This window comes from Brachybacterium sp. EE-P12 (genome assembly GCF_003711805.1).
Taxonomy (GTDB): Bacteria; Actinomycetota; Actinomycetes; order Actinomycetales; family Dermabacteraceae; genus Brachybacterium.
The window spans coordinates 284823-340958 of the sequence record NZ_QXCP01000003.1; the positions used below are offsets into that span (position 1 = coordinate 284823).

A 56136-nucleotide genomic window follows, 5' to 3' on the forward strand; every position below is an offset into this window, starting at 1 on the left:
AGCCACTTCACGGGGCTCGACGACCTCATGCGCGCCATGCTCCAGGAGATGTTCGACGCCGCCTGGAAGCGGGGGCGCGCCAACGGGAGCAAGGGCGACTACCCGATCCACGCGCACATCCGGCACGGCTTCGCGATGATGGTCGCCTACGTCGAGCGGCACCATGCCTTCCTGCGCGGGGCGCTGGACTGGAAGTCGACCCGTCGCACCTACATGATCCTCACCGAGACGTTCACCGCGCTGCACGTCGAGGCGCTGCGCCGGATGCCGGAGCACCTCCCCGCCCGCCCGGACATCGAGTCGATCGCGCGAGGGATCTCGGGCAACGAGCTCGCCCACGCCGAGCACTGGCTGCTCAGCACCGAGCAGGCCGCGCAGGACGGCGAGGAGCTCGACGCGACCGAGCTGCTCGAGACGATCCTGGCGGCCGCCCCGTCCTGGTACACGGGCATCGGGCCGGAGGAGCCGATCGACGCCGCCGGACTGCTCGCGAGCACCCGCACCTACGGCGAGGACGACGACGCGGAGACCCCGGAGGCCGGGGCCCGCTGAGCGCCCCGGTCGCGGTTCAGCAGGTCGCCACGAGGCGGAGCAGCACCCGCGCCCCGAAGCGCACCGCGTCCACCGGGACCCGCTCGTCGACGCCGTGGAAGAGCGGGGCGAAGTCGAGATCCGCCGGCAGCTGCAGCGGGGCGAAGCCGTAGCCGGCGATCCCCAGCGAGCTCAGCGGCTTGTTGTCCGTCCCCGCGCTGAGGCAGTACGGCAGCACCTTCGAGCCCGGGTCCTCCGCCTGCACGGCCGCCGTCATCGCGTCCATGAGCGCCGACTCGCGCGGGGAGTCGACGGAGACGCCGATATGGTCGACGACCACCTCCACGTGCTCGCCGGCGAGCTCGTCGAGCAGGCCGAGGACCTCCTCCTGGTGGCCGGGCAGGAAGCGACAGTCGAAGCCCGCCTCCGCGGTCTGGGGGATGACGTTGACCTTGTACCCGCTCTCGAGCATCGTCAGGTTCGCCGAGTCGCGCAGGGTGCCGGCCACGAACTGTCGGGCCCCGCCGGTCAGAGGGAGGAATCGGTCGATGTCCGACTCGTCCCAGCCGGTGCCGGTGATCTCGGTGATCCCGTCGAACAGGGCGCGCACGCTCGCGATGCACTCGATCGGGAACTCGTGCTCGTCGATCGCGGTGATCGCCCGCGCCAGACGCACGATCGCGTTCTCGTCGTTGGGGACCGAGCCGTGCCCCGCCCGGCCTGTGGCGCGCAGGCGCCCCCAGGCCAGGCCCTTCTCCGCGGTCTGCACGAGATAGGCGCGCACGTCCTCGCCCGTGGCCTCCTCCGGCAGGGTGATCGAGTAGCCGCCCACCTCGCTGATCGCCTCTGTCATGCCGTCGAACAGCTCGGGGCGGTTCTCGACCAGCCACTGGGCGCCCCAGACGCTCGCGTTCTCCTCGTCGGCGAAGAACGCGAACATCAGGTCGCGCGGCGGCGTCTGCCCGGTGCGGGCCAGATGCCGCGCGACGGCCAGGATCATCCCGACCATGTCCTTCATGTCCACCGCACCGCGGCCGTAGATCATCCCGTCGATGATCTCCGCGGCGAAGGGGTCCACCGACCAGTCCTCGGCACGGGCCGGGACCACGTCGAGATGGCCGTGCAGGATGAGCCCGCCGCGCTCGCGGTCCTCGCCCGGCATCGTCACGAGCACGCTCGGCCGGCCGGGCGCGGACTCGATCACCTCGGGCTCGAGGCCCACCTCGCGCAGCCACTCGACGACCTGCTCCGCCGCTTCGGTCTCACCCTTGCCCCAGGTCGCGGGGTCGTTCCCGCCGAAGTTCGTGGTGTCGATCCGGATCAGCTCGCGCGTGAAGCGCACGGCCTCGTCCTGCAGCTGGGCGAGCTCGTCGGCGGTGGGGGCGGCGATGGGCATGCCGGGGTCCTCCTGGGGTCTCGAAGTGGCTCCCACCGTACTCGTCGGCCTGCGGGCGCCGCGCCGTCGCCGTCACGCTGGGACATGGGGTCGACGGGTCGATCGGGCCCGGCACGACGACGGCGCGGCCGCCTCGTCCGGGAGGCGACCGCGCCGTGCGCGAGGGACGCCGCGCGAGCGGCGAGACGTCAGGCCTGCGAGCCCTCGAGATGGGCGCGGATGAACCACTGGAACTTCTCGAGCCCGCGGGTCTGCTCGACGAGGATGTCCTCGGTCATCGGGTCGAGCTCCCCGGCGAGGGTGATCGCCTTGCGGTTCGAGGCGATGATGCCGTCGTAGACCTCGTTCAGAGCCCTGAGGTGCTCCTGGGTGTCGGCCTTGCCGAGGGTGTAGTCGGTCCAGCTGCGCTCGGCGACGAGGCGGCCGGGGGTCCCGGCGGGGGAGGCGCCGAGCTGAGCGATCCGCTCGGCGAGGTCGTCCGCGTAGCCGCGCACCTGCTCGACCTCGGGGTCGAGCATCTCGTGCACCGCGATGAAGCGGGGGCCGGTGACGTTCCAGTGCGCGTGCTTGAGCGTCAGATGCAGGTCGTTCATCGCGTGGAGGCGGTCCTGGAGGGACTCCACGAGGCGGATGGAGTCGTCGGTGCCGAGGCCGGGAATGGTGTAGGCGAGGTCGGTCATGTCATCTCCTTGTATTCGCAGCGGGATCTCGTCTCTATTCTCTTCCGGGTCAACGCGAGGACCCAGGACTATGTTCCTGCTGGCCGTGCCGCATCGCTCACGCAGGGAAGGCTCACCTCAGCATTCCCGGGAATTGCCTGGCAGGAGCGCGAGGAGAATGTGTGCAGATCATTCCGGCGGGTCGCCCTGCGGCTCTCGGCGAGCCGTCGTCGGCGGTCCGTACGATGGGTGCACCGGCCCGGCACTCCAGGAGGTGCGCTCATGGTGCAGATCTTCACGCTCAGGGAGCGGCTCGCCGCCCTGCCCGGCGCGGTCCGCCGCCGCGCCGAGGCGGTGGGCGTGCGCGCCTCCGCAGTGGCCGACGCGCGAGCGGTCGTGCCCGAGATCCCTCGCGACGCGGAGGCGGACCATCTCGAGCGCGCCGCACGCCGGCTGCTGCGCCGTGCCGCGCAGGACGAGTTCGCCCGGGAGGGCGTGACCCGCGTGCCGCTGCCCGAGGCGACCGGTCGCGCGGACCTGCGACGGGCCGATGTGCCCGGGGAGGCGAGCTTCCGCGCCTTCGTCGAGGACCTGCTCAGCGCCGTGGACATCCGACCGAGCCTGCTCGAGCGGGATGACGCGGTGGACCTGCGTGATGCGCGCGGCTCGGCGGACGCCTACGGCATCTCGCCCGAGGTCGCCTCGGACCTCGCCTCCTACCTGCTGGGGCGTGCGTTCGCGATGCACCGGGAAGCGGGCACGGGACCCGGTGCGGCGTCGGCGGAGCGCGGTGCCGCGGACTCGGCGGACCTGCTCGAGTCGTATCTCGAGGAGCAGGCCGCGCTGATCCGTGAGGACGTGCGCGAGGCGCTGGTGCGTCAGGTGCGGGTGCCGCTCGAGCTGCAGGTGGCGCGCGAGCGTCACGAGCGGATCGAGGCGCTGGGGCCCGGGGCGGGGTTCGCCCCGGTGGCCGACGGAGCGGGCGCCGATGCCGCGGACCTCCCGCGGCGCGCCCGCGCGGCCTTCGAGCACGCCCAGAACGAGGCGGGTCGCGCGGCCTTCGGGGTGCTGCGGACGGGGGCGGCGAGGATGTACGGGCGATACGGCCACCCGCGTACCCCGCCCTCGCCCCCGTCCCCGCGCTGAGCGGCTGCTCGCGGGCTCACCGCTCCTCGTCGGCCCGCGGCTCGCCCGCGAGGATCCCGTAGATCCGGCGCCGCGTCTCCTCGAGCAGCCGTGCGACCTCCCGCACCTGCTCGTCGGTGCCGCTGCGGGCGACCTCGCGGGCGGCGCCGAGCAGGCCGTGCCCCAGCTCCCGCAGGTCGATCATCTCCTCGTCCGCGGACTGCGCGGCCGAGGGGAAGGGGTCGGGCCAGGAGGAGGAGTGCTCCTCGACGTGGGAGCGGCCCTCCTCGGTGAGGCTCACGAGCTTGCGCCCGCCCGTCTTCTCCGAGGAGACCAGCCCCTCGTCCTCGAGCTGGCTGAGGGTCGGGTAGACCGCGCCCGGGCTCGGGGACCAGCGGCCTCCGGTGCGCTCGGCGATGGTCTGCATCAGCTGGTAGCCGTGCATGGGCTCCTCGGCGAGGAGCAGCAGCACGGCGGCGCGCACGTCCCCGCGCGGGGCACGGTGAGGCCCGCCGCGACGACCGCGGCCGCCCCCTCTGCCCCTGCGTGGCCTGTCGAGGGCCTCGGGGAACTCCGGGCCGCGGGGCCCGTCGTGATGGCGGCGCATGCCGCGCTCGTCCTCCTGCTCGGGGCGCTGGTGATGATGGTGGTGATGGCGTCGCACGGGCGACCCCCTCTCTGTTGACGTGCCATCACGATATATCGCGAACTGTCGTGAGAGCAAGGGGCGGTGTGCCGCTGCGAGGTTCCGCACGGGAGCCGCCCGGTCGGGAATGCGACGCGGCGCCGCCCCGTGATCGGGGGCGACGCCGCGTTCGAGCAGGGCTCAGAGGGTCCGGCGGGTGGGGGTGGTGCGGCTCAGAGGCCTGCCTTCTCGGCCAGCTGACGCTTGATCCGCGCGAGCATCCCCGACATCCCGTTCAGCCGCAGCGGGCTGACCACCTCGGCGAGCCCCAGCTCGCCCGTGACCGTATCCGGGGTCTCCAGCACCTCGCCCACGCTGCGCCCGTCGAGCGCCTCGGCGAGGATCGAGGCGAAGCCGCGCGTCGTCGGCGCCTCCGGCGGGGCGGAGAAGAACAGTCGTGCCGTCGCCTCCCGGCCCTGCCCCTCCACCTCCGTGACCAGGAAGATCGGGGACTGGCACTCGGGTACCGGCTCGAGCAGCTCGGGGTGCTCGGCGTACCGCTCCGGCAGCTCGGGCAGGCCCTGGGAGAACTCCAGCAGCAGCTGCAGACGGTCCCTGCCGCCGAGCGCCAGGAAGTCCTCGGCGATTCCGGCGAAGCCCTCGGGCAGAGCCGCAGGGGTCATGGGATCGGCGGCGCTCATCGGGCCGGGACCTCGCCCGGCTCGGCGCCCTGGGCGATCGGCAGGCGCACGCCGTTGCCCCACTCGGTCCAGGAGCCGTCGTAGTTGCGCACCGACTCGAAGCCCAGCAGGTGGGTGAGCACGAACCAGGTGTGCGCGGAGCGCTCGCCGATGCGGCAGTAGACGATCGTGGGCGTCGCCGTGTCGAAGCCGAGCTCCTCGCGGTAGATCGACTCGAGCTCCGTGCGCGGCTTGAAGCGGCCGTCGTCCGCTGCGGCGCGGGCCCACGGCACCGAGCGCGCGGTGGGGATGTGCCCGCCGCGCACCGTCCCCTCCTGCGGGTAGTCGGGCATGTGGGTGCGCTCGCCGGAGTACTCCTGCGGGGAGCGCACGTCGATCAGCGGCCCGCCGAGGAAGTCCAGCACGTCCTCGCGGAACGCGCGCAGCGGCGCGTCCTCGCGCGTGATCGCGGGATAGCCGCTGGTCGGCGCCGGGCGGCCCTCGTCGGACGTGGTCATCTCGCGGCCCTCCGCCTCCCAGGCGGCGCGGCCGCCGTCGAGCAGACGCACGTCGGGGTGGCCGAACAGCTCGAACACCCACAGGGCGTAGGCGGCCCACCAGTTCGACTTGTCGCCGTAGAGCACCACGGTGGTCTCGCGAGTGATCCCCGAGGCGTCCATGAGCTTCGCGAAGCCCTCGCCGTCCACGTAGTCGCGGGTGACGGGGTCGTTGAGGTCCAGGTGCCAATCGATCTTCACCGCGCCGGGGATGTGGCCCGTCTCGTAGAGCAGCACGTCCTCGTCGGACTCGACGACCACGAGACCCTCGGTCTCTCCCGCGGCCAGCCGATCCGCGAGCCACTGCGTGGTCACGAGCTTCTCGGGGTGGGCGTAGTCCTGCAGGGAGGGGGAGGGGTCGGCAGCAATGGTCATCAGTTCACCTTTCGACGGTCGACAACGCACGACGTGTACCCCCAGTCTGTCACCGCCGCAGGAGGCATGGCGTCCCGACGACTTCGCCTGCGGCGGACACGCGCGATGTGCTTCCCCAGCGGGGCGGGTGCTCCTACCGTGGCCTCATGATGGAAGACCTGGACACAGAGCCCGTCATCCCCACCCTCGACCTCACCGTCCTCGACTGCCCCGACGCCCTCCAGCTCGCCGCCTTCTACGCCAAGCTCCTGGGCTGGCGCGTGGAGGAGGGCAGCGACTCCGACTGGGCGGAGCTGACCCCGCCCCGCGGCCGCCGCGGCCCGGACGACCCCGACGGCGAGGCCTCCCTCGCCTTCCAGAAGGTGGAGGGCTTCCGCCGCCCCACCTGGCCCGAGGGTGACCACCCTCAGCAGTTCCATCTCGACCTCTCCGTCACCGACATCGACGCCGCCGAGCCCCGCGCGATCGCCCTCGGCGCGACCGTCCACGAGCACCAGCCCTCCGCCTCCGGCAGCTTCCGCGTCTACCTCGACCCCGCGGGGCACCCCTTCTGCCTGTGCGTGACGGCGTGAGCGGCTCGACGGTCTGAGTGTCCGCGCCACCCGATGCGCCCCTCCGCGTGGATCGCGGAGGGGCGCATCTCGTGGTGGCGGGTTCCAGCGGGCGGAAGTGGGCCGGAGGTGCGATGGTGAATTCCTGGTTCGCATGTCTGAGCGGTCGGTGAGGCGGTTGGTGACGATTTCTGCAATGCAGGGAGGTCGAAGGTGGTGCGTGCCTATCGGGCGGGAGGGGTCGGCGGCTTCGAGGCGGTCGGACGTCACGCTCCGAGGTGCCCGTGGTGTGCGTCGGTCACATGACAATGCAGGACACGCCGCTAGCACCTCGGTGTGACAGTCGAGTCGCGTGGTCCACAAGTGGAGGTGTGGAGTGGCGCTCGACTGTGGATGACGTCGTCGGCGATGGCGTTCTTTCCTCCACACGGGATGGTTATCCACAGATTCATCCCCATTTCTGTGAAGGCCTTTCGGGGTGAGGGGAGGGTGGGTATTCTCGAGGTATTCGACACGGCGCTCGGCGAGGAGGCCGTGAGCACTGAAGGGGGTGGAGGCAGTGGGTGAGCTCGATGACGGCAGCCAGAGCGCTCCGCGCCGCGATCCTGCACCGGCCCCGTCCGGCCCCCGCGGCCCGTGGGCGGTGCGTGCCCGGAACGAGCTGACCGAGGAGCGGATCCTCGAGGAGGTCGGCGGCATCGAGGGCCCCCACGCCGAGCGCGTCCTGGAGATGCACGCGACCATGCGCGAGCGCGCACAGCTCCATGCCCGTCAGCTCCGCCAGCTCGCGACGTTCTTCGACCTCGATCCGGACAACGAGGGCACGCTCGAGGACGCGGACATGACCGCCATGAAGGTCGCGGTCGGGCTGCGCTGCTCGATCGCGCAGGCCACCTCGCTGATCCGCGATGCGCACCATGCCGTGGTCGACCTGCCGCGGATGTTCGCGCACCTCGAGGCCGGTGACCTCCCGGAGGACTACCACCGCTTCCTGCTGCGCCAGGTCCGACGACTGGAGACCGAGCAGATCCGTCTGGTCGACCAGCACCTGGCCCGCGTGGAGATCCTCTCGATCTCCCGCAGCACCTTCGAAGCGCAGGTGCGGCTCGCCGTGGCCTCCGTCGGGAACGAGCTGAAGCCCCCGCGCGATGCGCGCGAGGTGCGGGTCGACGGTATTGACCCCGAGCAGGGCGTTGCCTGGCTCACGGTCACGGGTCCCATCCCCGAGATCCGCAGCCTCGCCCAGCGGCTCGACGCGAGCGCCCGCACCGTCCAGCGCGCCCAGCGGGCCGCGCTCGAGGCGGGGGACGAGGAGCCGGTCCCCTTCGACATCGACGGGGACGTCCGCGAACGGGGCCGCCCTCTCGGACGGGGCGCCCTCCGCTATGCGATCCTCACGCACTCCGTGCTCGACCTCGACCCGGTGCAGGAGACCGCCCAGCCGTTCAAGATCCTCGTCGCCGTCCCCGTGACCACCCTGCTGGGGATGGACGACTCCCCGGCGATGCTCGACGGGCTCACCCCGATCCCCGCCGACGTCGCCCGTGACCTCGCCGCGACGAGCTCGGTCTGGTACAGGATCCTCACGGACCCGATCTGCGGGACGCACCTGCCCGTCCGCATCGACACCTACCGGCCCGACGCGCAGCAGCGACTGCAGCTGCGGCTGCGCCACCCCGTCTGCGCGGCACCCGGGTGCACCCGCCCCACCGCGCTCGCCGCGGAGGACGACCACATCATCGAGTACGACCACCAGTACCCGGCCCGCGGAGGCCCCACCTCCCAGTGGAACCTCCACCGGCTCTGCCGCCGACACCACCAGCTCAAGACCGCCGGGCTGATCGATCCCGTGCGCGATCCCTGTGACGACCCCGAGGGCCCGGACGGCACCACGAGCGCGGAGCCGCTCCGGACCACCTGGGACATCGGCGAGGGCCTGCGCACCTGCACCCAGGAGAGCGCAGACCTGCTCACGCCGCGCATGACGCGTCGCTTCGCCCAGGCAGAGCGAAGATTCCGCCGCCTTGGCGACGCCCCGGGACGAGGATCCTCCCCGCCGCGCCGGATCATCCCCCCGGCACCGAAGCTCGACGCGAGCGTCCCACCGTTCTGAGCGAGCTCGTGGGGGAGCGGTGCCTCAGGAGGCGTAGGTTCCGAAGGCCGTGCGGATCCCGTCAGCAGGCGCCCCCTCGGCCAGCAGCACCTGCAGCAGCAGGCGCGCCTTCGGTGCGGGCAGCAGCCCGGCCATCACCGCCCCCGCGTCCAGGAGATCGACCTCCGAGCCGGGATAGCCGTAGTGGTGCGTGGAGGTCCCGCCGCCGAAGGGACGCGCCGCGACCACGACCGGCACCCCGGCCCCGAGCAGCCCACGAAGCCGCGGCATCGCCGCGGGGGAGACGTGCCCCATCCCGACCCCGTCGACCACCAGGCCGGCGATCGCCCCGGCGGGCACGTGGTCCAGCAGGGCGAGGTCCTCATCCAGGCCCGCGGTGAGCAGCGGCACCGCCGGGAAGCGGTCCGGCGGGGAGCCGGCGGTGCGCGGCCCGCGCGGCAGCGGGAGGTGCAGCAGGCGGAGGTCCTCGGCCCCGACGATCGCGAGCGGCCCGGCCGGCTCCGAGGCGAAGGCCGAGACGCTGCGGGAGGAGGTCTTCACGACCCGGTCCGCAGCGTGCGCATGCCCGTCGAACACGACCAGCACCCCCAGGCCCCGGGCCGACGGGGCGATCGCCGTGCGCACCGCGTCGCGGAGGTTCGCGGGGCCGTCGGCGCCGAGCGCGCTCGCCGGGCGCATCGCACCGGTGACCACGAGCGGCGCCTCCCGGTCCCAGTACCGATCCAGCAGGAAGGCCGTCTCCTCGAGCGTGTCGGTGCCATGGGTGAGCACGGCCCCGGCCGCGCCCGCGTCGACCGCGGCCCGCGCGTGCTCGAGCACGGCGCGCAGATGGTGCGGGCGCACGTCCGAGGAGGAGGTGTTCGCCAGCGAGCGCGGGCGCAGCTCGACGTCCCCGCCGACTGCGGCCAGGAGCCGTGCGCCCGCGGCGTCGTCCGGGCGCGCGCTCTCGCCGCGCGAGTCCTCGGACATGACGATGGTGCCGCCGAGGGAGAGCACCTCCACCGCGCCGCTCACTCGGTCTCGATCTCCTCGCCGAGATAGGCGGCGGCGGTGCGCAGGGACGCCTTGCGGGCCGGCTTGCGGTCTGCGCCCCCGGCCACGTGCGCCTCGTACCAGGCCTCGGCCGTGGCGCGCGTGAACTCCGCGCCCTCGGGGGAGCCGGCGAAGGAGCCCAGGCGCCGCATCAGATCCGCACCGGGATCCTCGAGGTGATGGGCCAGGGCGTACAGCGCCGCGTCCCAGCCGCAGCCCGTCGCGCCAGGGCCGAAGGTCGCCCAGTGCGCATCGGCGGGCACCGTGTGGCGCAGGGTCAGGGTGGTGCCCTCGCCGTGCTCGGCGGGGCTGATCAGCAGCTCCAGCTCGCTCGAGCTCTTGCCGAACTCCCAGGTCAGCAGCAGTCGGCGCGGCGGCTCGACCTCGAGGAGCCGCCCGCCGGTCTCCATCTCCGCGAGCTCGTAGCGGCCTCCGGGCACGACGTCGCCGCGCGCGGTGCCGAACCAGCGGGCGAGGCGCTCCGCAGTGGTCAGCGCCTCCCACAGCTGCTCGGGTGCGACGTCGAAGGTCTGGGACAGGCCGACCGTGCTCCCGTTCTTCGCGGGGGTGACGGTGCGGGTCACGGCGGTCAGCTGGGCAGTGGGTGTGGGAGTCATCGGGGACCTTCCTCGCCGGGGGCGGTGCGTCGCAGGCGCACGATCACCTCGGCGTGCTCGGTGTGGGGGAACATGTCGACATAGCGGCCGGCGACGATGCGCAGCGAGGGCATCGCGGCGAGGTCGTCGGCGAGGCTGCCGGGGTGGCAGCTGGAGTACAGGACGTCGGGGACGCCGGAGCGCTCGAGCCAGGCGGCCAGCTCGGGGCCGAGGCCGCGGCGGGGCGGGTTCACCACGACGATATCGGGCGGGCCCGACGCGTCGGCGGCCTCGGCGATCGCCCAGGCCGTCGCGTCGGCGGCGAGGAAGCGCACGTCCGCGCCCGCCGCCTCCGCCCCCTCGCGGGCCCCGTCGATCGCCTGCGCGGAGACCTCCACCCCGGTGACCTGCGCGGCGGGGACGGCGCGGGCGAGGTGCAGCGCGAAGCCGCCCAGGCCGCAGTACAGGTCCCAGATCCGCAGGTCCTCGCGCGTCCCGGCGATCTCCCGCGCCCACTCGGCGCCCTGGCGGTACAGGGCTCCGGCGACCTCGGTGTGGGTCTGCAGGAAGGACTGCGGGCGGGAGAACAGGGTGACGTCCCCGGTGCGCACGGCGAGACGGCCGGCACCGGCGAGGGGGATCTCCTCCTCGCCCTCGACGCGCGTGGTGTGCTCGGGATGGATGTTCGCACTGACCGACACGATCGAGGGATGCGCCTCGAGCAGGCGCGGCAGATGCTCGCGCAGCCGGTCGAGCGCGGCGGTGCTGCGCAGCACGAAGCGGAGCAGATGCTCCCCGTCCGGGGAGCTGGTGACCAGCACGTTCTTGATCTCGCCGCGACGACGGGCGACATCATAGGGCGGGATCTGCGCACGACGGATCAGGGCCTTCGCCCCCTCGAGCACCTCCTCGACTCCCGCGGGGTACAGGGGGCAGTCGCACAGGTCGGTGCCCGCGGACTGTCCGGGCAGGGTCAGCACCGGCGCGGCCGCGGTGCCGCCCACCGCCATCTTGCCGCGGGCGCGGAAGCCCTCCTCGGCGCCGACGATCGGTGCGCCCCAGACGGTGCCGGGGGCGAGATGCGCAGCGAGCAGCTGCTCGACACGCTCACGACCGCGGGCGAGCTGCCGCGGGCGGGGGAGATCCAGCAGCGTGCAGGACCTGCACGCGCCGGAGTCGAAGTGGTGGCACCGCACCCCAGGAGTCTACGAGCCGGGCGCTCAGGCGAACCACTCGGTGGGCGGGCCCAGCGAGAGCAGCACCGAGAACACGACCGCGACCACGACGACCGCGACCACCGCGGCGAGCACCGGGCGGCGCAGCGCGAGCGCCGCGACCCGCTCCGGGAGGGTGTGCGGCGGGCCCTCGCGCAGCCGCCAGGAGTCCCCGAGCAGCCCGCGCCGGTGCGCCCACTGCTCGAAGGGCACGGTGAGATACGGGATCAGGGCGGATCCGACGCCCAGGGCGAGCCGGCCGACGCTCCAGCGCTGGTCGACCGCGACCAGCACGGTCACCACCACGTAGGACAGGAACACGAAACCGTGCAGGGCGCCGCCGATCCGCACGCCGAGCTCGGTCACCTGCAGGACGTACTTCAGCAGCATGCCGAGCAGCAGCAGGGTCCAGGTGACCATCTCGGCGAGCGCCAGCACGCGGTACAGGCGGGACGGGGTGCGCAGCAGAGGCATGCCGCTGATCGTGCCAGAGTCCGCTGAGCACCCTCCGGGAGCGGGACGGACGCCCGACGATCGTCGGATCCGCCGGGCGGGGACGGCTGGAAGGCTGGACGCATGACGACGCACACGATCCCCGGAGAGCTGTTCCTGCTGCTGACGAACGACGCGGGCCGGCAGGACTCGACCCAGTACCGCCGCCAGGCGCTCGCCGCCGCGGCGGTCGCCGAGCTCGCCCTGCGCGAGAAGGTGGCGCTGAGCGAGGACCGCACCCCGAAGGTGAAGGTCCTCGACACCGAACCGACCGATCTGCCGGTGCTCGACCAGGCCCTCGGCGCGCTCGCCGAGCTCGACGGCAGGGCGATCAAGACCGTGATCGGTCACCGCACAATGGACCTCACCGAGGTGATCGGCGAGGGCTTCGTCGCCGCGGGCGCCGTGACCCGCAAGGACGGCTGGTTCTTCACCTCCTGGCCGGCCGAGGACGACTCCCTCGAGCGGGCGCTGCGCGCGCGACTCGCCGCCGCCGTCACCGACTCCTCGGTCGCGAGCCTGCAGGACGGCATCCTGCTGGACCTGCTGCGGGCCCTGCGCATCGCCCACCGGATCCTCAAGGACGACCTGCCGGACATCAGCCGGCGCGATCTGGATCGCCGCATCGAGCGGCTGGACATCGACCATCCGGCGGCGAAGGCCGTTCGCAGGATCATGGACGACATGGCTGCGGCGATGATCGCGACCACGGCGGCGGCCGGGGCCGTCAGCTCGACCTGAGCCGCGCCGTGGTGCGCGCGGTGGCCGGTGCGGTCCACGGGTCCTCCGGCCAAGGATGCTTCGGGTACCGGCCCCGCATCTCCTTGCGCACCTCGCGGTAGGGGCCGTCCCAGAAGGAGCGCAGGTCGTCGGTGACCGCGAGCGGCCGACGGGCGGGGGAGAGCAGGTGGAAGAGCACCGGCACCCTGCCCCGCACCAGGTGCGGGGTCTCGGCCAGGCCGAACAGCTCCTGCAGCTTCACCGCGACGACGGGCCGGCCTGCGGGCTCGTCGGGCGCGGGATAGTCGATGCGGGCCGTCGCCCCGGAGGGGACCGGGAGCCGCTCGGGCACGAGCGCGTCGAGCTCCGACGCCTCGGGCCACGGCAGCAGGGAGCGCAGCGCGCCGAGCAGGTCGATCCGGTCCAGGCGGGCGGTGCGGGCCGAGAGCTGCGGGGCGAGCCAGAGGTCGAGGGAGTCCAGCAGCGACTGCTCGTCCATCGCGGGCCAGGGATCGCCGAGCTCGCGGCGGACCAGGGCGAGGCGGGACCGGAACGCGGTCGCCGCCTCCGACCAGGTCAGCGCCTCCAGCCCGCGCTCCCTGACCGCGGAGAGCACCGCGGGGACCGTGTCCTCGGCGGTCGCGGCGACAGGGGTGGAGGACAGCTCGATCGCGCCGAGCACACGGCGGGAGCGGGCCCGCACCGCCCCGTCCTCGAGCACGGCGGTGCGCTCCTCGCGGCGCAGGCCCGCGCCATGCGCCAGCGCGTCCTGCTCGCTCAGCGGTGCGGCGGCGCGGATCACCGCGCCGGTGCCGTCGGCCGCACGACCGGCCGCCCGCTGCACCTCCCACACCGCGAGCCACTCCGTGCCCAGCAGCCCGCTGCCCTCGGGCAGGGCGGCGCGGGTGCCGGAGGCCAGCAGATAGCTGCGCGATCCCTCGGCGACCCGGCGTGCGATCCGCTCCGGGCGGGCGAGGGAGAGCACGGCGCCGGCCTGCTCGCCCGTGACGGCGCGGGGCGCGGACGCGACCCCGGCGAGCCGGGCGAGGCGGTCTCGCTCGCGACGCCACCGCTCGGCACCGGGGGCGCGTCCGGCGCGCAGCTGGGCGAGGAGGCGGGGGAGGTCCGCGCCGACGGGCCGGTGATCGTCGGAGACAGCGGCGACGACGTCCGGGCCCGGCGCCCCGCCGGCCAGCAGCGCCCGTGCCTCGCGCACGCCGACGGGGAGGCAGGCGGTGCGCCGCCCCGCCGCCGTCGGCCGCCCCTCCGCATCGACCAGGCCGAGCGCTCGCAGAGTCTCCTCCGCGGCGCGGATCTCCGCCGCGGGCGGCGCGGTCAGCAGCGGCAGCCCCTCGCCGCGCGGCGTCCCCCAGCAGGCGAGCCACAGCGCCGCATCGGTGAGATCCGCGGCGGTGATCTCCGGCGGGGACTGGGCGGGCATCCCGGCGAGCTCCGCCTCGGAGAACACGCGCACCGCTCGGCCCGGGCCCTGACGTGCGGCGCGGCCCGCCCGCTGCGCGATCGCGGCGCGGGAGGCGCTGACCGTGACCAGCCCCGACATGTCCCGGGCCCGGTCGCGCCGCACCTCGCGCGAGAGCCCCGCGTCGACCACCAGGTGCACCCCGGGCACGGTCAGGGAGCTCTCCGCGAGCGCGGTCGAGACCACGATCCGGGGCGGCTCGCCGGGGCGTCGGCCGCCCGTGGCCCGGTCCTGCTGCGCCGCGGGGAGCCTGCCGTGCAGGGGGAGCACCTCGACCCCGTCGACGAGCCCCTGCAGCCGCGCGACCGTCTCGTCGACCTCGCGGGCGCCGGGGACGAACACGAGCGCGTCGCAGCCCTCCTCCCGCTGGGCGCGTGCCGCGGCGCGTGCGAGATGGTCGAGGTGCTCGCGGGTCACGCCGCGCGCGTCGAGCCGCGGCGACGGGGACGGGGCGTGCTCCGTGCGCAGCGGGTGGAGGGGGCTCGGCACCTCGACGACCGCGGCGCCGTCCAGCACCGCGGCGACGGCCTCGGCGTCCAGCGTCGCGGACATCGCCCCGACCGTCAGGTCCTCCCGCAGCTGCCGCGCCTCGGCGAGCATGCCCAGCAGCAGATCCGTCTCGAGCGACCGCTCGTGGACCTCGTCGAGCACCACCGCGGCCACGCCCGGCAGCTCCGGCTCGGCGAGCAGCCGGCGCAGCAGCACCCCCGGGGTGAGCATCTCGATCGCGGTGCCGGGGCCCGCTTCCCGCTGCCCGCGCACCGTGAAGCCGACCGGCCCGCCGAGCCGGCTGCCGTCGAGCGCGGCGAGCCGACGGGCCGCGGCGCGCACCGCGACCCGGCGCGGCTGCGTGACGAGGGTGAGGCCGCCTGCGAGGTTCGCGACCAGTGGCGGGACCAGGGTCGTCTTGCCCGTGCCGGGCGGGGCCGTGACCACGAGCGCACCGGTCCGGGCGGCGGTCTCGAGCTCGGCCCGGGCCGCGGCGACGGGCAGGCCCGCCCCGACGGCGTCGAGGTCGAAGCGGTGGGCGACGGGGGCCACGGTCAGTCGATGAGGTCGAACTCGACCTGGTCCGTCTCGGCGCAGACGCTGGTGACCGAGAGGGTCCACAGGTCCAGCGTGACGGTCTCGCCGAGGGTGATCGGCTCGATGTCGCGGGCCGGGCTGTCCCCGACCGCGGCCGTCAGCTCGGCCCGGTCGCCGTCGATGCCCTCGACGGTGACGGTGAGGGTCTCGCCGCCCCGCTCGGGCAGCTCCGGCGTGGCCTCGCCGTCGATCTCGGCGTAGTAGGCGCCCTCGCCCGTGCAGGGCTCCGGCGGGGTGAAGCCTTCGGGAGCGGGGGTCACCTCCCAGGCCTCCTGCGGGACGGCGGCGGCCGTCGCACCCCCGCCGTCGGAGGCCCCGCCCGCGTCGGAGGGAGTGCTCGCCGAGGGTGCTCCGTCGGTCTCCTCGGGGGCCGGGGAGCCGGTGCAGCCCGCGGCGAGGAGGCCGGCGGCGAGAACGGCGACGGCGAGGCGCACCAGCGGGGTGCGGGGGCGAGCGGTGACGTGCACGGGGATCCTCACGGCCGAGCGGGACGAGACCCTCGACACGCTAGCGGACGTGCGGGTCCATGGCACCATCGAGGGCGTCCCGCGCACCCGGAGGGAGGGGAGCAGATGCCGAGCCCCGGAGCGACGCCGCCACGTCCGACGCCGAAGGCCCTCGCCGGCCGCACCGACCCCGCGCGCGCGGTGACGCCGGTGGACTACAGCGCCGTCCCCGGCCGCCGACCCGCCGCGCAGCCCTCGGACCGGCTGCCGCGACGTCGCGCCCGCACCGTCGAGCTGCCGCGGCGCCCCGCCGAGGCGCCGACCGGGGCCGTGCACACGCTCGACGCCGACGACCCCCGGCCGCTGCCGCGTCCGCTGCGGATCCGGGACGAGGACATCCGCGCTGTCGGCGTCGCCGGGGCCGACGGGGAGCGGATCGTGCAGGCCGTCGCGGATCCCGAGGACGCCTGGACCGCGGACGCCGGCACGAGCGACCACTTCCTCCGCGGGGACCTCGTGGTGCAGGTGCGCCGCGCGGACAACGCCGTGATCGGCCTGTTCTCCGCCCGCTACGCGCTGAGCGTGCGACCGGCGGAGTACGAGCCGGCCCTCGACATCGCGGAGGCCGCCGCCGGTCCCTCGACCCGCGGCGGGCAGGGCACCCGCCACCCGACCTCCCGGCGCGAGCTGCTGCGCCGCATGGAGGAGGCGGGCTTCGTGGTCACACCGGGAGCGACCCACGGCCGCGTCACCCATCCCGCGCATCCCGGGCTCGTGCTGCCCTTCGCCTCGACGCCCTCGGATCGTCGCTTCACCCGGCACGCGGTCGCGCAGATCCGTCGCGTCTTCGGGATCGACCTGCGGCGCTGAGGGCCCCGGACAGAAAGGTGCCCCGGCTCGTCCCCACGAGCCGGGGCCATCCCTTTCCCCCGCGTCCCGGATCAGCGGATCCCGCTTCCTCCTCAGTCGGCGGGTCCTCCGGTGACGCGTTGAGAACAGTGAACACGCCCTCCCGGACAAACCCCTGTGCCGAGTCTGTCCATTCCCTGGAAACGCGCCTCCGTGAGCCTTGCGATCAGTCGCTGACCTGCCGGGAGTCGAGGATCGAGAAGCTCGCGCGGCCCAGCAGCCGCAGCAGGCGGACCAGTCGGTCGAAGGTGATCGCGCCGGCGACCGCGCGCATCACCTGGATCAGCTCGAGCCGCTCGTCGCCCTCGTGACGGTGCTCGGCGTCGGGGTCCTGGTCGCGGTGCTCGCGGTGTCGGTGGTGCGGGCTCAGTCGCCCACCGGCATGCGGAGCTCCTCGCCGTCCGGGGCGTAGAAGCGGGAGCTCCGGGTCGCGAGCCCGATGTCCTGGGAGGACTGGTTCTCGATCGTGATGTCCACGCCGAGGAATTCGCGGTTCTCCGTCTGGCTCTCCGTCGAGGGGCCCTCGGTGGGCTTGTCCGCCGGCTGGTCGGTCTCGAGCCCCGTGGTGGGGTGCTCGGACGGCGAGTCGGACGGCCCGGGGCCGGTCGGGCTCGTGGTCGAGGTCGGCTCGGGACCGTCCTCGGCGTCCTCGCCGATCAGGAACAGACCCACACCGACGACGCCGACGACGAGCACGAGCAGGAGCGCACAGCCGCAGGCCAGCCCGACGTAGAGCGGCATGCGGCTCTTCGGCGGGGTCGGCGGCATGCCGTACGGGGTGCTCATGAGGGGCCTCCGCCTCTGATCGGGAGCTCTCGGACACACGCTAGCCCGGCGCCGCGCGTCGATGTGCGATCCGCCACTGCGTTCGCCATACTGGCCGGGTATCGACGACCAGCCCACCCTGCGGCGGTCCGGCAGCGGAGCACGATTCCCGAAGGCGCCGGACCGGTCGCACGAGGAGATGATCGCCTTGCTGACCAGACTCCACGATGCGCTCAGACTGCGCACCTCACCCGTGATCTTCTTCGGCTCGGCGGCGATCATCATCGCCTTCGTGCTGGGCACGATCCTGTTCACCGACGCCCTGAACTCCGGGGTCTCCGGCGCCTCGGACTGGCTGCTGACCAACCTCGGCTGGTTCTACATCCTCGGCGTCACCGTGTTCCTGGCCTTCCTGATCTTCATCGCGATGGGGCGCTTCGGCCGGGTGAAGCTCGGCCCCGACGACGAACCGCCCGAGCACTCCGGAGCCGCCTGGTTCGCGATGCTGTTCGCGGCGGGCATCGGCTCGATCCTCATGTTCTGGGGCGTGGCCGAGCCGATCAGCCACTTCGGCGATCCGCCGCGCGGCACCGAGCTGGGCATCGAGGCCGGCACGTGGGCCGCCGCCCACGACGCCATGAACTTCACCTACTACCACTTCACGCTGCACACCTGGGCGATCTTCACCCTGCCGGCGCTGGCCTTCGCGTACTTCATCCACAAGCGCAACCTGCCGCCGCGCGTCAGCTCGATCTTCCAGCCGCTGCTGGGAGAGGGCATCCACGGACCGATCGGGAAGCTGATCGACATCGTCGCGATCATCGGCACGATCTTCGGCATCGCTGTCTCGGTGGGGCTGGGGACCCTGCAGATCAACGGCGGCCTGAACCAGCTCTTCGGGATCCCCGAGAACGCGGGCTGGAACCTCATCATCATCGGCGTGGTGTGCGGCCTGGCGCTCATCTCGGTCTCCCTCGGCCTGGAGAAGGGCATCAAGGTCCTCTCCAACCTCAACATCGTCATGGCCGTGCTGCTGCTGATCTTCGTGCTGGTCGCCGGCGGCTCGACCCTCTTCATCATCAGGGGGACCCTGGAGTCCTTCGGCAGCTATCTGGTGAACCTGCCCGAGCTCGCGCTGTGGAACGACACCCAGGCCGACTCCGGCTGGCAGAACACGTGGACCGTCTTCTACTGGGCCTGGACCATCACGTGGTCGCCCTTCGTGGGAATCTTCATCGCCCGCATCTCCAAGGGTCGCACCATCCGTCAGTTCGTCTCCGGCGTGCTCGCGGTGCCGGCCGGATTCTCCGTGCTGTGGTTCGGGATCTTCGGCTACGCGAGCTTCGACATCGAGCTGCGCGGCGACGGCGGGCTCGTGGACCGGGTGGTGGGCGACGGTGACATCCCCGGGGCGCTGTTCGCCTTCCTGGACCACTACCCGGCCGAGTTCCTCGTCTCGGTGATCGCGATCATCCTGGTGGTGATCTTCTTCGTCACCTCTGTGGACTCCGCGGCGCTGGTCACCGACTCGATGGCCAACGGCCACGAGGACTACAACCCGCTGGGGCAGCGCATCTTCTGGGGCGTCTCGATCGGGCTGATCACCGCGACGCTGCTGGTGTTCTCCGGCGAGGACGGGCTGACCGCCCTGCAGTCCACGATCATCCTCGTGGGCCTGCCGTTCTTCATCATGGGCTGGTTCCAGATGTACGCCCTGCTGCGCGCGCTGAAGGAGGACGCGGGCGAGCTGCCGCGGATGCGCACCCGCGAGTGGGCGCAGGTGCTGCCGCCGGAGGAGTTCGAGCGGCGCGAGGAGGACGAGGAGTACGACACCGAGGACTACGTCATCGAGCCGACCTTCACCACCGAGGTTCCGGTCATGACCGACCCCTACGAGGAGATCGAGGAGGTCGAGGAGGACCAGGCGAGCACCGGCCCGGACAGGGGGACCCTCCCGGCCCGGACCGGCAGCGCCCGCGCTCCGCTGCCCGAGAGCGGCCGGGACGAGTTCCGCTGAGCGGCACGGGGTCAGGCCGGGTCGGCCTGATGGCGGTCGGCGCTGCGGCGGTAGTACATCGCGAGCACCGCGCCGGAGAGGTTGTGCCAGATCGAGAAGATCGCGGCGGGCAGCGCTGCGGCCGGGCTGAACGCGGAGGCGGCGAGCGTCGCGGCGAGGCCCGAGTTCTGCATTCCGACCTCGACCGAGGTGGTGCGCGCGGCGCGCTCGCCCTGGCGCAGCAGCCGGGCGGCCCAGTAGCCGAGCAGGTAGCCGAGCCCGTTGTGCAGGACGACCGCCAGCAGCACGATCGCGCCGGCGGAGACGATCGCCTCGGTCGAGCCGGAGACCACCGAGACCACGACCAGCGAGATGCCGGCGACGGAGACCCACGGCAGCGCCGGCAGGATCCGGTCCACGAGCGTCCCGGCGACGAGGCGCACCACGAGGCCGCCGATCACGGGGATCAGCACCATCTGCACGATCGACAGCGCCATCGAGCCCGCGTCCACGGGAAGATAGGAGCCCGCGAGCCACAGGGTCAGCAGCGGGGTGAACAGCGGCGCGAGCAGGGTCGAGATCGAGGTCATGGTCACCGACAGGGCGGTGTCCGCCTTCGCGAGATAGCAGATCACGTTCGAGCTGGTGCCGCCGGGGGCGCAGCCGACGAGGATCACGCCCACGGCGAGCTCGGGCGGCAGCTGCAGCAGCACCGAGATGCCGAGGCCCACCAGCGGCATGATCACGTACTGCGCGACCACGCCGATCAGCACGGGCAGCGGCCGTCGCACGACCAGGCCGAAGTCCGGGATCGTGAGCGTGAGCCCCATCGCGAACATGATGACGCCCAGGTAGATGCTGGTGAACGGGGCGAGGGCCTGGCCCACCGAGGGGGCGAGGAACCCGAGCGCGGCGGTGAGGAGGATCAGGGCGGGGAAGATCGTCACCGCGATGCGCGCGGAGCGGTCCTCGGAGGCGCGCGCGGTGCTCGCGGGCGCGGGGGAGGGGGTCTGGAGCGTCATGGGAGCACTGTACTGCCCTGTGAGACAGCGGTCCGATATGTGGACGCCTGGTGGTCCCGGCGGTCGTCGGCTCAGCGCCGTTGGCGCGCCGGGACCTGCCAGGCGTGCACGGGCTCGCGGGAGTCGACGCCCGCCCGGTAGCGGCGGGTCATCTCCGCGAGCGCCTGTTCGCGCGTGCCGCCGCGCAGCTCGAGCGAGGTGACCGTGTCGATCTGCCAGCGGGCGCCGTTGCGGCCGGTGCGGGCGCGCTCGGTGAGGATCTCCCCGTAGCGGGCGACCACCGCCGGATCGGCGCCGAGCTCGCGCAGTCCCTCCATCGCCTGCGGGATCAGGTGCTGCTGGAGCAGGTCCGCGACCCGCACGCGGCCCACCTTCGGCCAGCGCACCCGCGCCTCGAGACCCCAGCGGGCGCACTGCTGGAAGGACTCGTCGGCCTGCTCGAAGCTCATCCGCGACCACAGCGGCCGCCGCTCGTGCACGAGCGAGTGCACGATGCCGTAGAAGAAGGCGGCGTTCGCGGCCATGTCCGCCGGCGTCGGCCCCGCCGGCAGCAGACGGTTCTCCAGCCGCAGGTGCGGCAGGTCCGTGCCGGGATCGTAGATCGGGCGGTTCCAGCGCCAGACCGTGCCGTTGTGCAGCATCAGCTCGTGCAGGCGGGGCGAGCGCCCCTCGGTCAGCAGCGGCTCCTCCGCCATCTCCCGCGACTCCGGGATCAGGGCCGGGAACAGCCGCACGTTCTCCTCGAACAGGTCGAACATCGAGGTGATCCAGCGCTCGCCGAACCACACCCGCGGCCGTACCCCCTGTGCCGCGTACTCGGGTGGTCGCGTGTCCAGGGCCTGCACGAAGGTGGGGATGCGGGTCTCGTGCCACAGCCGCCTGCCCAGCAGGAACGGGGAGTTCGCGGCGAGCGCGACCTGCGGGCCGGCGATCGCCTGCGCCGCGTTCCACGCGGCCGCGAACTGCTCGGGCGGGACCTGCAGGTGCAGCTGCATCGAGGTGCAGGCGCTCTCCGGCGCGATCGAGTCGAAGGTCGTGTCCACCCCGCGGCCCTCGCCCTCGATCCGCAGCGTGATCTCCTCGCCGCGCGCCTCCATCACGCTGGACTCGAGCGCCTCGTAGCGAGCCCCGGGCGCGCGCCAGGACTCGTCGGCGAAGAGGTCCTCCGAGATGGTGGGCAGATGGCCGACGGGCACGACCCGGGCCCCGCGGGCCCGGGCGGCCTCGTCGGCCCGGTCGATCGCGGCGCCGAGCGCCGTCTCGAGCTCGCCGAGGCCCGTCCCGTCGGGGCGGGTGACCGGCAGGTTGGCCTCGAGGTTGAAGCGGCCGATCTCGTGGACGTACTGCTCGTCGAGGTCCTCCAGCAGGGTGTCCGCGATCAGCGCGGGCGCCATCGAGTCCTGCTCGGCCAGGTTCATCTCGAGCTCGACGCCCACGGTCCCCTCGTCGACGAACTCCGCCGTGTCCAGGAAGGTCTCGAAGAGGTCGAGGTTGCGTCGCAGCTCCCGCCGGTAGCGGGTGCGCTGGGACCGGGTGTACTCGGTCGTGCCGATCTCGCGTCCCATGGTGGTGACCTCCGGTGCAGGCGGACGGGGCCCGCTCATCCAAGCACGTGCGCGGCCGCGCACGCACGCGGAGTCCGGGGCGCGGGGCGTCGTGGATCACAGGTGAGGGCTACCCTGGGAGCACCCTCGCCGAAGGAGGCTCCGATGACGGACCCCAAGGACAGCTACGACCACGTGATCATCGGCGGCGGGATCGCCGCGGACGCCGCCGCGCGCGCGATCCGGGCCGAGGACGAGACCGCGAGCATCGCGATCCTCTCCGCGGACGCCCACGCCCCCGTGTACCGTCCGGCCCTGTCGAAGGACCTGTGGACCGGCGAGGACCCGGATCCGACCTCTCAGGACCTCGGCACCGCCGAGGCCGCCGGCGCGGAGCTGTTCACCTCCACCGTCGTCACCGAGCTGCTGCCCTCCTCGCGCACCGTCGTCACCGCGCGCGGCGAGCGGATCCACTACCGCACCGCGCTGCTCGCGACGGGCTCCGTGCCGCGCCGGCTCCCCGAGGTCGGGGACCGGCGCGTCGCCTACCTGCGCACCGTCGGCGACTACCGCCACCTGCGCTCCCTCGCCGTGGACGGCGCCCGTCTCGTCGTCGTGGGCGGCGGCTACATCGGCACCGAGGTCGCCGCCGCGCTCACCCGCACCGGCGCGGAGGTCACCCTCGCCCACGGCGGGGAACGGATCCTCGAGCACATGTTCCCCACCTCGATCACCTCCCACCTCGAGCAGGTCTTCACCGAGAAGGGTGTGGAGCTCGTGGGCGGATTCCGCCTCGAGGACGTCACCGCCGGGGAGAGCCTCGCCCTCCGCGCGGAGGACGGGAGGACGCTCGAGGCCGACGCCGTCGTGCTCGGGCTCGGCGCGCGCCCCGACACCTTCCTCGCCGCGCAGGCCGGGATCGACACCGATCGCGAGCTCGTGATCGTCGACCCGCACCTGCGCACCAGCGCCCCGGACGTCTTCGCGGCCGGGGACGTGGTGCTCTACGACGACGCGCTGCTGGGCCGGCGCCACGTCGAGCACGTCGACCACGCCGAGGCCTCCGGCGCCCTGGCCGGGAAGAACATGACCCGCCCCGAGGCGGAGCGGGAGGAGTACGAGCACACGCCGCTGTTCTTCTCCGACCTCTTCGACGACGGCTACGAGGCGGTGGGGCGCTTGGACTCCTCCCTGGAGATGCGGGAGGTGTGGGACGAGGAGAGGACCGCGGCCGTGGTCCACTACCTCGAGGACGACCGCGTCGAGGGCGTGCTGCTGTGGAACACCTGGGACTCGGTGCCCGCCGCGCGGCAGCTGATCGCCGACTCCCAGGCCGGGGACCTCCCCCTCGACTCCCTGGAGGGCAGGATCCCGCCCGGCGGCTGAGCCGGGGCGCGTGACAGACTGGCCGGGTGAGCACGCCGATGAACACCTCCCTGCCCTGGCCCGACGGCGCCGAGGTGCTGCCGATCGCCGCCCTGCGCCCGGTCCTGGACCGCCTCGCCTCCCTCGTCACCACCCATGAGGAGGACGCCGCGCAGATCCCCGGCCTCGCCGTGAGCGAGGAGGAGGTCGCCGCGGATCCCCCGCCCGCCCTCGAGCAGCTCGTGGACGAGCTCGGCGGGATCGAGCTGCGCGGCGCCCGCGTGCTGGACCTGCTGGTCGAGGACCGCACCGACGTGGGGCCCTACACCCTGCTCGGCGACGCGAGGACCTACTACCCCCTGTACGAGACGCCGGACGCCGCAGTGGTGCTGACCCTCGACGAGCACGGCACCCCCGGCGCCGTCCACGGCATCGGCGAGGACCTCTCCCTGCAGCTGGCCGCCCCGGACCTCACCACCTATCTGGGCCTGTTCGCCGACGCGCTCGAGGCGACCCTCGCCGCGCTCGCCGAACGCGGCCCCGCGGAGGAGGACACCGACACGGAGCGCACCGAGGTCGCCGAGCAGCTCATGGACGCGCACCTCTTCGCCGCGCTGCTGGGCACGGTCGACGGGGTCCCGGAGGCGGAGCTCGTCCCCGCCGAGGGGGACGCCGCGGCCGACGGCGCGCTCGCGCTCGCCGACCTGCGCGGCGCCGCCCTCGGCACGCGCGTGGACCCGATGGACGTCGACGTGCCCGGCGACCCGCTCGAGACGCACCTGTCCTGGCGCGAGCACGGGCTCGTCATCGCCGTCCACGGCGGCTGAACCGCAGCCGGCAGGTCTACCCTGGTGGGAGGGCCCTTCACCCGTGAGGACCGGATCAGGAGCAGTGACATGACCGCGACCAGCCCCGATGCCCCCGCCCCCGTGCTCGTGCTGGTCCCCGGCGCGACCGGGGCACCCGCCGACGGCGGCGAGGGCTTCCATCTCGCCGATCCCGCGGTCCCGCAGCTCTCGGTCACCGACCTCGTCGCCACCCGCGGCGACGGGATCTTCGAGACCATCGGCGCCTTCGACGGCACGCCCGTCAACGTCGGCCCGCATCTCGCGCGACTGGCCCGCAGCGCCGAGATGATGGACCTGCCCGCCCCCGACCAGGGCGTGCTCGCCGCCGCGATCGACGCCGCGATCACCGCGCACGACCCCGTCCCCGAGCTCAGCGTGCGCGTGATGTACACCCGCGGCGTCGAGGGCTCCGGCACCCCCACCTGCTGGATCCACGCCCGCGTCTCCGACGACTGGAGCCCCTATCGGGCCGGGATGAAGGTCGCGGTGCTGGACCGGGGTCTCGCCACCACCGTCACGCGCACCAGTCCCTGGCTGCTGCCCGGCGCGAAGACCCTCAGCTACGCCGTGAACATGGCCGCCGTGCGCGAGGCGAAGCGCCGCGGCGCCGCCGACGTGCTCTTCCTCGCCTCCGACGGCTATGTGCTCGAGGGCCCCACCTCGACCCTCCTCGTGCGCCGCGGCGACACCTTCCTCACCACCCCCGTCAGCGCCGGCGTGCTCGAGGGCACGAGCGTGGCGACCCTCTTCGCCTGGCTGCGCGAGCAGCAGGGCCTCGTCGCCGGGGAGGAGCTCATGACCGTGCAGGACGTCCGCGACTCCGACGGCGCCTGGCTGCTGTCCTCGACCCGGCTGGCCGCCCCGATCACGCACCTGGACGAGCACGAGCTGCCTGTGGACCACGAGCTCACCGCCCGCTTCCAGCGGGTGCTCACCGGCGGGATCTGACCTGAGGGGAACCGGCCCGGCGCGCGCCGAGCAGCGCTTGCGGGTGCCAGAATCAGGGGTCGCCGCACCTGGCCGCACGAGGCCGCACCGGGAGGAACCATGAGCACCGCACCGCGACCGCCGATCGCCCCGCTCTCGCTGAGCCTCGTCCTCGCGAAGCTCGACGTCGGCGATGCCGAGGACGCGCTGCGCACCGTCGCCGGGCAGCTCCTGGACGCCGGCGCCGTCACCGACGCGTTCCCCGAGGCGCTGCAGGTGCGGGAGCGGCGCTATCCCACGGGTCTGCCCACGCCCGTGCCCACCGCGATCCCGCACGCGGACCCCGAGCACGTCCTCGTTCCCGGGCTGGCGCTCGTGACCCTCGCCCGCCCCGTCCCCTTCGGCGAGATGGGCGGCAGCGGCGGCGAGGTCCCGGTGCAGCTGCTGGCCATGCCGCTGCTGACCGACGCGCGCGACCACCTCGCCGCCCTGCGCCGCCTGATGAGCCTGCTGCAGGGCGGGACCGCGGTCGCCGAGCTGATCGCGGCGGAGGACGAGGAGACGCTGCGCGCCCGCGCCGAGGAGCTGCTGGGCCGCACAGGAGAGACGGAGGAGAACGCATGAGGACCCCCCGGCTGGGCGTGAAGGCCCTGATCGTCCGCGACGGCCAGGTGCTGATGAACCGCTACGTCGAGCCCGAGGGCCGGGAGGTGTTCGCCCTGCCCGGAGGCGGGCAGGAGCACGGCGAGGACCAGACCACGGCGATGGTGCGCGAATGCCGCGAGGAGATCGGCGCCGAGGTCGAGGTGCACCAACCCGCCTGCCTGTTCGAGGTCATGATGGACCGCCGCATGGTCGACGGCTCCCCGATCCCGCCCTTCCACCAGGTCAACATCGCCTACTGGTGCGGACTTGCCGAGGGGGAGGAGCCCGGCGAGGGCACCGATCCCGACCCCGGTCAGGCCGGCACCGCCTGGCTCCCGCTGGACCGGCTCGGCGAGCACGTGGTCCACCCCGTCGAGCTCGCCCGCTGGCTCGAGTCGGACCCCAGCTCGCGCCCCTTCAGCCTCGGGGTGTGCGGGAGCTGAGCACGCGCTAGCCTGGCAGGGCGAACATCCAGCGACGGCGCTCGCCGTCGTGCCCCGAGCGTCAGGAGACCCATGACCATCTCGCCCCGCATCTCCTTCCACGACGGCCGTTCCATCCCGCAGCTCGGCTACGGGGTGTGGCAGGTGGAGAACGAGGTCGCCGCCGACGTCGTCGTGAGCGCCCTCGATGCCGGCTACCGCCACGTCGACACCGCCCGCGGCTACAACAACGAGGCCGGTGTGGGCCAGGCGCTGAGCCGCACCGACCTGCCCCGCGACGAGATCTTCGTGACCTCGAAGGTCCCCAACCAGGACCAGGGCCGCGATACGACCCTGCGCTCCTTCGACGCGACCATGGAGGACCTGGGCCTCGACGAGCTCGACCTCTACCTCATCCACTGGCCCGCCCCCTCCAAGGGTCTGGCGCTGGAGACCTGGAAGGCTCTCGTGGAGCTCAAGGAGCAGGGCCGGATCCGCTCCATCGGCGTCTCGAACTTCCGCGTCGAGGACCTCGAGCTGATCGAGGCCGAGACCGGCGTGCTGCCCGTCCTGAACCAGATCGAGGTCCACCCGTACCTCGGCAACGCCGAGCTGCGCGCCTTCCACGCCGAGAAGGGCATCGTCACCGAGTCCTGGTCGCCGCTGGGCCAGGGCGGCGGCGAGCTCGAGGACCCCGTGGTCACCCAGGTCGCCGAGGCGCACGGCGCGAGCCCCGCCCAGGTGCTGCTCGCCTGGAACCTGGCGCTGGGCAATGTGGTGATCTCGAAGTCCGTCACCCCCGAGCGGATCGCCGCGAACCTCGCCTCCCTCGAGCTGACCCTCACCGAGGACGAGATCGCGCAGATCTCCGCCCTCGACAAGGGCGCCGCCGGCCGCCAGGGCCCCGACCCCGACGAGTTCGCCGGGCATCAGGGAGCCTGAGCCCCGGGCCGAGCCCCACGGGCTCAGACGCGGACGGTCGCACCCGCGAGCGTCGCGGCATGGGGGTCGAAGTCGGCGGGCATCGGCTCGACCTCGTCGAAGGTCGAGCCGATCTCGACGATCCGGTCCTCGGCGATCGCGGTCTCGATACCGACCATCACGTCCAGCACGTGCGCGGCGATCTCGCCCTGCGCCCGGTGCGGCACCCCCGCGCGCAGGGCGCGGGCCATCTCCAGCACGCCCAGGCCGCGGCCGGCGGTCGCACCGGTCGCGGGGACGGGCCGCGCCTCCCCGGCACGATAGGGGGTCAGGGCGCTGTCGCCCTCGAAGACGTTCGGATCCGGGAAGGAGAGGGTCGCCTCGGTGCCGTACACCTCGACGAAGCCCGTGCGGGCGTGCGGGGAGTCGAAGCTCAGCAGCACCGTCGCGTTCTGCCCCGAGGCGAAGCGCAGCAGCGCCGCGACCTGCGTGGGCACGGTGACGTCGAAGACCTCCCCGGCCTTCGGCCCGGAGCCGATGGTGCGCTGCTCCCGGGCCCTCGAGCCGACCGCGCTGACCGAGGCGACCGGGCCGAGCGCGAGCACGAGCGTGCTCGTGTAGTACGGGGCGATGTCGTAGAGCGGCCCCGCGCCCTCCTGGAAGAGGAAGGCGGGGTTCGGATGCCAGGACTCCGGGCCCGGGGACTGGAAGAGGGTCAGCGCGCTCGCCGGCGTCCCGATCGCGCCGTCGCGCAGGGTGCGCAGCGCGGTCTGGATCCCGGCGCCGAGCACGGTGTCGGGGGCGCCGCCGACGCGCACCCCCGCCTCCCGCGCCGCCTCGAGCAGCGCCGTGGCGTCGGCCTGGTCGGTGGTGATCGGCTTCTCCGTCCACACGTGCTTGCCCGCTCCGACGATCCGGCGGGAGACCTCCGCATGCGCGGTCGGGATCGTCAGGTTCACGACGATCTCGACGTCCGGATGCGCGAGGACGTCCTCGGCGGTGCCGGAGGCGGGCACGCCGAACTCGGCGGCGCGGGCCGCCGCGGCCTCGGGGAACAGGTCCCCGACGATGTGCACCTGCACGTCCGGGAAGGACGTGAGATGGGTGAGGTACTCGGCGGAGATGGTGCCGGCGCCGATGAGGCCGATGCCGACCGGGCCGGTGGACTGCTGGGGCATGGAGGAGCCTTTCGAGGTCGTGCGGGGGCGGTCACTTCACCGCGCCGGCGGTGAGCCCGGCGACGAAGTTCTTCTGCATCATCAGGAAACCGACGACCACCGGGATCGACACCGCGATCGAGGCGGCGAGGATCTGGTTCCAGTAGACGTTGGTCTGGGTGGCGTACTGGCGCAGACCCACGGCGAGCGTGCGGGTCTCCTCCGTGGTGAGCACGGAGGCGAAGAGCACCTCGCCCCAGGCCGTCATGAACGCGTAGATCGCGACGGCGACGATGCCGGGCCGGGCCGCGGGCAGGATGATCCGCAGCAGGATCGTGAGGTTCCCGGCGCCGTCGACCTTCCCCGCCTGGTCCAGCTCCTTCGGGATGCCGTCGAAGTAGCCGGCGAGCATCCAGACCGAGAAGGGCAGCGAGAAGGTCAGGTAGGTGATGATCAGGCCGATCCGCGTGCCCACCAGGGGCACGCCGAACGCGGCGTCGATGTTCACGAAGATCAGGTACAGCGGCAGCAGGAACAGCACGCCGGGGAACATCTGCGTGGACAGCACCGCGGTCATGAACGGGGTCCGGCCGCGGAAGCGCCAGCGGGAGACGGCGTAGGCGGCGAAGATCGCGACCGCCACGCTGAACAGGGTCGCGACCGAGGTGACCACGAGCGAGTTCATGAAGTAGCGCGCCAGCGGCACCGTCGACCACATCTCGATGTACGGCGCGATCGTCACCCTGCTCGGGAACCACGAGAAGCCCGCCTGCACGTCGCCGAGGGGCTTCAGGCTCGTGGTGACCATGACGTACAGCGGCAGCAGCACGAAGGCGCTCAGCCCCGCGAGCACGACGACGCGGAAGATCTTCTCACCGAGGGTCTCACGCATGGGAGCGCCCCTTCCTCCACTGGGTGGCGTACAGGTACACGAGCGAGACGGCCAGCAGGAACAGCAGCAGGAGCACGCTCATCGCGCTGCCCACGCCGAAGTCCCAGGACAGGAACGAGGCGTTGTAGATGTGGAAGCTGATGAGGTCGCCGGCAGGCGGCTGCGCGGTGCCGAACAGGATGTACGGGGTGTTGAAGTCGTTGAACACCCACAGGAACATCACCAGCAGCATCGTCTGGTTCACGGGGGCGAGCATCGGCAGCGTCACCGCACGCCACTGGCGCAGCGGCGAGGCACCGTCCATGGCGCTGGCCTCGTACAGCTCGTCCGGGATCGACTGCAGGCCGGCCATGAACATGAGGAACGCGAAGGGCCACATGCGCCAGATCGCGACCACCACGACGGAGAGGAAGGCGTTGTCGCCGATGAGCCAGAAGGGGGCCTCGTCGAGGATCCCCAGCTGCTCGACGAGCAGGTGGTTGATGACGCCGGTGTCGCGCTGGAGCATGAAGTTCCAGGTGATCACCGCGGCGTAGAGCGGCAGGGCGTAGGGGACCAGGAACATGGTGCGGAAGACGCCCCGGCCCCGGAAGGGCCGCTGCAGGGCGACGGCCGCCGCCATCCCGAGCCCCCAGCTCAGCCCCACCACCAGCGCGGTGAACGCGACGGTGACCAGGAAGGAGCTCAGCAGCTCCTGCCCGATCGGGGTCTCCAGGTCCACCGCGATGCGGTAGTTGTCCAGCCCCACGAAGGGGGCCTCGGTCCAGCGCCGGATGAAGAACTTCGTCAGCTCCACGAAGCTCATCCAGAAGCCGGTGACCATCGGGACGATGTGGATCAGCAGCTCGAGGATCACCGCGGGCAGCAGGATCAGATAGGGGAACCAGGTGCGGCCGCTGCGGCGGCGCGGAGCGGTGGACTCCGCGCTCGTCGGCGGCGACGAGTTCCCGCGGGTCGCGGTCGAGGTCATGGATCGTCCCTCAGGCCCGGATCGAGTCCTGGGCCGTCTGCATTGCGGTGACGACGTCCTCGCGCGTGACCTTCCCACCGGTCGCGATGGTCGCGAACATCGCGTTCATCGCCTGGCCGACGGTGGTCTCGAACTGGTCCTCCCAGGGCACCAGCGGCAGCGGCGCGGAGCGCTCGGCGTAGACCTCCATGAACATGTCGGCCTGCTCGGCGTCCTCGGTGAAGGTGGGCTCGCCGTCCACGAGCACCGGCAGGGAGGCGAAGGGCTTGCCGAGCTCGGCCTGGATCTCCGGGGAGGTCATGAACCTCATGAACTCGAGCGCGCCGTCGCGGTTGTCGGTGTCCGCCATCGCCGCGATGTTGATGCCGGCCAGGTGCGAGGCGCAGTCGTCGACCGCATCGGCCGGGGCGGGGAAGGGGATGGCCTTGAACTGGTCCGGCGTCATGCCCTGGGACTCGATGGTGGCGTTGGCGTTGTTCTGGTTGATGATCATCGCCGCCTCGCCGTTCGCGAAGGCCGTGACGGACATGGTGCCGTTGTCGAACTGGGCGTTGGAGGGGTTGACGACCTCGTGCTCCTGCATGAGGTCGAGATAGCGCAGGATCCCGTCGACCACGCCGTCCTCGGTGAAGGTGGGCTTCCCCTCGGAGTCGTTGAGCGCGGCGCCGTTCTGGGTGGCGTTGATGAACGCGAAGTGGTTGTTCTCGGTGTAGGAGCCGGCGGCCAGGGACATGCCGTACACGCCCTCGCCCGGATCGGTCAGCGCCTTCGCGGCCTCGACCATCTCCTCCCAGGTGGTGGGCGGCTCGAGGCCCGCGTCCTCGAACATCTGCACGTTGTAGTACATGCCGTAGGCGAGCCCGTACAGCGGGATGGAGGTGGGGTCGGTGCCCTCCGCGCCCCCGGTGGCGAGCGCCGCCTCGACGTACTGCTCGCGACCGCCGAGCGCCTCGAACTCGGCATCGCCCAGCTCGAGCAGGCCGCCGGTGGCCTGGAGGCTCACGCCCCAGGTGTTGCCGATGTTCAGCACGTCCGGGCCCTGGCCGGAGGTGATCGCCGTCTGGATGCGGGTCTGCAGGTCGGCCCAGCCGATCACCTCGAGGGAGACGTCGATGCCGGTCTCCTCGGTGAACTTCTCGAGGACCGGGGTGAGGACCTCCTTGTCGTTCTCGACGCTGGTGCCCTGGTTGGAGGCCCAGTAGGTGAGGCTGCCGGGCGAGCCGTCGGAGCCTGAGCCGGAGGAGGAGCCGCAGGCTGCGAGGCCTGCCGCGCCGGCGGCGGCGAGGGGAGCAGCGGTCAGAAGGGTGCGTCGTCGCATCGGGGTTCTCCTTGGGGACGCCGTCGTCGGTGACGGCTCGTGGGTGAGGGGCGGGCAGGTGCCCTGCGGGGCGTCCCGCCCTGTGCCGCGGGTCCGGTGGAGCGTCGGCCCGGCGGCGTGCTGAATCGATTCGGTACTTAATCGATTCGCCGAGTATGGCCCGCGGGCCGACGGGATGTCAACGGCGGCAGATCACGGTGACATCACGGTCCCGGGGCGCGGGCCCCGCCGGCTGCCCTCAGGGGCGGGCGGTGGAGGCGCGGGGCACGAGGCGCGCGGGCGCGGTCTGCATCCTCTCGCCCGGGGATGCCGTGCCCTCGATGCGCCGGACGAGCAGGTCCCCGCCCGAGCGGCCCATCGCGAAGGGCTCTCTGGCCAGGGCGGTGATCGAGGGGGAGGCGACCTCGGCGATCAGCGAGTCGTCCCAGCTGACCAGGCCCATCTCCTCGGGGATGCGCAGACCGAGCGCGGCGGCCGCGCGCAGGGCGCCGACGGCGATCAGGTCGCTCGAGGCGATCACCGCCGGACGGGAGCAGAACGTGACGTCGGCCCGCCGGACGGCGTCCTGGCCCGAGCCGATCGCGTACCGGGCGCTCTCCTGGGAATGGGCGAGGCCGTGCTCGGCGCACAGCCGACGCAGCAGCTCGAGGCGTCGGCGCTCGTGCGCATAGGCCAGGGGACCCGTCACCTGGAGGCAGCCGTCGTACCCGAGCGCGGCGACGTGCTCGACCACAGTCGCGGCATCCTCCGGCTCGGCGGTCGAGACCCTCACGAAGTCCTCCGGACCCTCGTAGTGGCCGAGCACCGCGAAGTCCAGGCCCAGCGCCTCCAGCACCGCCGGGCGATGGTCGTCCGAGGCGAGGTCCAGCAGCACCACCCCGTCGACCCGACGCCGGTGGGCCCAGGTGCGGAAGACGTCGATCTCGTGCTCCTCCCCGCCCTCGACGAAGCGGATCAGCAGCTCGTAGCCGTGCGCGCTCGTCGCCGACTCGATGCCCGCGGTCACGGAGGCGTAGAACGGCTCGCGGGAGACCTCTTCCGGATCGCGCACCAGCACCAGGCCGATGTTCCCGCTGCGTCCGCGGCGCAGGGCCTGCGCTCCGGAGTGCGGGGTCCAGCCCACCTCCCGGGCGTGCTCGAGCACCCGCTGCCGGGTCGCGGCGCCCACGCCGGGCTTGTCGTTGAGCGCATAGCTCACCGTGGCCGGGGAGATCCCCAGGTCCCGGGCGATCGTCGAGACGGTGGGGCGGGGCGAGGGCTTCGGGGGCATGAGGAGCATCGTAAGGTCGGGTCATGCCGCTGCCCACCGCCGCCGCCCCCGACGAGGTGCGCCTCGCGCACTGCCTGCTCGACGCCGACGGGACGGTGCTCTCCGCCGCGCATGCCGAGGAGCCCTTCTACGCCGCCAGCACCATCAAGCTCCACGTGCTGCTCGCGGTGCTGCGCGCCGCCGAGGCGGGACGGGTAGACCTCGCGGCGGAGCTGCCGGTCACCCGCACCTTCACCGGCGCCGACGGGCAGCCGTTCACCCTGGCCGGCGACCACCTCGACCCGACTCATCCCGCGCCCGGCACCCCGGTGGCGGTGCGGGAGCTCGCGGTGCGGATGATCGACCGCTCGAGCAACGAGGCGACCGACCAGCTGCTGGAGCTCGTGGGCCTCGACGCCGTCGCGGACGTGGTCCGCGAGCTGGGGCTCACCGCGACCCGCGTCGAGCGGAGGATCGGGGACGCCGCCGCGCTCTCGCAGGGCCTGACCAACGAGACCTCCGCCGCGGACCTCGCCCGCACGATGCACGCGCTGGTCACCGGCGCGTCCCCGCGACTGTCCGAGCCCTCCCGCGAGCTCGCCCTCGCGGCGCTCGCCGCGCAGCGGATCCCGATCATCGCCACCGCCCTGCGCGACGGAGTGCCCTGGGGCTCGAAGTCCGGCTGGGTCGACGGCTACCGGCACGACGTCGCGCACGTCGGCGCACCGGGCTCCACGGACTCCCGGGTCCTGGCGGTGTTGACCGCGGGGCTCGACGCCGAGGCGGCCGACGCGCGGATCATCGCACTCGCCCGCGAGCTGCTGCCCGAGCACGCCGCCTGAGCGCCGCGCGCGGTCCGGCCGGCCCCGCTCAGCTCTCGAGCACGCGCCGCGCGCCGGCGTACTCGCCGGTCGGGTCGTACTCGGTCAGCGACATGATCTCCACGCTGCGCTCCGCGTTCGGGGCCTGCATGATCAGGTCGTCCCCGAGGTACAGGGCGACGTGGCGGATCGAGTCGCCGCCCGGCTCGGTCGCGAAGAACACCAGGTCGCCGCGGCGCAGGTCCTCCCGAGCGACCTCCGCGAGGCCGGAGTCGTTCATCTGGTCCCCGGCGTCGCGGGCGATCGTGATCCCGTGGTGGCGGAACAGGGTGTAGGTGTAGCCGGAGCAGTCGAAGCCCCAGGCGCTCACGCCCGCCCACAGGTAGCGCAGCCCCAGGAAGCGCTCGCCGGTGGCGATCACGTCCTCGACGGCGGGGCGGGGCGGCTGCTCGCCGCGGTCGCGCACGACGACGTCCGCGGCGGGGAGATAGGCGGGGCGGGCGCCGGGCACGGCCACCTTCACGGCCTTCCCGGAGCGCCCCACGACAGGCAGGACCGTGTCGAAGGAGACGTCGATCCCGGGGTGGTTCCCCGACGGGGTGCCGGTGAGGGTGCTGGTCAGCGCCGTGACGGTCGCGGTCGGGGCGGTCTCGGCGCGGCGGGCGAAGTCCGGATCGGCCACGAGCTGCGCGAGCGGCACCCAGCCGGGATAGCCGCGCGGATCGCGCGGGGTGGGCTGCGCGGTGACGAGCACGTGCGCCCAGTCCCCGTCGATCTCGTCGACGATCACCTCGCTGCCCAGCACGGCCTGGGTCTCGAGCTGGCCCGTCAGCCAGCGCCGGGTCTCGGTGTCCTCCATGTTCGTGTTCCAGGCGTCGAGGTCCACGGGGTTCGACAGCGCCGGGTCGTCGATCCCGGGCCGGGCCGTGCGCGGCTCGACCCAGAGCGTCGCTGCGGAGACCGCGACATGGGCGCGGTCCCCCGGGGCGAGACCGGGCCCGGAAGCGGGCCGCGGCGCGGGTGCGGCGGAGGCCGGGGCGAGCGCGGCGAGAGAGGCGACGGCGAGGCCGGCGGTGCCGGTCGCGGCCAGGCGCAGCCCGTCGCGGCGGGTGAGGGCGGGGATGCGGTGCGTGGTCATGGCAGCTCCTACGAAGGGCCGGCGCCGCGGCGTCGGCGGATGCGGGACGTGCGGGATCGGGGACGGTCGGGCGGGAGCAGGGTGCTCACCGATCACCCCCGTCCGGAGGCGCCGGATCCTCGTCGGGCCGCAGCGGCGCGAGGCCCAGGCCGGGCCCGCCGGACAGGCGCAGCACGCCGCGTTCCTGGACGATGCCGCCGCGGGGCAGGGCGGTCGCGAACCAGGCCGGCGGATCGAGGTCGATCATCGTGACCGCCGGGTGCGCGAGCGCGAGGTGGGCGGCGGCGGTGATCGAGATGCGCGGCTCCATCATGGCCCCCAGCATGCAGTCGATCCCCGCCAGGCGTGCCGCGTCCGCGACCTCGATCGCGCCGCGCAGCCCGCCGGTCTTGGCGAGCTTGATGTTCAGCAGGTCGCAGGCCCGCGCCTCGATCAGGCGGTGCGCATCGGCCGCCGACCACACCGCCTCGTCGGCCATGATCGGCAGCGAGACCGCGGCGGTGACGCGGGCGAGCCCCTCTACGTCGCCGGCCGCGACGGGCTGCTCGACGAGCTCGACGGGCAGGCCGTCGGCCTCGAAGCCGCTGATGATCTCGATCGCCTGCTCGGGCAGCCAGCCCTGGTTCGCATCCAGCCGCAGCCGTGCCGCGGGCGCCGCCTCGGCGACCGCGGCGAGCCGGGCGCGGTCCTCGTCGATGTCGTGGCCGAGCTTGATCTTGAGGATCTCGTGCCCGGCCGCGACGGCCTCCCGCGCCCGCTGCGCCATCGTCGCCGGCTCCTCGAGGGAGACGGTCATGTCGTTGCGCATCACCTCGCCGACCCGGCCGCCCAGCAGCTCCACGAGAGGCCGGTCCGCCGCGCGGGCCCAGGCGTCGTGCAGCGCGACCTCGAGGGCGGCCTTGGCGCTGGTCGCGCCCGGCAGTGCGGCCGCGATCCGGGCGGAGAGCTCGCCGACGGTGCCGCGCGCCCCTTCCAGCGCGCCGCGCAGCGGACCGTCGAGCGCGGTGAGGATGCTGCGGGCGTCCTCGCCGGTCACGGCCACGGTCTCCGCGGCGGATCCCTGGCCGACGACGCCGCCTGCGAGCTCCACCTCGGCGACCACGTACTCGACCGCCTCGGTGCGGCGGGCGGCGGTGACGAAGGGGTGGCGCAGCGGTGCGAGGTGGCGGTGACGGCGCACCGCGCGCACCTCCAGCTCGGCCGCCTCCTGCGGGATGGGCGACGCGGTCACAGCGCCGACATGATCTGCGCGGCGAGCAGGCCCACGAAGGTGCCCATGAACGAGCCGATCAGCGCGTACAGCACGCCGACGGGCACCAGCTGCTTGTTGAAGGCCGCGGCGACCACCGGGGCCGACGCGATGCCGCCGACGTTCGCGGTCGAGGCGACGGCGAGGGAGAACAGCTCCGTCTTCGTCAGCTTCGCGTAGAGCACCATCACCCCGGCGTGGAAGATGAGCACGAGCGCGCCCATGAGCAGGTAGATCGGCGCCTGCGTGATCGCGGAGAAGTCCGAGCCCGAGGCGATCTGGCCGATCACCACGAACAGCATGAGCGTGGCGACCTCGCCCGAGCCCGCCGTGCGGCCCAGCGGCGTGACCGCCACGACCAGGCCCAGCAGGGAGACGATGAGGATCGACCAGGTGGTGCCGTTGACGACCGCGCCCCACTCCGGCAGCAGAGAGCCGATCCAGATCGACAGGGTCGAGACGAAGATCGAGCCGAACACGACGATCGACAGGGAGGAGACGGTGACCGGGTGCTTCTCGTCCTCGAGCTCGCCGGCGTGCGTGTCGAGATAGCCGGTGTTCGCCTTCGTCCACTTGTCGAACCTCGGCGAGACGGCGACGGAGGCGAACATCAGCATCAACCAGACCGAGTAGCCGATCGTGTCGGTGATCAGGGCGTACCCGAAGATGTTCTCCGGGGCCTGGAGGATGTCCTGCACCGCGACCATGTTCGCGCTGCCGCCGGTCCACGAGGCCAGCAGCGCGCCGAACACCTTCCACGCCTCGGAGTGCACCGCGCCCTGGAAGAGCAGGTACACGACCACCATGCCGACCGACAGCGACAGCGAGGCGACGAAGAAGGTCAGCAGCAGCTTCGGGCCGAGGCGGATGATCTTGCGCAGGTCGCAGCCGAAGAGGAACAGGAAGATCATCGCCGGCAGCAGGACGTCCTTGACCTGGGCGATGGGTTCTCGGGTGGCGTCGTCCTGGCCGAACACGCCCAGCGAGTTGAGGGTCGCGCACAGCAGGTACATCAGCACCATGCCGGGCACGAACTTGAACAGCTTCCAGCCGGTGGTGCGCTCGAGCACGATCAGCGCGCACGAGAGCGCCAGCAGGACGCCGAGCATCAGCAGTCCGTCGGTGATCACGGGGTCTCCTCGGAAGGTGGGGAAGGGGACAAAAAAATCGGAAGCACCGACCACCGGCACCTCGGGCGAGGCGCGGCGCGGTGCTTCCGACGGGATCCGGTTCGGTGAGGTTCCGGGCGGGCGGGAGCGGGTATGCGGTTATGGCTCCTGGTCGGGGAGGGCCGACAGGTCGCGGTACTTCGCGGCGGCGCTGCGCACGGCGGCCGCGAGCGCCTTCTGCGAGGACCCGTGGTACCTGTCGGTGATCGACTCCACCAGGGCGTCCTCCTCGAGCAGCGAGCGACCGACCACCAGCTCGCGGACGAACTCGACCGTGAGCGCCAGCGTGGCGGTGCAGTCGACTGCCTGGATGACGTGCGTCTCAGTATCGACGACGAGACCGACGAAGAACAATCCCCACTGCATCGTGATCGGATTGTTGCTCGGGGACTTCGCCTCGCCGGTGAGATAGATCGTGCGCGCCATCAGGCGATCCTATGCGCGCCCGAGGAGCGGGCACGGCCCCGACCGGAAGCGCCCGGTCGGGGCCGCGGTGTCGCCGCGGGGCGGCGAGGTGAGTGCGGGGCTCAGCGGAGGTCCGCCGGGCCGGAGAGCTCGGCGGCCTTCTCCGCCTCGGCGCGACGCTCGTCGCGCTTGGTGTCGAGGCTCTCGGCGTGCGCCTCGGCCGAGTCCTTCGCGGACTGCGCGGACAGCGAGCGCTTCTGCGCGGCGGGCTGCAGATCGGCGAACTGGCCGCCCGCCTCGCCGCGGACGCGGTTCTCGGAGCCGGTGGGCGCCGGGTCGTTGCCCTCGCCGGTCAGGTCGCCGCGGACGATCGTGTCGGTGACGTCGACGCCGTCGGTGTTGTCCGAGGCGGTGACGTCGCCGCCGAAGTAGGTGGTGCCCTCGCAGCGGACGTTCTGGCCGCCGGTGCCGAGCTGCACACCGGCGTTGCCGGAGAACACCGCGTTCCCGTCGACCTCGCCGGCGCAGAAGGTCGCGCCCTCGGTCGCACCGGTGACGGTGAGGTTCTTCGACAGGGTCGAGTCGAGGATGTCGGTGAACTCGGAGTTCTCGCTCTTCACGTTCCCGCCGACGCTGCTGCCGCTGACGTGCACGAGCCCCTGGGCGATGTTGAGGTTCCCGCCGATCGCGGAGTCGTAGGAGTACAGGAAGGGCTCGGCGCCCTCGGCGGCGCGGCCGTTGTAGGTGCCGTCCACCGCGGACTCGTCGAGGTAGACGCCGTAGCCGCCGTTGGAGACGACGTTGCCGCCGACGGAGGTGCCGGTCGCGTCGAAGTAGGCGTCGCCCTGGACGACCACGCGCCCGTCGACGGAGGAGTCGGTCATCAGCAGGTCTCCGCCGGCCTGGACGCGCACCTCGCCCTGGACGGTGACGTCGGTGAGGACGCAGGACGTGTCCTTGGCGACGACCAGGTCGCCGGGAACGGTCACGGAGGAGGCCTCGCCATCGCAGCGCGTGGTCAGGGCGGCGTTCGCGGAGCCGGCCGTCGCGGCGATGCCGGCGGCGGCCAGTGCGGTCGCGGAGAGGATGGTGAAGGAACGGGAGAGGGTGCGCACGAGGGCTCCTAGATCGCCGCCCCGGCAGGGCGGCATGGTGGGATCGGTCATGGGTCCTCCATGACCGTAGCGACTCATCTCACACCGGACAATCGATTCGGCCAGATTCGCCGGAGTTCATCGAGATTTCCCCTCCTGGTGAGGCGGGGGACGGCGCCTCGGCACCCGGTGGGCGGGACGCAGGTCAGAGCGGGAAGCGCACGTAGGTGGTCTCGAGGAACTCGGCGAGCCCCTCATGGGAGCCCTCCCGGCCCAGCCCCGACTCCTTGACGCCGCCGAAGGGGGCCGACGGGTCCGAGGCGACCCCCAGGTTCACCGCGACGATCCCGGACTCGAGGCGGGCCGTGACCTCCGTGACCTCGCTCAGGTCCTCCCCGGCGACATAGGCCATGAGCCCGAACTCGGTGTCGTTCGCTGCGGCGATCATCTCCTCGACGTCGTCCAGCACCGTCAGCGGCGCGAGCGGCCCGAAGATCTCCTCGCGCTGCACGCGCGCGTCCAGCGGCACGTCCGCCAGCACCGTCGCCTCGTGGAAGAAGCCGGCGCCGTCGCCGCGCCCACCTCCGGTGAGGACCCGTGCACCGCGCTCGACCGCGTCTGCGAGCAGCTCCTGGACCGAGTCGACCGCCGCCTCGTCGATCAGCGGGCCGAGGGTCGTGGCGGGGTCGGCGCCCGGGCCGAGCGCGAGCTGGGAGACCCGCTCGACCAGGTGCTCTGTGAACTCCTCGGCGACGGAGGAGTGGACGTAGAAGCGGTTCGCGGCGGTGCAGGCCTCGCCGTTGTTGCGGAACTTCGCGAGCATCGCCGCCTCGACGGCGGTCTCGATATCGGCCGAGGGGAGCACGAGGAAGGGCGCATTGCCGCCGAGCTCCATCGAGGTGCGCAGCACGTGCTGGGCGGACTGCTCGATGAGGGTGCGGCCCACCGCGGTCGAGCCGGTGAAGGAGACCTTCCGCAGCCGCGGATCGGCCATCAGGGACGAGGACAGGGCGCGCGAGTCGCTCGTGACCACGCAGCTGACCACACCGTCCGGCACCCCGGCCTCGGCCAGGATCGCCATCAGCGCGAGGGAGGTCAGCGGCGTCTTCTGCGCGGGCTTGAGCACCACGGTGCAGCCGGCGGCCAGGGCGGGGCCGATCTTCCGCGTCCCCATCGACAGCGGGAAGTTCCACGGCGTGATCAGCAGCGTCGGCCCGACGGGCCGGACGGCGGTGAGCACGCCGTGGTCGGCGGCGGGGGCGTGGCGGAAGCGCCCGGGCTGCCGCACGGCCTCCTCGCTGAACCAGCGCAGGAACTCGGCACCGTAGGTCACCTCCCCGTAGGACTCGGCGAGGGGCTTGCCCATCTCGAGGGTCATCAGCGCCGCGAGGTCGTCGGCCCGTTCGTGGCAGAGCTCGTAGGCGCGGCGCAGGATCTCCGAGCGCTCGCGCGGGGCGGTCGCGGCCCACTCCTGCTGCGCCGCGCACGCGGCGTCCAGGGCGCTGCGGCCGACGGTCTCGGCGTCGGCGTCGACCACTCGGGTCAGGGCGGTGCCGGTCGCGGGGTCGATCACCTCGAGCGCCGCGGTGCCGCCGAGGAAGCGGCCGCCGACGAAGGAGCTGGTCGGGGTGCGCTCGAGCACCTGCGCGATCCGGGTCGGGGTGAGGGCGGGCTGCTCGGGCATCGGGGGACCTCCTGCGTCGACGGGTGCTCCCTCCCAGTCTGCACCCGCAGCCCTCGATCCGCAGTGCCTCAGGGCGCGGCGGCGAGGGCGTCGACCGCCCCGATCAGGCCCAGATGGCTGAAGGCCTGGGGGAAGTTCCCGATCATGCGCCCGTCGCGGGAGTCGTACTCCTCGGAGAACAGGTGCAGGTCGTTCCCGCAGGCCAGGAGGGTCTCCAGGAGCTCCTCGGCCTCGGCGCGGCGCCCTGTGGCCGCGTACTGCTCCACGAGCCAGAAGCCGCACACCAGGAAGGGGTGCTCGTGACCGGTCAGCCCGTCCTGGCCGCGGGTGCGGTAGCGCAGCAGGAGCCCCTCCTCGGTGCGCAGGTCCTGCTCGATCCGGGCGACGGTCGCGAGCATGCGCGGATCGTCCGCGGGGAGGAACCCGGTGCGGGGGATCCGCAGCAGGGAGGCGTCCACCTCGGCGCTGCCGTAGGCCTGGGCGAAGGCGCCGTCGGGGCCGACTCCCTTCTCCAGGACCTCCGCGCGCACCCGGTCGCGCAGGCGAGTCCACTCCTCGAGCTCCTCGTCCTCCGCGGGCAGGCCGTGCTCGGTCACCGCCCGGACCGCCCGGTCGAAGGTCGCCCACACCATCACCCGGCCGTGGGTGAAGAAGGCCGGGTCCCCGCGCATCTCCCAGATCCCCTGGTCCGGCTGGTCCACGCGCGCGGCGGTGAAGCGCACCAGCGCCTTCTGCAGCGGCCAGGACCAGCGCGACTCCTCGACCCCGGCCTCCCGCATCATCGACAGGGCGATCATCACCTCCCCGACCACGTCCGCCTGGTACTGGTCCGCCGCCGCGTTGCCGAGCCGCACCGGGACGGAGCCCTCGTAGCCGGGCAGGTGGGAGAGCTCCTGCTCGGGCAGGTTCCGGTTCCCGGTGATCGAGTACATGATCTGGAGCCGTTCGGGGTCCCCGGCGATCGCGCGCAGCAACCATTCCCGCCAGGAGACGGCCGCGTCGACGTGCCCGTGCGCGAGGAGCGCCTCGAGGGACAGGGCCGCGTCCCGCAGCCAGCAGTAGCGGTAGTCCCAGTTGCGCACCCCGCCGAGGTCCTCGGGCAGGCTGGTCGTCGCCGCGGCGATGATCCCGCCGGTGCGACGATGGGTGAGGGCGCGCAGCACGAGCAGGGAGCGGGCGACGGGCCCGGCGTACTCGTCCTCGACCCGCACCTGTCCGAGCCACGCGGACCAGCCCTCGCAGGTCCTCGCGAGCGCGGCGTCGACATCCGGTGCCGCCGGCACCTCCTGCCAGGCGGGGAACCAGGTCAGCACCCATGAGACGGTCTCGCCCGCGGCGAGACGACGGCGGCCGTGATGGGAGCGGCCGCGGGCCCGCAGGGCGGGGCCGTGCAGGGCGATCCCGTCGCCGCCGGCCACGGCGATCAGCGCTCCGGCTCCGGTTCTGTCCTCGCCGCGTCGCACCCAGGGCACCGCCTGGCCGTATTCGAAGCGGATCACCAGCTGCTGCACCACGTCGACCTCGCCTGCGGTGCAGGTCACCGTGCGCACCAGCTCGGAGTGATCGTCCACGTCCCCCGCGAGGGAGGAGCCGGCGGGCCCGCGCTCCGCCGAGCCGTCGGCGTCGATCGGCAGGAACTCGGTGACGGTCGCGGTGCCGGTGGGGGAGCGCCATGTCGTCTCCAGCACCATCGTCCCGGGCAGGTAGCGGCGGGAGAGCACCTCGCCGTCCGCGATCCGCAGCGACCAGCGGCCGTGGGAGTCGTCCCCGAGCAGCGAGCACAGCAGCGCATCGGAGTCGAAGCGCGGCATGCACAGCCAGTCGACGTCCCCCTCCCGGGTCACCAGCGCCGTGGTGCGCTGGTCCGAGAGCAGGGCGTGATCCTCGATGAGCGGGCTCGTCATCCACCCAGTGCATCACGGAGGAGAGGCCCTGCGGGGCTCATCGCTCGTGCGTCGCTCCCAGCTCGGCGAGGACCTCGGGCAGCGCCGCTCCCGAGAAGTCGAACATCGCCTGGTTCTCCCACGCGTTGCCGGAGCTCGGGTCCTCCGGGTCCCATCCGGCGCCCTCGACCGCCGTCCAGGCCGGCTCCCAGTACACGACGCCGCGCCCCCGGCCGCCCTCGGCCGCGGCGGTGACGTCCTGGACCGCGCGGAAGAAGGCCGCCTGCCCGCCGGGCGTGGGCGGGTACCCCTCGGGCAGAACGGTCTCCGCATCGACGATGTTGGGGAACGGCGCGCGGGGATCGTCCTCGAGGGTGAACGGACAGGCGGTCTCGACCACGATCACGTCCCGCTCGTAGCGGGCGCCGAGCGTGCTGATCGCCTCCTGCAGGTCCGCGAGGGTGCCGTGCCAGTACGGGTAGTAGGACAGGCCGATCACGTCCAGCGGGACCCCGCGCGAGACGGCCTCGTCGAGCCACCAGGTCAGCCCCTCGATGCCGTCCTGGAGGTTCGTCAGGTGCAGCATCACCTCCGCTGCGGGGAACACGTCGGCCACCGCCCCGGCGCCGGCGCGCAGGAAGCGGGCGAGGTTCTCCCACTGGGCGCCCTCGACGTCGTCCTGCGGATCCACGTCCCAGGTCTGACCGTGCGGCCAGAGCATGCCGGGGTTGATCTCGTTGCCGACCTGGACCATCGCGACGTCCACACCGGCATCGCGCAGCAGCGTCAGGGTGGAGCGGGTGTGCTCGGCGACGGCATCCGCCAGCTGTCCGGGATCGTGCTGTGCCCACGCCGCGGGCACATGCTGCGCACCGGGGTCCGTCCAGGTGTCCGAATAGTGGAAGTCGACCAGCACGTCCATGCCCGCGTCACGGATCCGGCGGGCCATCTCCACGGTCCGCTCCGGGGTGCAGTATCCGTCGGCCGGATCCACCCAGACCCGCAGACGGCCGAGAGTCGCCCCGCTGTGCGCCATCAGCTCGACGGGATCGACGGGCTCGGCACCGCCCGGCGCGGTGTACACGGCGCCGTGCTCCTCGTTCTTCGGGATGCCCGAGAGATCCGCGCCGCGCACCGTGCGGGATGCCAGGTCCGGTGTGAGGCGCAGCTCGTCGATCTGCGCCCATGCGCCCTCGGCACCGCTGACGCGCAGGGTGATGTCGAGGATCCCGCGCGCCGCCGGGGCGCTCACCGCGAGCTCGAGCCAGGCGCCCTCGGCCCCGGTCACGGGCACGTGAACGCGGTCGGTGCGGTTCCGGCTGCGCAGCTCGAGGGAGGCGGCCCGGCCGTCCCCGCCGGCCCTGACCAGCGCACGGAGGGTGCGCTCCCCGCCCCGGCCGACGACGACCCGCTGCGAGACGGCGACCTCCTGGCCGGCAGCGGGCTCGAGGTGGAGCACGTGCGGGCGCCCGCCCGCGGCGCGGACCTGCGCGGAGGAGGACTGCCCGGAGAGCCTCCACCGCGACAGGCCCTCGGCGAACCCGGGGTTCGCGAGCTGGTCTCTCTCGCGTGCCTCGGCGCCCGGGGACGGGGCGGTCAGGAGCGCGCCGGTGCCCAGCACCGCGCCCGAGGCGGCGAGGCCGCCCAGGCGTCGGCGGGACATGGCCGTCGCTCCGGCCGAGCGGTGCGAGGCGGGGGTGCGGTGGGCGGACATCATCGTTCTCCCTGTCGTCGTTCCTGGAGGAGTCGCCGTCAGTCGGCGGCGACGCGGTCGGGGGCGGGGATGCGGGCGGTGGCCACGCCGCCGGCCGGGATCTCGAGCGTGCCGATCCCGTCCACGGGGACGGTCACGTCCTCCCCGGTGTGGTTGAGCGCGATGACGTGGCGGCCGCCGTCCTCCCCGACGCGTTCGAGCAGCTCGACGTCCTCGGGGAGGTCGCCCTTCGGGATCCGGGCGCTGGCGTACACCTCGTCGAACAGCGCGGAGAGGTCCTCGACGCCGAGATCCGAGGCCAGGTACCAGGCGCGACCCCGCCCATGGTCGTGACGGGTGGCGGCGGTCCCCCCGGGCACGGGTCCGTCCACGTAGGTGCCGATGGCCTCGGCGCCGGTGAGATGGAGATCCTCGCACCACACGTGCGAGCGCAGCGGCTTCCCGTGGATCACCAGGCGCGCCTCCTCGTCACGGCGCAGCGGGCAGAACTCGTGGACCTCGAGGCCCAGCACCGGTGCGAGCGCTGCGTTCAGCCCGCCCTCGCGCACGCCGTCCTCCCGATCGACGATCCCGGAGAAGGGGCCGACCACCAGGCGGCCGCCCTCGCGCACGTACGCGGAGATGTTCGCCGCCGCCGCATCGGTGAGCAGGTAGGAGGCCGGGGCCAGGACCAGGCGGTAGCCGCTGAGGTCGTCCTCGGGGTGGGCGAAGTCGACGGCGACGTGATCTCGCCACAGCCGCTCGTACCAGGTCTGGATCTGTGCGCGATGGCCGAGCGCGATGGAGGGCCGCCACGGGAGGTCCTGCGCCCAGTGCGACTCCCAGTCCCACAGGATCGCCACATCGGCCTCGACGCGGGAGCCTCGCAGGTCCGCGAGGTCGGCCAGGCGTGCACCGAGCTCGGTGACCTCGCGCCAGACCCGGCTGCCGGTGCCGGCGTGGGGGACCATCGTCGAGTGGAACTTCTCGGCTCCCTTGCGGGAGGCGCGCCACTGGAAGAACATCACCGCATCGGCTCCGCGCCCCACGTGCGAGAGCGAGTTGCGGGCCATCTCGCCGGGCTTCTTGGCGACGTTGCGGTCCTGCCAGTTCACCCCCGAGGTGGAGTGCTCCATGAGCATCCACGGGCGGCCGCGGGCGATCGACCGCGTGAGGTCCGCGTCGAAGGCCAGCTCGACGAAGTTCCGCTCGTCGGCGGCGATCAGGTAGTGGTCGTTGGAGACCACGTCGACCTCGTCCGCCCACGCCCACAGATCGATGTTCGGGCAGGTGTGCGCCATGAAGTTCGTGGTCACCGGGATGTGGGGGGTGATCTCGCGCAGCACGTCCCGCTCCGCGCGGAAGCAGTCGAGGATCTGGGCCGAGCTGAAGCGGCGCCAGTCGAGCTCGAGCGAGGGGTTCTGCATCGACGGGGTGGGCAGCGGGGCGTGGATGTCCTCCGGCTCTCCGAAGACCTGGCCCCAGAACGCGGTGCCCCAGGCGGCGTTGACGGCCTCCAGCGAGCCGTATCGCTCGAGCACCCAGCGGCGGAACGCCTCCTGCGAGAAGGTCGAGAAGCTCTCTCCCACGGGAGCGCCGTACTCGTTGTGCACGTGCCACAGCGCGAGCGCGGGATGGTCGCCGTAGCGCTCGGCGAGAGCGCGGGTGATGCCGGTGGCGGCCTCGCGATAGGCGGGGGCCGAGGGGCAGGCCATGCCCCGGGAGCCGGGGCCGAGGGTGCGTCCCTCGCGGTCCACCACACGCGCCTCGGGATGGTCGCGGAAGAACCATGCCGGGGGAGCGGCCGTGGGAGTGCCCAGGTCGATGCGGATCCCCGCCTCGTGGAGCAGCGCGAAGACCTCGTCCAGCCATTCCCAGTGGAACTCCCCGCGGCGGGGCTCGAGGCTCGCCCAGGAGAACATCCCGATGCTGACCAGGTTCACGCCGGCCTCGCGCATCAGGCGCACGTCCTCGACCCAGGTCTGCCGGGTCCACTGCTCGGGGTTGTAGTCGCCGCCGTAGGCGAGTCCCTCGAGCCCGAGCGGCCAGGAGGGGCGCGGTGCGGCGCCGGACGGGGTCGCGGTGGGCGAGGGTGACTGGAATCGATCACGGGTCATAGAGATGACCATGGCATGGAGTGATGGGAGCCGGCAAGCTCTTCTGCAGGGGCTTGACCGTAAACGATCACAGTTCTACGATCTCAGCCTCACCGCTCGGCCCCGAGCGGGCCGTCCATCGCAAGGAGGCGAGCATGACCAGTGCCACCCCACCCCGACCGAGCTGGCGCCCGTCGCGCCGCCGGCTGCTGCAGTCCGGAGCCGGCCTCGGCGCCGCCGGACTCGCCGGCGGGGCCCTCGCCGGCTGCGGTTCGGCGTCCTCCTCGGCGCCGGTGGAGCTGACCTTCTGGACCTGGGCCCCGGGCATCGAGGAGGTGGTGGCCCTCTGGAACCAGCAGAACCCTGAGGTGCAGGTGCTCGTGAGCAGGCAGGACGCGGGAGATGCCGCGGTGACCAAGCTGCTCACGGCGGTGCGCGCGGGCAACGGCGCCCCGGACGTGGTCCAGGCCGAGTACCAGAGCATCACCTCCCTGGTCGCCTTCGACGCGATCGCCGACATCGCCGAGGATCTCGATCCCGGCACGGTGGAGCACTTCGCCGAGGGCATCTGGTCCTCCGTCGGCATCGGCGACGGCGGGGTCTACGCGATCCCGCAGGACACCGGCCCGCTGCAGTTCTACTACCGCGAGGACGTCTTCGAGGAGCTGGGGCTGTCCGCCCCCGAGACCTGGGAGGAGTACGCCGAGGCGGCGCGCGTGGTCCACGAGGCCGATCCGTCGATGTACCTCGGCACCTTCTCCTCGACCGATCCGGGCCTCTTCGTGGGTCTGGCGCAGCAGGCCGGGGCCTCGTGGTGGCAGATCGACGGCGAGCGCTGGAAGGTCGAGATCGACGCCGAGCCCACCCGGCGGGTGGCCGAGTTCTGGGGCGGGCTGGTCGAGGAGGGGGTCATCTCCGCCGAGCCGATGTACACCCCGCAGTGGAACGCGGCGCTGAACGACGGCACCCAGATCGGCTGGGTCTCCGCGGCCTGGGCGCCGGGCGTGCTCGAGGGCAACGCGGGCAGCACGGCCGGTTCCTGGCGCATGTCCACCATCCCGCAGTGGGAGCCGGGCGCGAACTCGACCGGCAACTGGGGCGGCTCGGCCACCTCCGTGGTCGTGGGCAGCGACCACCAGGCCGAGGCCGTGCGCTTCGCGGAATGGATGAACACCTCGGCCGACGGGGTGCTCGCCCTCGTCGAGCACAGCGGGGTCTTCCCGGCGGATCTGGCCAATGCGGAGACGGCGCTCGAGGCGCCGCCGGAGTTCTTCTCCCACCAGAGCGACTTCTACGAGCACTCCACGGACAACGCGGACGGGGTGCAGCCCTTCACCTTCGGCCCCAACGTCAACGTCACCTATTCGCTGTTCAACGACGCCTTCGGGGCCGCGACCCGGGCGGCGACCGCCGCCGCCTTCGCGAACGCGGTCACGACCGTGCACGAGGGCACCGTCGCCGATCTCGAGAACCAGGGGTACGACCTCGCATGAGCGCTCCCACGACCACCACCGCCTCGTCGCTGCGTCGGCGCACCGACCGCTTCGGGTACGTCTTCATCGCCCCGGCCGCGATCTGCTTCCTCGCCTTCCTGGCAGTCCCCATCGTCTACGCCCTCTACGTCAGCTTCCGACGCGAGCAGGTGGTCGGGCTCGGCCCGGGCGCGGGCGGCCGCACCGAGGTGTGGGCGGGACTGGGCAACTACGCCGCCGTCCTCGCCGACAGCGAGTTCCTGGCCAGCGCGCTGCGCGCCCTCGTCTACGGGCTGGTGCTGGTGCCGACCATGCTCGGACTCGCCCTGCTGTTCGCGCTCCTGCTGGACTCGCGCCGCGCGCGGCTGCGGCGCCTGGCGCGGATCGCGATCTTCCTGCCCTACGCCGTCCCGGCGGTGATCTCCTCCCTCCTGTGGGGCTTCCTCTACCTGCCCGGGACCAGCCCGTTCCACTTCCTGGCCGAGGCCGTCGGCGGCGGGCTGCCGGATGTCCTGTCCCCGCAGCTGGTGCTGCTGGCGATCGCGAACATCGGCATCTGGGGCGGCACCGGCTTCAACATGGTGGTGCTGTACACCTCGCTGCGCTCGGTCCCGAGCGAGCTCTACGAGGCGGCCACCCTCGACGGCTGCTCCGAGCTGCAGACGGCGGTGCGGATCAAGGTCCCGATGATCCTGCCCTCGCTGATCATGACCTGCGTGTTCTCGATCATCGCGACGCTGCAGGTCTTCGCCGAGCCGATGCTGCTGCGGCCCCTGACCAACTCGATCTCCACGACCTGGTCGCCGCTGATGAAGATCTACCGGGACGCCTTCACCGAGAACGACATCTACACGGCGTCCGCGGGCTCCGTGCTGGTGGCCCTCGCGACCTTCGTCATCTCCTTCGGCTTCCTGCGCCTGGTGCGCAGCCAGGCCTTCGCCCAGGAAGAGCGGTGAGCACTGCCATGACCACCTCCACCACCCGAGCCGCCGACCCCGCAGCCTCCGGCCCGTCGATCACGCGCGGCCGGCCGGCGGCGAGCTCCTCGCGCAGCGGCTCCGGCGGCGTCGGCGCCGAGCGGCCCTCGCTCGTCGCCACCGGCGTCCTCGTCCTCGGTGCGCTGTACAGCCTGATCCCCATCGTCTGGGTGCTCTTCGCCGCCTCGAAGAGCGCCGACGAGCTGTTCTCCACCTTCACCTTCGCCCCCTCGACGTTCCTGCTCGAGAACGTGCAGGACCTCTTCGCCTATCGCGACGGGCTGTTCCTGCGCTGGGCGGGCAACACCGTGCTGTACGCCGTCGGCGGCGCGCTGCTGTCCACGCTCGTCTCCGCCGCGGCCGGATACGGCCTGGCGCTGTTCGACTTCCGCGGCAAGAAGCTGTTCTTCAACCTCATCCTCGCCGGCGTGCTGCTGCCGGCCGTGATCCTCGCCGTGCCGCAGTACCTGCTGTTCGCGCAGGCGGGGCTCGCCAACACCTACTGGGCGGTGCTGCTGCCCAGCATCCTGAACCCCTACGGGATCTACCTCGCCCGCATCTACGCGGGCGCCTCGGTGCCCCGGGAGATGATCGAGGCGGCGCGCACCGACGGCGCCGGCGAGCTGAGGATCTTCTCGCGCTTCGCCGTGCCGATGATGATGCCGGGCCTGGTCACGGTGTTCCTGTTCCAGTTCGTGGGGATCTGGAACAACTACATGCTCCCGTACATCATGCTCGGGGACGACTCCCTGTTCCCCATCACCGTGGGCCTGTCGACGCTCATGAACCAGGGCGCCTCGCAGCCGGCGATGTACACCACCGTCATCACCGGCGCCCTCGTCTCGATCATCCCGCTGATCGCCCTGTTCCTGCTGCTGCAGAAGTACTGGCAGTCGGATCTCACCGGCGGCGCCGTCAAGGGCTGAGCCGGATCCGACCTCGGCGGTCGGCGATACTGGCCCGGAGGTCCCCGCCACCTGGCCGGGACATCGTCGAGGAAGAAGGAAGTGACGTGGCCGCAGCCCGCTCGGAGACGCCGTCACGGCGGCCCACCATCTCGGACGTCGCCCGTCGGGCGGGGGTCTCGACCGGAACGGTCTCGCGCTATCTCAACGGCGGCCGCTGGGTCTCGGCCGAATCGTCAGAGGCCGTCACCCGGGCGATCCGGGAGACCGGATACGTCGCGAACGCCACCGCGCGCCGGCTGCGCACCGGGCGCAGCGGCACCGTGGCCTTCGTCGTGGACGAGCCGCCGGCCCGGTTCTTCGAGGACCCGAACTTCGAATCCCTCGTGATCGAGGTGGGGCAGGCGCTGGCCGCGCGCGACCAGACCATGGTGCTGCTGCTCGCGGGGGACGAGGACAGCGCCGAACGCGCCGAGATCTTCCTGCGCACCAGCGGCGTGGACGGCGCGGTGACCGCCTCGGCGCAGCCGGCACATCACCTCTTCGAGCGCATCCAGGCAGTGGGCATCCCGCTCGTGAACGTGGGAAGCCCGGCCGGTCTGGAGGACCGGGTCGCCTTCGTGGCAGCCGATGACCGGGAAGGCGCCCGTCGCATGGCGGAGCACCTCGTGGAGCAGGGGGCCCGGGAGATCGCCGTGATCGCCGGCCCCGAGCACACGCCCGGCGGCTTCCTCCGGCCGGAGGCGTTCATCGAGGCGATCGGGTCCGCGACCGTGGAGGGGGCGGTCCCGCGTGTGGTCGACGTGCAGCACGGCGACTACTCGGTCGCCAGCGGAGCGGAGGCGATGCGCGCGATCCTCCGCGCCCACCCGGGGGTCGACGCGCTCTTCGCCGCCAACGACCGCATGGCGCGCGGCGCGATCGAGGTGCTGCAGGCCGAGGGGCTGTCGGTGCCCGGTGATGTGCTGGTCGGCGGTTTCGACGACTCGGCGGGCGCCGCGACCGAGAAGCCCTCTCTGACCACGGTGCGACAGGACTTCCGACGGATCGCCGTGGAGCTCGTCGACGCCCTGGGCAAGCAGATCGACGGCGGGGTGCGCACGAGGGTCGTCGTGCCCGTCCGGCTCGTGGTGCGGGACTCGACCACCCGCCCGTGACGGTCCGCCGCGGGTGGGCGTGAGGCACATCATCTTCGCGGGGGAGGCCAGGTCGAATCCGCTTTCCCATGGCTTTCCAGGCAATCCCGAGGAAGCACGGGGGATGCTCCGAGGACGGCGGAGGACCGTGCCGCCATGAGCTCCTCCTCGCGCCTCGCCGCGCCGTCCCCCGCCGAGGAGTCACCGGATCGCGGCGGTGACTCCCAGATCAAGAGCCTCTCGGTCCCGGGCCTGCTCGCCGGCGGCGCCGCCGCGGCGACGACCTCGGTGATCGGCGGGCAGCTCGGCATCAGCGGCACCGTCGCGGGGGCCGCGATCACCTCGGTGATCTCCGCGGCCGTGGTCGCCTTCTACACCGACTCCGTCAACGGCACCGCCCGGAAGCTCAAGCAGGTCGCGGTGAGGGCCGGGGAGCGTGCCCCGAGCCGGGACCGGGGTGCGTCCGTGCACTCCTCGCGGACCCGCAGGGAGGCCGACGGCGGTACCGGGGAGGCGGTCGCCGAGGCGACCGACGCCGCCGAGACGCCCGAGCCCTCCCGGGGCAGGAGGCTGCTGAAGATCGCCCTGATGAGCCTCGTGATCGGCCTGATCGGCATGGCCGCGGTGTTCGGGATCCAGCGGATCTCCGGCACCGAGCTGTCCCCGGGCACCGGCCAGATCCAGCGCTCCGTCACCGGCACCGACTCCGTCTCCCCGCGCGAGGACTCCGGCTCCTCGACCGACGACGGCACCGAGCAGCAGGAGGGCACGGACGGGCAGCAGCAGGACGGGAGGGAACAGGACGTGCAGCAGCAGGACGGCACGGGCGCCGACGGGTCCGGCGAGCAGAGCGAGGGCACCACCGAGGACGGCTCCTCCCCGGCCGACGAGCAGCAGGGCGAGGACGCCGACGGGACCGGCGGCGACTCGGGGTCCAGCGGCTCCAGCTCCTCGAGCGAGTCGCAGGACGGCGCGAGCTCCGGGTCCGGCGCATCCGAGCAGATCGGCTGAATCCGTCGACGCTCAGGCGCCGTCGACGGCCTCGTCCCCGGCGATGTCGTCCCCGGCGACGAACTCCCGCAGGTGCTGGGAGAGCTCCACGCGGCTCGGCTCGTGGCAGTACATCATGTGCCCGGCCTCGTAGTACTCCACCCGGATCCGCTCGCTGTAGTCCTCGCGCGGGATCGCGAGCTGGGCCAGCACGTGCTCGCTCGCATGGAAGGGCGTGGCCGCGTCGTGATAGCCGTGGGAGACCAGCACCCGTGTGTGCGGGGACTTCCGCAGCACCCGGGCGAGGTCCGTGGCGACCTCGACCGAGCGGTTCTCGAAGTCCTTGTAGCTCCAGGGGTGCACCCGGCCGGACATGATCTCGTAGACCACGTCGGCGGAGAACTCCAGCTCCCCGCCCAGGTACTGGTTGATCGTCGCGGTGTAGCTCGGGGCGAGCTGGTCGATCGACGGGTCGGTCTCCATCCGCGCCGCGTTGCCGTCCCCGGCGGGCGCGGTGAAGCGGCCGTCGATCCGCCCGGTGATCAGGCCCTCCTCGCGCAGCAGCTCGGCGAGGAAGGCCATGTGCTCCACGCGCAGGTCGGCGCGCTCGACCCATTCGGGGTCCACGCCGATGAGCGCGCCGATCCGGGCGGCGGCCTCCTGCTTCTGCGCCGGGTCCAGGCGCAGCCCGGCCGCGAGCAGCGCCGGGTACTCCTGCTCGGCGAAGGCCTCCGCCTCGTCGACCACGTCCTGCAGCAGCCGGTCCTCGTGCTTGCCGTGGGCGTGCGCGATCGCCGCGTAGGTGGGCAGGTAGTGGAGATAGGGGCGGTCGTTGCCGGGGGAGAACACGATGGTGCCGAAGTCCAGCACCGGGGAGATCAGCACGATCCCGGCGACGGCCACGTAGTAGCGGTCCATGAGCCGTGCCGCGACCGCGGAGGCGCGCGTGGTGCCGTAGGACTCGCCCGCGAGGTGGATCGGAGAGGTCCAGCGCTGGTGACGGGTCAGCCAGTCGATGATGAAGGCCGCGATGAGGTCGCGGTCCGCGGTGAGCCCGTGGTGGCGATCCGGCTTCTGCCCCGGCGCGGGGCGCGAGTAGCCGGTGGTCATCGCGTCGACCACCACGAGGTCCGCCTCGCGCAGGATCGTCTCGTGGTTGTCGAGCAGCCGGTGCGGGGGAGCGGCGGGGGCACCCGCGTCCCCGGAGTCGACGCGGCGCGGGCCCAGCAGGCCCAGGTGCAGCCACACCGTCGACGCGCCGGGCCCGCCGTTGAAGGCGAAGACCACCGGGCGGGGCTCCTCCGCGGCGGAGGTGGCGATGTAGGAGACGGAGAACAGCTCCGCATGCGCGGCGCCGCGGCCGTACTCCTCGCCGTCCGGCTCCTCCCGCAGCACCACGGTGCCGGTCGTGGCCGTGTAGTTCAGCGGCCCGTCCGGCAGGGCGAGGCTGTGCACGGTCGTGACCAGGCGGTCCTCGGGGGTGCTCGTCGCGCCCGGGCTGGGGGAGGTGCTGGGGGCGTCGGCGGGGGACTGGTCGTTCACACGTGCTCCTTCGTCGGATCCGGCGTCGCCGACGATGCTACGCGGGGTGCCTCAGAGCGCGGCGATGTCGTGGGGGTCCTCGGCGCCGGGCTCGTTGTCCCGCACCACCATCCGGATCGGGTCGACCTTCGTCCAGACCATGAACAGGATGCCGACGACCAGCATCGCCAGGCCCGCCCACAGGTTCGCGTTCAGGCCCTCGGTCTTCGCCGCCTCCTCGGGCGTGAAGGCGACCAGGCCCATGATCACCAGCACCACGCCGAACAGGCCCAGCAGGGTGCCGATGAAGTTGCGGATGTCGAAGGCGCCGGCGGTCTGCACGGTCGCGTCGGCCGGGACGTCGGCGCCGCCGGTGGGGGTGCTCTCCTCGGGAGTGCTCATCGTTTCTCTCCTCCGTCCGCGCTCACGCGAATGCGATGTTCAGGATGATCACGAGCACCAGGGCGATGCCCGCCATCGGGACCGGACGGCGCCAGAAGGCCAGCTCCTTCTCGTCGTGGTCGACGAGGTCGGCCTTCGGCGTCTCCGAGTAGACCAGGCCCTTCAGCTCATGGGCGGGCTTCGGGGCGGTGAACTGCGTGACCACCACGGAGACCACGATGTCGACCACGAAGGCGGTCGCGGCGCTGACGAAGGCGAGGCCCTGGCCGGGCAGCTCGAAGAGGCCGAAGAAGGTCGAGGAGCTCCACAGTGCGACCGCGGCGAGGGTGCCGGCGACCAGGCCCGTCCAGCCCGCCGCCGGGGTCATCCGCTTCCAGAACATGCCCAGGATGAAGGTCGCGAACAGCGGCGCGTTGAAGAACCCGAACAGGGTCTGCAGGTAGTCCATCAGGTTGGAGAACTGCCCGGCGATCAGCGCGGTGAAGATCGCGATGATGCAGGCCGCCGCCGTCGCGATGCGGCCCACGGCGGTGTAGTGGGCGTCGGGCGCGTCCTTCTTCACGTACTGCTGGTACAGGTCGTAGCTGACCACCGTGTTGAAGGCGGAGATGTTCGCGGCCATGCCGGCCATGAACGCGGCCAGCAGGCCCGCGATGGCGACGCCGAGGAGGCCGTTGGGCAGCACGTCCCGCATCAGCAGCAGCAGCGCGTCGTTGTAGTCCACGCCGGTCGCAGCGGCGCCGGCGGCGTCGCCCGAGCTCTCGAGCTGCTTGAACTCGGCCAACTCGCCCACCAGCACCGCGGCGATCATGCCGGGGATGATGACGATGAAGGGGATGAACATCTTCGGGAAGGCGCCGATGATCGGGGTCATCCGAGCGGCCGTGATGGACTTGCTCGCCATCGCGCGCTGCACCTCGACGAAGTTCGTCGTCCAGTAGCCGAAGGAGAGCACGAAGCCGAGCCCGAACACGATCCCGACCACGGACAGCACGGGGCTGTCGAAGCCGGAGAGGGCCTGGCCCGGCCAGGAGTGCAGCTGCTCATCGCCGAGCATCCCGTCCCCGGCGATCCGCTCCTTCATCCCGGACCAGCCGCCCACCCGGTGCAGGCCGATCAGGGTGAGCGGCAGCAGCGCCGCGACGATCACGAAGAACTGCAGCACCTCGTTGTAGATCGCGGCGGAGAGCCCGCCGACGGTGATGTAGAAGAGCACGAACGCGGCGGCGAGCACGAGGCCCACCCACATCGGCCAGCCCAGCAGGCGGTTCACGATCGTGGCCAGCAGCGAGAGGTTCACGCCCGCGATCAGCAGCTGCGCGACCGCGAAGGAGAGGGCGTTGACCAGGTGCGCGCCGGTGCCGAAGCGCATGCGCATGAACTCGGGGACGCTGCGCACCTTCGAGCCGTAGTAGAAGGGCATCATCACCACGCCGAGGAACAGCATGGCGGGGATCGCGCCGACCCAGAAGTAGTGCATGGTCGGCATGCCGTACTGGGCGCCGGTGGCGGACATGCCCATGATCTCGACCGCGCCGAGGTTCGCGGAGACGAAGGCGAGGCCGGTGACCCAGGCGGGCAGGGAGCGGCCGGAGAGGAAGAACTCGATCGAGGTGGAGACGCCGCGCTTGGCGTACCAGCCCACGCCGAGCACGAAGGCGAAGTACAGCGCGATGATCGCGTAGTCGATCCACTGCGCGTCGAGGCGGATGTCGACCATGGGGATGTGTCCTTGGGGCGGGAGGGCATGCCGCGACGACCCCGGGAAGGGGGCGCGCGGGCGGAGGAGGGGCGCCGCCGTGGCGCCGGGCGATGACGCTACCACCGGGTATCGGAGGGGACCGCAGCGGGGTAGGGGAACGCCGGGTCGAGGGTGAGGGGAGCCACGTCGAGGCGGCCGTCGGCTGATGTTGACCATTGGTAGTCGATGCGACATCCTCGGCGTGCGCGGGTCGCCCGCACGGGTGATCGCGCGCCGCTCTCGGCGCGAGGTGGACAAACGGGCCGTGAACGTTCACGATTAGGGTGTGCCCCCGGGCACGTCACGCCCGCGACCGCGGTGCTCTCAAGGATGAGGAGTGATGACCTGCGATGATCCCCCGCTTGTCACGACGATCGGCATTGATCGGAGGAGGCGCGGCGCTCACGGCCGGGCTCGCCGCCTGCGCCCCGCCGAACCCCGGTGAGGTCAACGCCGAGCCCACCATCCCGGCGGTCGACGGCAAGGTCCGTCTCAGCTACTGGGCCTGGCTGAAGGACCTGCAGAAGGTCTGCGACGTCTTCAACGAGTCCCAGGACCGCATCCAGGTCGACGCCACCTGGATCCCCGGCGGGAACTCCGGCGGCTATGCGAAGATCCTCTCCGCCGTGGCCGCAGGCGGCGGCCCCGACATCGCCCAGGTCGAGCTGCGTCAGATCCCCGAGTTCGCGCTCGCCGGCGCGCTGGTGAACCTCAGCCGCTACGGCTTCGACGAGGAGGAGCCCGCCTTCGACCCCGGTGCGATCAGCCAGGCCAAGGTCGGCGAGAACATCTGGGGCGTGCCGCAGGACACCGGCCCCATGGCGAGCTTCTACAACCGCGAGGTGCTCGAGGACGAGCTGGGCCTGTCCTTCCCCGCCACCTGGGACGAGTTCCGCGAGACCGCGGGCATCGTCTCCGAGGCCGGCAAGCAGCTCATCAGCCTCGACCCCTCCGACGGCTCCCATCCCATCGGCTGGGTCATGCAGTCCGGCGCCGTCTGGTTCCGGCCCGAGGGCGACGGCTGGATCGTGGACATGACCGATGACGCCTCGATGCGGGTGGCCGACTTCTGGGACGGCATCTTCGCCGACGGCCTGGTCGGCACCGGCTACGGCTCCTACACCACCCCGTG

The 56136-nt window shown here is 72.5% G+C and carries 51 protein-coding genes (2 of these 51 running past the window's edge); 20 read left to right on the forward strand and 31 right to left on the reverse strand.

Translation table 11 applies throughout. From position 1 onward, the window contains the following. Window positions 1-552: the 3' portion of a TetR/AcrR family transcriptional regulator gene (locus D1648_RS02710; protein WP_122939368.1), read on the forward strand. It extends 153 nt beyond the left edge of the window; 552 of the gene's 705 nt are visible here — the last part of the coding sequence; the start codon falls outside the window, past its left edge; the stop codon is at window positions 550-552. 16 nt (window positions 553-568) lie between these two features. Here D1648_RS02710 and D1648_RS02715 read toward each other — a convergent pair whose 3' ends face one another. Both D1648_RS02715 and dps read right to left on the reverse strand, forming a co-directional pair. Further along, a complete protein-coding gene (locus tag D1648_RS02715) occupies window positions 569-1927 on the reverse strand; it encodes a M20/M25/M40 family metallo-hydrolase (protein WP_122939272.1) in 1359 nt (452 codons plus the stop codon). Window positions 1928-2115: 188 nt separating this feature from the next. Beyond that, on the reverse strand, window positions 2116-2607 hold the full coding sequence (gene dps / locus D1648_RS02720; protein WP_122939273.1) for a DNA starvation/stationary phase protection protein Dps: 492 nt from the start codon (window positions 2605-2607) through the stop codon (window positions 2116-2118). A gap of 261 nt (window positions 2608-2868) precedes the next feature. Here dps and D1648_RS02725 point away from each other — a divergent pair, with 261 nt between their 5' ends. Beyond that, a complete protein-coding gene (locus D1648_RS02725; protein ID WP_122939274.1) occupies window positions 2869-3732 on the forward strand; it encodes a hypothetical protein in 864 nt (287 codons plus the stop codon). Between the two features lie 16 nt (window positions 3733-3748). Here the strand turns inward: D1648_RS02725 and D1648_RS02730 are convergent, their stop codons facing one another. The 3 genes from D1648_RS02730 to D1648_RS02740 form a co-directional block, all read right to left on the reverse strand. Continuing rightward, window positions 3749-4375, reverse strand: a complete 627-nt coding sequence (locus D1648_RS02730; protein WP_206424762.1) for a PadR family transcriptional regulator — start codon at window positions 4373-4375, stop codon at window positions 3749-3751. Window positions 4376-4569: 194 nt separating this feature from the next. Further along, entirely contained in the window at window positions 4570-5037 is a 468-nt protein-coding gene (locus D1648_RS02735) for a SufE family protein (protein ID WP_164518558.1), read from the reverse strand. After that, the gene (locus D1648_RS02740) at window positions 5034-5948 is read right to left on the reverse strand and encodes a sulfurtransferase (RefSeq protein WP_122939276.1); all 915 of its coding nucleotides are present in this window, start codon (window positions 5946-5948) and stop codon (window positions 5034-5036) included. The genes D1648_RS02735 and D1648_RS02740 overlap by 4 nt, the downstream gene beginning before the upstream one ends. A gap of 149 nt (window positions 5949-6097) precedes the next feature. On the opposite strand from D1648_RS02740, the gene D1648_RS02745 reads away from it, so the two are divergent. Together D1648_RS02745 and D1648_RS02750 are read left to right on the forward strand one after the other, a co-directional pair. After that, the gene (locus D1648_RS02745; RefSeq protein ID WP_122939370.1) at window positions 6098-6520 is read left to right on the forward strand and encodes a VOC family protein; all 423 of its coding nucleotides are present in this window, start codon (window positions 6098-6100) and stop codon (window positions 6518-6520) included. Window positions 6521-7058: 538 nt separating this feature from the next. Further along, on the forward strand, window positions 7059-8612 hold the full coding sequence (locus tag D1648_RS02750) for an HNH endonuclease signature motif containing protein (RefSeq protein WP_241155327.1): 1554 nt from the start codon (window positions 7059-7061) through the stop codon (window positions 8610-8612). A gap of 24 nt (window positions 8613-8636) precedes the next feature. On the opposite strand, the gene D1648_RS02755 is transcribed toward D1648_RS02750, so the two are convergent. Genes D1648_RS02755 through D1648_RS02770 form a run of 4 tightly spaced genes read right to left on the reverse strand, consistent with a single transcriptional unit; the run spans window position 8637 to window position 11928 of the window. Beyond that, complete coding sequence (locus tag D1648_RS02755) at window positions 8637-9626, reverse strand: asparaginase (RefSeq protein WP_122939278.1); 990 nt, start codon at window positions 9624-9626, stop codon at window positions 8637-8639. Beyond that, complete coding sequence (locus tag D1648_RS02760) at window positions 9623-10261, reverse strand: SRPBCC family protein (RefSeq protein WP_122939279.1); 639 nt, start codon at window positions 10259-10261, stop codon at window positions 9623-9625. The genes D1648_RS02755 and D1648_RS02760 overlap by 4 nt, the downstream gene beginning before the upstream one ends. Beyond that, window positions 10258-11436: a 23S rRNA (uracil(747)-C(5))-methyltransferase RlmC gene (gene rlmC / locus D1648_RS02765; RefSeq protein WP_122939280.1), complete on the reverse strand. Its 1179-nt coding sequence runs from the start codon at window positions 11434-11436 to the stop codon at window positions 10258-10260. The genes D1648_RS02760 and rlmC overlap by 4 nt, the downstream gene beginning before the upstream one ends. A 24-nt stretch (window positions 11437-11460) precedes the next feature. Continuing rightward, a complete protein-coding gene (locus D1648_RS02770; protein WP_122939281.1) occupies window positions 11461-11928 on the reverse strand; it encodes a DUF3817 domain-containing protein in 468 nt (155 codons plus the stop codon). Window positions 11929-12030: 102 nt separating this feature from the next. Here D1648_RS02770 and D1648_RS02775 point away from each other — a divergent pair, with 102 nt between their 5' ends. Beyond that, entirely contained in the window at window positions 12031-12687 is a 657-nt protein-coding gene (locus D1648_RS02775; RefSeq protein WP_122939282.1) for a GPP34 family phosphoprotein, read from the forward strand. On the opposite strand, the gene hrpB is transcribed toward D1648_RS02775, so the two are convergent. Next, the gene (gene hrpB, locus D1648_RS02780) at window positions 12674-15187 is read right to left on the reverse strand and encodes an ATP-dependent helicase HrpB (protein ID WP_164518559.1); all 2514 of its coding nucleotides are present in this window, start codon (window positions 15185-15187) and stop codon (window positions 12674-12676) included. The two genes, D1648_RS02775 and hrpB, sit on opposite strands and share 14 nt — an antisense overlap. Before the next feature lie 2 nt (window positions 15188-15189). Beyond that, window positions 15190-15699: a hypothetical protein gene (locus D1648_RS17775; protein WP_126281968.1), complete on the reverse strand. Its 510-nt coding sequence runs from the start codon at window positions 15697-15699 to the stop codon at window positions 15190-15192. Between the two features lie 105 nt (window positions 15700-15804). Between D1648_RS17775 and D1648_RS02790 the strand changes: the two genes are divergently transcribed. After that, window positions 15805-16548 (forward strand): hypothetical protein, encoded by a 744-nt coding sequence (locus D1648_RS02790; RefSeq protein WP_122939284.1) that lies wholly within the window; start codon window positions 15805-15807, stop codon window positions 16546-16548. Window positions 16549-16953: 405 nt separating this feature from the next. Here the strand turns inward: D1648_RS02790 and D1648_RS02800 are convergent, their stop codons facing one another. Then, the gene (locus D1648_RS02800) at window positions 16954-17373 is read right to left on the reverse strand and encodes a hypothetical protein (RefSeq protein WP_122939285.1); all 420 of its coding nucleotides are present in this window, start codon (window positions 17371-17373) and stop codon (window positions 16954-16956) included. A gap of 178 nt (window positions 17374-17551) precedes the next feature. On the opposite strand from D1648_RS02800, the gene D1648_RS02805 reads away from it, so the two are divergent. Then, a complete protein-coding gene (locus D1648_RS02805) occupies window positions 17552-19369 on the forward strand; it encodes a BCCT family transporter (protein WP_241155328.1) in 1818 nt (605 codons plus the stop codon). 11 nt (window positions 19370-19380) lie between these two features. Here the strand turns inward: D1648_RS02805 and D1648_RS02810 are convergent, their stop codons facing one another. Both D1648_RS02810 and D1648_RS02815 read right to left on the reverse strand, forming a co-directional pair. Continuing rightward, window positions 19381-20370 carry a bile acid:sodium symporter family protein gene (locus D1648_RS02810; RefSeq protein ID WP_122939286.1) on the reverse strand — a complete coding sequence of 330 codons (990 nt, stop codon included), beginning with the start codon at window positions 20368-20370 and terminating at the stop codon, window positions 19381-19383. 71 nt (window positions 20371-20441) lie between these two features. Further along, a complete protein-coding gene (locus tag D1648_RS02815) occupies window positions 20442-21935 on the reverse strand; it encodes a glutamate--cysteine ligase (RefSeq protein WP_122939287.1) in 1494 nt (497 codons plus the stop codon). Window positions 21936-22079: 144 nt separating this feature from the next. On the opposite strand from D1648_RS02815, the gene D1648_RS02820 reads away from it, so the two are divergent. From D1648_RS02820 to D1648_RS02845, 6 genes are all read left to right on the forward strand, one after another. Continuing rightward, window positions 22080-23300 (forward strand): NAD(P)/FAD-dependent oxidoreductase, encoded by a 1221-nt coding sequence (locus tag D1648_RS02820; RefSeq protein ID WP_122939288.1) that lies wholly within the window; start codon window positions 22080-22082, stop codon window positions 23298-23300. A gap of 26 nt (window positions 23301-23326) precedes the next feature. Further along, a complete protein-coding gene (locus D1648_RS02825; protein WP_241155329.1) occupies window positions 23327-24106 on the forward strand; it encodes a hypothetical protein in 780 nt (259 codons plus the stop codon). A gap of 69 nt (window positions 24107-24175) precedes the next feature. Then, the gene (locus D1648_RS02830) at window positions 24176-25075 is read left to right on the forward strand and encodes an aminodeoxychorismate lyase (RefSeq protein ID WP_122939290.1); all 900 of its coding nucleotides are present in this window, start codon (window positions 24176-24178) and stop codon (window positions 25073-25075) included. 99 nt (window positions 25076-25174) lie between these two features. Continuing rightward, window positions 25175-25678 (forward strand): PTS sugar transporter subunit IIA, encoded by a 504-nt coding sequence (locus D1648_RS02835; RefSeq protein WP_122939291.1) that lies wholly within the window; start codon window positions 25175-25177, stop codon window positions 25676-25678. Continuing rightward, window positions 25675-26142: an NUDIX domain-containing protein gene (locus tag D1648_RS02840; RefSeq protein ID WP_122939292.1), complete on the forward strand. Its 468-nt coding sequence runs from the start codon at window positions 25675-25677 to the stop codon at window positions 26140-26142. The genes D1648_RS02835 and D1648_RS02840 overlap by 4 nt, the downstream gene beginning before the upstream one ends. Window positions 26143-26214: 72 nt before the next feature. Continuing rightward, window positions 26215-27063, forward strand: coding sequence for an aldo/keto reductase (locus tag D1648_RS02845; RefSeq protein WP_122939293.1), 849 nt, complete (start codon window positions 26215-26217; stop codon window positions 27061-27063). Between the two features lie 23 nt (window positions 27064-27086). Here the strand turns inward: D1648_RS02845 and D1648_RS02850 are convergent, their stop codons facing one another. The 5 genes from D1648_RS02850 to D1648_RS02870 all read right to left on the reverse strand — a co-directional run bounded on the left by D1648_RS02850 (window position 27087) and on the right by D1648_RS02870 (window position 32649). Next, window positions 27087-28220: a Gfo/Idh/MocA family protein gene (locus D1648_RS02850; RefSeq protein ID WP_122939294.1), complete on the reverse strand. Its 1134-nt coding sequence runs from the start codon at window positions 28218-28220 to the stop codon at window positions 27087-27089. A 31-nt stretch (window positions 28221-28251) separates the two neighbouring features. Continuing rightward, on the reverse strand, window positions 28252-29091 hold the full coding sequence (locus tag D1648_RS02855) for a carbohydrate ABC transporter permease (protein WP_122939295.1): 840 nt from the start codon (window positions 29089-29091) through the stop codon (window positions 28252-28254). Further along, entirely contained in the window at window positions 29084-30061 is a 978-nt protein-coding gene (locus D1648_RS02860) for a carbohydrate ABC transporter permease (RefSeq protein ID WP_122939296.1), read from the reverse strand. The genes D1648_RS02855 and D1648_RS02860 overlap by 8 nt, the downstream gene beginning before the upstream one ends. 10 nt (window positions 30062-30071) lie before the next feature. Continuing rightward, window positions 30072-31379 (reverse strand): sugar ABC transporter substrate-binding protein, encoded by a 1308-nt coding sequence (locus D1648_RS02865; RefSeq protein ID WP_122939297.1) that lies wholly within the window; start codon window positions 31377-31379, stop codon window positions 30072-30074. A gap of 238 nt (window positions 31380-31617) precedes the next feature. After that, window positions 31618-32649, reverse strand: a complete 1032-nt coding sequence (locus D1648_RS02870) for a LacI family DNA-binding transcriptional regulator (protein WP_164518560.1) — start codon at window positions 32647-32649, stop codon at window positions 31618-31620. Between the two features lie 23 nt (window positions 32650-32672). Here D1648_RS02870 and D1648_RS02875 point away from each other — a divergent pair, with 23 nt between their 5' ends. Next, window positions 32673-33470, forward strand: a complete 798-nt coding sequence (locus D1648_RS02875; RefSeq protein ID WP_122939299.1) for a serine hydrolase — start codon at window positions 32673-32675, stop codon at window positions 33468-33470. Between the two features lie 28 nt (window positions 33471-33498). Here the strand turns inward: D1648_RS02875 and D1648_RS02880 are convergent, their stop codons facing one another. The 9 genes from D1648_RS02880 to D1648_RS02920 form a co-directional block, all read right to left on the reverse strand. Continuing rightward, window positions 33499-34587: a C40 family peptidase gene (locus tag D1648_RS02880; RefSeq protein ID WP_206424763.1), complete on the reverse strand. Its 1089-nt coding sequence runs from the start codon at window positions 34585-34587 to the stop codon at window positions 33499-33501. Window positions 34588-34672: 85 nt separating this feature from the next. Further along, the gene (locus D1648_RS02885) at window positions 34673-35818 is read right to left on the reverse strand and encodes a dipeptide epimerase (RefSeq protein ID WP_122939300.1); all 1146 of its coding nucleotides are present in this window, start codon (window positions 35816-35818) and stop codon (window positions 34673-34675) included. After that, a complete protein-coding gene (locus D1648_RS02890) occupies window positions 35815-36966 on the reverse strand; it encodes a DUF819 domain-containing protein (protein WP_122939301.1) in 1152 nt (383 codons plus the stop codon). Before D1648_RS02890 ends, D1648_RS02885 begins: the two co-directional genes overlap by 4 nt. A gap of 138 nt (window positions 36967-37104) precedes the next feature. After that, complete coding sequence (locus D1648_RS02895; RefSeq protein ID WP_122939302.1) at window positions 37105-37431, reverse strand: DUF3870 domain-containing protein; 327 nt, start codon at window positions 37429-37431, stop codon at window positions 37105-37107. 101 nt (window positions 37432-37532) lie between these two features. Beyond that, window positions 37533-38576 carry a hypothetical protein gene (locus tag D1648_RS02900; protein ID WP_126281969.1) on the reverse strand — a complete coding sequence of 348 codons (1044 nt, stop codon included), beginning with the start codon at window positions 38574-38576 and terminating at the stop codon, window positions 37533-37535. Between the two features lie 133 nt (window positions 38577-38709). Continuing rightward, complete coding sequence (locus D1648_RS02905; protein WP_206424764.1) at window positions 38710-40188, reverse strand: NAD-dependent succinate-semialdehyde dehydrogenase; 1479 nt, start codon at window positions 40186-40188, stop codon at window positions 38710-38712. Between the two features lie 68 nt (window positions 40189-40256). Beyond that, on the reverse strand, window positions 40257-42092 hold the full coding sequence (locus D1648_RS02910; RefSeq protein WP_122939304.1) for a glycoside hydrolase family 15 protein: 1836 nt from the start codon (window positions 42090-42092) through the stop codon (window positions 40257-40259). A 37-nt stretch (window positions 42093-42129) separates the two neighbouring features. Next, entirely contained in the window at window positions 42130-43788 is a 1659-nt protein-coding gene (locus D1648_RS02915) for a glycosyl hydrolase 53 family protein (protein ID WP_122939305.1), read from the reverse strand. Between the two features lie 35 nt (window positions 43789-43823). Beyond that, the gene (locus D1648_RS02920) at window positions 43824-45881 is read right to left on the reverse strand and encodes a beta-galactosidase (protein WP_122939306.1); all 2058 of its coding nucleotides are present in this window, start codon (window positions 45879-45881) and stop codon (window positions 43824-43826) included. A 134-nt stretch (window positions 45882-46015) separates the two neighbouring features. Here D1648_RS02920 and D1648_RS02925 point away from each other — a divergent pair, with 134 nt between their 5' ends. The 5 genes from D1648_RS02925 to D1648_RS02945 all read left to right on the forward strand — a co-directional run bounded on the left by D1648_RS02925 (window position 46016) and on the right by D1648_RS02945 (window position 51361). Then, window positions 46016-47353, forward strand: a complete 1338-nt coding sequence (locus D1648_RS02925; RefSeq protein ID WP_122939307.1) for an ABC transporter substrate-binding protein — start codon at window positions 46016-46018, stop codon at window positions 47351-47353. Further along, a complete protein-coding gene (locus D1648_RS02930) occupies window positions 47350-48288 on the forward strand; it encodes a carbohydrate ABC transporter permease (protein ID WP_122939308.1) in 939 nt (312 codons plus the stop codon). Before D1648_RS02925 ends, D1648_RS02930 begins: the two co-directional genes overlap by 4 nt. Further along, on the forward strand, window positions 48285-49235 hold the full coding sequence (locus D1648_RS02935; protein WP_122939309.1) for a carbohydrate ABC transporter permease: 951 nt from the start codon (window positions 48285-48287) through the stop codon (window positions 49233-49235). The genes D1648_RS02930 and D1648_RS02935 overlap by 4 nt, the downstream gene beginning before the upstream one ends. Before the next feature lie 86 nt (window positions 49236-49321). Beyond that, window positions 49322-50371, forward strand: coding sequence for a LacI family DNA-binding transcriptional regulator (locus D1648_RS02940; protein ID WP_122939310.1), 1050 nt, complete (start codon window positions 49322-49324; stop codon window positions 50369-50371). Window positions 50372-50506: 135 nt separating this feature from the next. After that, entirely contained in the window at window positions 50507-51361 is an 855-nt protein-coding gene (locus D1648_RS02945; protein WP_122939311.1) for a hypothetical protein, read from the forward strand. Window positions 51362-51373: 12 nt separating this feature from the next. On the opposite strand, the gene D1648_RS02950 is transcribed toward D1648_RS02945, so the two are convergent. From D1648_RS02950 to D1648_RS02960, 3 genes are read right to left on the reverse strand one after another with little or no spacing between them, the layout of a single operon-like run. Then, entirely contained in the window at window positions 51374-52882 is a 1509-nt protein-coding gene (locus tag D1648_RS02950; RefSeq protein ID WP_122939312.1) for a S10 family peptidase, read from the reverse strand. A gap of 51 nt (window positions 52883-52933) precedes the next feature. Beyond that, the gene (locus tag D1648_RS02955; RefSeq protein WP_122939313.1) at window positions 52934-53263 is read right to left on the reverse strand and encodes a hypothetical protein; all 330 of its coding nucleotides are present in this window, start codon (window positions 53261-53263) and stop codon (window positions 52934-52936) included. 22 nt (window positions 53264-53285) lie between these two features. Further along, entirely contained in the window at window positions 53286-54983 is a 1698-nt protein-coding gene (locus D1648_RS02960; protein ID WP_122939314.1) for a sodium:solute symporter family protein, read from the reverse strand. A 401-nt stretch (window positions 54984-55384) separates the two neighbouring features. Between D1648_RS02960 and D1648_RS02965 the strand changes: the two genes are divergently transcribed. Further along, window positions 55385-56136 carry the 5' portion of an ABC transporter substrate-binding protein gene (locus D1648_RS02965; RefSeq protein ID WP_241155330.1) on the forward strand. 553 nt of this gene lie beyond the right edge of the window, so the window shows 752 of its 1305 coding nt (coding positions 1-752); its start codon is at window positions 55385-55387; its stop codon lies beyond the right edge, outside the window.

Excerpts from the sequence above, each read along its gene's own strand:
- D1648_RS02855 (WP_122939295.1), bottom strand. The coding sequence starts at position 29,091 with ATGCGTGAGACCCTCGGTGAGAAGATCTTCCGCGTCGTCGTGCTCGCG.
- D1648_RS02835 (WP_122939291.1), top strand. The coding sequence starts at position 25,175 with ATGAGCACCGCACCGCGACCGCCGATCGCCCCGCTCTCGCTGAGCCTC.
- D1648_RS02830 (WP_122939290.1), top strand. The coding sequence starts at position 24,176 with ATGACCGCGACCAGCCCCGATGCCCCCGCCCCCGTGCTCGTGCTGGTC.
- D1648_RS02880 (WP_206424763.1), bottom strand. The coding sequence starts at position 34,587 with ATGACCACGCACCGCATCCCCGCCCTCACCCGCCGCGACGGGCTGCGC.
- D1648_RS02930 (WP_122939308.1), top strand. The coding sequence starts at position 47,350 with ATGAGCGCTCCCACGACCACCACCGCCTCGTCGCTGCGTCGGCGCACC.
- D1648_RS02870 (WP_164518560.1), bottom strand. The coding sequence starts at position 32,649 with ATGCCCCCGAAGCCCTCGCCCCGCCCCACCGTCTCGACGATCGCCCGG.
- D1648_RS02805 (WP_241155328.1), top strand. The coding sequence starts at position 17,552 with ATGATCGCCTTGCTGACCAGACTCCACGATGCGCTCAGACTGCGCACC.
- D1648_RS02810 (WP_122939286.1), bottom strand. The coding sequence starts at position 20,370 with ATGACGCTCCAGACCCCCTCCCCCGCGCCCGCGAGCACCGCGCGCGCC.
- D1648_RS02815 (WP_122939287.1), bottom strand. The coding sequence starts at position 21,935 with ATGGGACGCGAGATCGGCACGACCGAGTACACCCGGTCCCAGCGCACC.
- D1648_RS02895 (WP_122939302.1), bottom strand. The coding sequence starts at position 37,431 with ATGGCGCGCACGATCTATCTCACCGGCGAGGCGAAGTCCCCGAGCAAC.
- D1648_RS02915 (WP_122939305.1), bottom strand. The coding sequence starts at position 43,788 with ATGATGTCCGCCCACCGCACCCCCGCCTCGCACCGCTCGGCCGGAGCG.
- D1648_RS02850 (WP_122939294.1), bottom strand. The coding sequence starts at position 28,220 with ATGCCCCAGCAGTCCACCGGCCCGGTCGGCATCGGCCTCATCGGCGCC.
- D1648_RS02960 (WP_122939314.1), bottom strand. The coding sequence starts at position 54,983 with ATGGTCGACATCCGCCTCGACGCGCAGTGGATCGACTACGCGATCATC.
- dps (WP_122939273.1), bottom strand. The coding sequence starts at position 2,607 with ATGACCGACCTCGCCTACACCATTCCCGGCCTCGGCACCGACGACTCC.
- D1648_RS02920 (WP_122939306.1), bottom strand. The coding sequence starts at position 45,881 with ATGACCCGTGATCGATTCCAGTCACCCTCGCCCACCGCGACCCCGTCC.
- D1648_RS02900 (WP_126281969.1), bottom strand. The coding sequence starts at position 38,576 with ATGACCGATCCCACCATGCCGCCCTGCCGGGGCGGCGATCTAGGAGCC.
- D1648_RS02845 (WP_122939293.1), top strand. The coding sequence starts at position 26,215 with ATGACCATCTCGCCCCGCATCTCCTTCCACGACGGCCGTTCCATCCCG.
- D1648_RS02875 (WP_122939299.1), top strand. The coding sequence starts at position 32,673 with ATGCCGCTGCCCACCGCCGCCGCCCCCGACGAGGTGCGCCTCGCGCAC.
- D1648_RS02790 (WP_122939284.1), top strand. The coding sequence starts at position 15,805 with ATGCCGAGCCCCGGAGCGACGCCGCCACGTCCGACGCCGAAGGCCCTC.
- D1648_RS02955 (WP_122939313.1), bottom strand. The coding sequence starts at position 53,263 with ATGAGCACTCCCGAGGAGAGCACCCCCACCGGCGGCGCCGACGTCCCG.
- D1648_RS02925 (WP_122939307.1), top strand. The coding sequence starts at position 46,016 with ATGACCAGTGCCACCCCACCCCGACCGAGCTGGCGCCCGTCGCGCCGC.
- D1648_RS02725 (WP_122939274.1), top strand. The coding sequence starts at position 2,869 with ATGGTGCAGATCTTCACGCTCAGGGAGCGGCTCGCCGCCCTGCCCGGC.
- D1648_RS02735 (WP_164518558.1), bottom strand. The coding sequence starts at position 5,037 with ATGAGCGCCGCCGATCCCATGACCCCTGCGGCTCTGCCCGAGGGCTTC.
- D1648_RS02840 (WP_122939292.1), top strand. The coding sequence starts at position 25,675 with ATGAGGACCCCCCGGCTGGGCGTGAAGGCCCTGATCGTCCGCGACGGC.
- D1648_RS02820 (WP_122939288.1), top strand. The coding sequence starts at position 22,080 with ATGACGGACCCCAAGGACAGCTACGACCACGTGATCATCGGCGGCGGG.
- D1648_RS02775 (WP_122939282.1), top strand. The coding sequence starts at position 12,031 with ATGACGACGCACACGATCCCCGGAGAGCTGTTCCTGCTGCTGACGAAC.
- D1648_RS02760 (WP_122939279.1), bottom strand. The coding sequence starts at position 10,261 with ATGACTCCCACACCCACTGCCCAGCTGACCGCCGTGACCCGCACCGTC.
- D1648_RS02865 (WP_122939297.1), bottom strand. The coding sequence starts at position 31,379 with ATGCGACGACGCACCCTTCTGACCGCTGCTCCCCTCGCCGCCGCCGGC.
- D1648_RS02910 (WP_122939304.1), bottom strand. The coding sequence starts at position 42,092 with ATGACGAGCCCGCTCATCGAGGATCACGCCCTGCTCTCGGACCAGCGC.
- D1648_RS02800 (WP_122939285.1), bottom strand. The coding sequence starts at position 17,373 with ATGAGCACCCCGTACGGCATGCCGCCGACCCCGCCGAAGAGCCGCATG.
- D1648_RS02770 (WP_122939281.1), bottom strand. The coding sequence starts at position 11,928 with ATGCCTCTGCTGCGCACCCCGTCCCGCCTGTACCGCGTGCTGGCGCTC.
- D1648_RS02715 (WP_122939272.1), bottom strand. The coding sequence starts at position 1,927 with ATGCCCATCGCCGCCCCCACCGCCGACGAGCTCGCCCAGCTGCAGGAC.
- D1648_RS02945 (WP_122939311.1), top strand. The coding sequence starts at position 50,507 with ATGAGCTCCTCCTCGCGCCTCGCCGCGCCGTCCCCCGCCGAGGAGTCA.
- D1648_RS02745 (WP_122939370.1), top strand. The coding sequence starts at position 6,098 with ATGGAAGACCTGGACACAGAGCCCGTCATCCCCACCCTCGACCTCACC.
- D1648_RS02905 (WP_206424764.1), bottom strand. The coding sequence starts at position 40,188 with ATGCCCGAGCAGCCCGCCCTCACCCCGACCCGGATCGCGCAGGTGCTC.
- D1648_RS02740 (WP_122939276.1), bottom strand. The coding sequence starts at position 5,948 with ATGACCATTGCTGCCGACCCCTCCCCCTCCCTGCAGGACTACGCCCAC.
- D1648_RS02860 (WP_122939296.1), bottom strand. The coding sequence starts at position 30,061 with ATGACCTCGACCGCGACCCGCGGGAACTCGTCGCCGCCGACGAGCGCG.